The organism is Pseudoalteromonas sp. GABNS16E, from assembly GCF_028598715.1.
Taxonomy (GTDB): Bacteria; Pseudomonadota; Gammaproteobacteria; order Enterobacterales; family Alteromonadaceae; genus Pseudoalteromonas; species Pseudoalteromonas atlantica.
Genome location: NZ_JAQREZ010000031.1, coordinates 1 through 56,224 on the forward strand (window position 1 = coordinate 1; position 56,224 = coordinate 56,224).

At 40.3% G+C, this 56,224-nt stretch carries 54 protein-coding genes and 2 pseudogenes; 24 read left to right on the forward strand and 32 right to left on the reverse strand.

Going from position 1 to position 56,224, the window contains the following annotated elements; all coding sequences use genetic code 11:
• Positions 1–104 precede the first annotated feature (104 nt).
• Entirely contained in the window at positions 105–593 is a 489-nt protein-coding gene (locus PSI06_RS12980) for a flavodoxin family protein (protein ID WP_273603957.1), read from the reverse strand.
• A gap of 77 nt (positions 594–670) precedes the next feature.
• Between PSI06_RS12980 and soxR the strand changes: the two genes are divergently transcribed.
• The 4 genes from soxR to PSI06_RS21500 all read left to right on the forward strand — a co-directional run bounded on the left by soxR (position 671) and on the right by PSI06_RS21500 (position 2,953).
• Positions 671–1,135 carry a redox-sensitive transcriptional activator SoxR gene (gene soxR, locus PSI06_RS12985; RefSeq protein ID WP_273603956.1) on the forward strand — a complete coding sequence of 155 codons (465 nt, stop codon included), beginning with the start codon at positions 671–673 and terminating at the stop codon, positions 1,133–1,135.
• A gap of 97 nt (positions 1,136–1,232) precedes the next feature.
• Positions 1,233–1,877: a hypothetical protein gene (locus PSI06_RS12990; RefSeq protein ID WP_029773643.1), complete on the forward strand. Its 645-nt coding sequence runs from the start codon at positions 1,233–1,235 to the stop codon at positions 1,875–1,877.
• A complete protein-coding gene (locus PSI06_RS21495; protein ID WP_337944227.1) occupies positions 1,867–2,397 on the forward strand; it encodes a TFIIB-type zinc ribbon-containing protein in 531 nt (176 codons plus the stop codon). The genes PSI06_RS12990 and PSI06_RS21495 overlap by 11 nt, the downstream gene beginning before the upstream one ends.
• A gap of 22 nt (positions 2,398–2,419) precedes the next feature.
• The gene (locus PSI06_RS21500) at positions 2,420–2,953 is read left to right on the forward strand and encodes a rhomboid family intramembrane serine protease (RefSeq protein WP_337944226.1); all 534 of its coding nucleotides are present in this window, start codon (positions 2,420–2,422) and stop codon (positions 2,951–2,953) included.
• A gap of 60 nt (positions 2,954–3,013) precedes the next feature.
• On the opposite strand, the gene PSI06_RS13000 is transcribed toward PSI06_RS21500, so the two are convergent.
• Both PSI06_RS13000 and PSI06_RS13005 read right to left on the reverse strand, forming a co-directional pair.
• Entirely contained in the window at positions 3,014–3,520 is a 507-nt protein-coding gene (locus PSI06_RS13000) for a DUF6795 domain-containing protein (RefSeq protein ID WP_273603955.1), read from the reverse strand.
• A gap of 25 nt (positions 3,521–3,545) precedes the next feature.
• Positions 3,546–3,905 (reverse strand): DUF1294 domain-containing protein, encoded by a 360-nt coding sequence (locus PSI06_RS13005; protein ID WP_273603954.1) that lies wholly within the window; start codon positions 3,903–3,905, stop codon positions 3,546–3,548.
• Between the two features lie 53 nt (positions 3,906–3,958).
• Between PSI06_RS13005 and PSI06_RS13010 the strand changes: the two genes are divergently transcribed.
• On the forward strand, positions 3,959–4,489 hold the full coding sequence (locus PSI06_RS13010) for a hypothetical protein (RefSeq protein WP_004587031.1): 531 nt from the start codon (positions 3,959–3,961) through the stop codon (positions 4,487–4,489).
• Between the two features lie 63 nt (positions 4,490–4,552).
• Here the strand turns inward: PSI06_RS13010 and PSI06_RS13015 are convergent, their stop codons facing one another.
• A complete protein-coding gene (locus PSI06_RS13015) occupies positions 4,553–5,095 on the reverse strand; it encodes a carboxymuconolactone decarboxylase family protein (RefSeq protein ID WP_273603953.1) in 543 nt (180 codons plus the stop codon).
• Positions 5,096–5,227: 132 nt separating this feature from the next.
• On the opposite strand from PSI06_RS13015, the gene PSI06_RS13020 reads away from it, so the two are divergent.
• Positions 5,228–5,815, forward strand: coding sequence for a TetR/AcrR family transcriptional regulator (locus tag PSI06_RS13020; protein ID WP_024032893.1), 588 nt, complete (start codon positions 5,228–5,230; stop codon positions 5,813–5,815).
• 97 nt (positions 5,816–5,912) lie between these two features.
• On the opposite strand, the gene PSI06_RS13025 is transcribed toward PSI06_RS13020, so the two are convergent.
• The 5 genes from PSI06_RS13025 to PSI06_RS13045 form a co-directional block, all read right to left on the reverse strand.
• Entirely contained in the window at positions 5,913–8,033 is a 2,121-nt protein-coding gene (locus tag PSI06_RS13025) for a methyl-accepting chemotaxis protein (RefSeq protein WP_138685253.1), read from the reverse strand.
• A gap of 99 nt (positions 8,034–8,132) precedes the next feature.
• A complete protein-coding gene (arsJ, locus tag PSI06_RS13030) occupies positions 8,133–9,350 on the reverse strand; it encodes an organoarsenical effux MFS transporter ArsJ (RefSeq protein WP_029773649.1) in 1,218 nt (405 codons plus the stop codon).
• Between the two features lie 31 nt (positions 9,351–9,381).
• A complete protein-coding gene (locus tag PSI06_RS13035; RefSeq protein ID WP_273603951.1) occupies positions 9,382–10,392 on the reverse strand; it encodes an ArsJ-associated glyceraldehyde-3-phosphate dehydrogenase in 1,011 nt (336 codons plus the stop codon).
• 38 nt (positions 10,393–10,430) lie between these two features.
• On the reverse strand, positions 10,431–10,784 hold the full coding sequence (locus PSI06_RS13040; protein WP_138683481.1) for a metalloregulator ArsR/SmtB family transcription factor: 354 nt from the start codon (positions 10,782–10,784) through the stop codon (positions 10,431–10,433).
• A 362-nt stretch (positions 10,785–11,146) separates the two neighbouring features.
• Positions 11,147–12,031, reverse strand: coding sequence for a LysR family transcriptional regulator (locus PSI06_RS13045; protein ID WP_273603950.1), 885 nt, complete (start codon positions 12,029–12,031; stop codon positions 11,147–11,149).
• Between the two features lie 162 nt (positions 12,032–12,193).
• Between PSI06_RS13045 and PSI06_RS13050 the strand changes: the two genes are divergently transcribed.
• The 3 genes from PSI06_RS13050 to PSI06_RS13060 all read left to right on the forward strand — a co-directional run bounded on the left by PSI06_RS13050 (position 12,194) and on the right by PSI06_RS13060 (position 15,589).
• Entirely contained in the window at positions 12,194–12,814 is a 621-nt protein-coding gene (locus tag PSI06_RS13050; RefSeq protein ID WP_273603949.1) for a glutathione S-transferase family protein, read from the forward strand.
• Between the two features lie 82 nt (positions 12,815–12,896).
• Positions 12,897–15,032 (forward strand): FAD-binding oxidoreductase, encoded by a 2,136-nt coding sequence (locus tag PSI06_RS13055; RefSeq protein WP_273603948.1) that lies wholly within the window; start codon positions 12,897–12,899, stop codon positions 15,030–15,032.
• A gap of 89 nt (positions 15,033–15,121) precedes the next feature.
• Positions 15,122–15,589 carry a nuclear transport factor 2 family protein gene (locus tag PSI06_RS13060; protein WP_273603947.1) on the forward strand — a complete coding sequence of 156 codons (468 nt, stop codon included), beginning with the start codon at positions 15,122–15,124 and terminating at the stop codon, positions 15,587–15,589.
• Positions 15,590–15,856: 267 nt separating this feature from the next.
• Here PSI06_RS13060 and PSI06_RS13065 read toward each other — a convergent pair whose 3' ends face one another.
• Positions 15,857–16,285 carry an organic hydroperoxide resistance protein gene (locus PSI06_RS13065; RefSeq protein ID WP_004587024.1) on the reverse strand — a complete coding sequence of 143 codons (429 nt, stop codon included), beginning with the start codon at positions 16,283–16,285 and terminating at the stop codon, positions 15,857–15,859.
• 135 nt (positions 16,286–16,420) lie between these two features.
• Between PSI06_RS13065 and PSI06_RS13070 the strand changes: the two genes are divergently transcribed.
• Positions 16,421–16,879 (forward strand): MarR family winged helix-turn-helix transcriptional regulator, encoded by a 459-nt coding sequence (locus PSI06_RS13070; RefSeq protein ID WP_004587023.1) that lies wholly within the window; start codon positions 16,421–16,423, stop codon positions 16,877–16,879.
• On the opposite strand, the gene PSI06_RS13075 is transcribed toward PSI06_RS13070, so the two are convergent.
• Entirely contained in the window at positions 16,868–17,767 is a 900-nt protein-coding gene (locus PSI06_RS13075) for a LysR family transcriptional regulator (RefSeq protein WP_248461765.1), read from the reverse strand. The two genes, PSI06_RS13070 and PSI06_RS13075, sit on opposite strands and share 12 nt — an antisense overlap.
• A 113-nt stretch (positions 17,768–17,880) precedes the next feature.
• Here PSI06_RS13075 and PSI06_RS13080 point away from each other — a divergent pair, with 113 nt between their 5' ends.
• The 3 genes from PSI06_RS13080 (at position 17,881) to astB (ending at position 21,756) form a co-directional block, all read left to right on the forward strand.
• Positions 17,881–18,897 carry a zinc-binding alcohol dehydrogenase family protein gene (locus tag PSI06_RS13080; protein ID WP_273603946.1) on the forward strand — a complete coding sequence of 339 codons (1,017 nt, stop codon included), beginning with the start codon at positions 17,881–17,883 and terminating at the stop codon, positions 18,895–18,897.
• Complete coding sequence (locus PSI06_RS13085) at positions 18,894–19,997, forward strand: L-dopachrome tautomerase-related protein (RefSeq protein WP_273603945.1); 1,104 nt, start codon at positions 18,894–18,896, stop codon at positions 19,995–19,997. Before PSI06_RS13080 ends, PSI06_RS13085 begins: the two co-directional genes overlap by 4 nt.
• A 412-nt stretch (positions 19,998–20,409) precedes the next feature.
• Positions 20,410–21,756, forward strand: a complete 1,347-nt coding sequence (astB, locus tag PSI06_RS13090) for an N-succinylarginine dihydrolase (protein ID WP_004587018.1) — start codon at positions 20,410–20,412, stop codon at positions 21,754–21,756.
• A 99-nt stretch (positions 21,757–21,855) separates the two neighbouring features.
• Here the strand turns inward: astB and PSI06_RS13095 are convergent, their stop codons facing one another.
• Positions 21,856–22,707, reverse strand: a complete 852-nt coding sequence (locus PSI06_RS13095; RefSeq protein WP_273603944.1) for a mechanosensitive ion channel family protein — start codon at positions 22,705–22,707, stop codon at positions 21,856–21,858.
• Positions 22,708–23,053: 346 nt separating this feature from the next.
• Here PSI06_RS13095 and PSI06_RS13100 point away from each other — a divergent pair, with 346 nt between their 5' ends.
• Both PSI06_RS13100 and PSI06_RS13105 read left to right on the forward strand, forming a co-directional pair.
• Positions 23,054–24,052, forward strand: coding sequence for a DUF4382 domain-containing protein (locus PSI06_RS13100; protein ID WP_248473512.1), 999 nt, complete (start codon positions 23,054–23,056; stop codon positions 24,050–24,052).
• Between the two features lie 228 nt (positions 24,053–24,280).
• Positions 24,281–24,961 (forward strand): SDR family oxidoreductase, encoded by a 681-nt coding sequence (locus PSI06_RS13105; protein WP_096042718.1) that lies wholly within the window; start codon positions 24,281–24,283, stop codon positions 24,959–24,961.
• A 131-nt stretch (positions 24,962–25,092) separates the two neighbouring features.
• Here PSI06_RS13105 and PSI06_RS13110 read toward each other — a convergent pair whose 3' ends face one another.
• A complete protein-coding gene (locus PSI06_RS13110) occupies positions 25,093–25,356 on the reverse strand; it encodes a Txe/YoeB family addiction module toxin (RefSeq protein WP_024032911.1) in 264 nt (87 codons plus the stop codon).
• Positions 25,349–25,603 carry a type II toxin-antitoxin system Phd/YefM family antitoxin gene (locus PSI06_RS13115; protein WP_004587013.1) on the reverse strand — a complete coding sequence of 85 codons (255 nt, stop codon included), beginning with the start codon at positions 25,601–25,603 and terminating at the stop codon, positions 25,349–25,351. Before PSI06_RS13115 ends, PSI06_RS13110 begins: the two co-directional genes overlap by 8 nt.
• A 132-nt stretch (positions 25,604–25,735) precedes the next feature.
• Here PSI06_RS13115 and PSI06_RS13120 point away from each other — a divergent pair.
• A pseudogene (locus tag PSI06_RS13120) lies at positions 25,736–26,026 on the forward strand (SDR family oxidoreductase); the annotation flags it as partial.
• A 122-nt stretch (positions 26,027–26,148) separates the two neighbouring features.
• Here the strand turns inward: PSI06_RS13120 and PSI06_RS13125 are convergent.
• The 4 genes from PSI06_RS13125 to PSI06_RS13135 all read right to left on the reverse strand — a co-directional run bounded on the left by PSI06_RS13125 (position 26,149) and on the right by PSI06_RS13135 (position 28,498).
• Entirely contained in the window at positions 26,149–26,370 is a 222-nt protein-coding gene (locus PSI06_RS13125) for a hypothetical protein (RefSeq protein WP_029773664.1), read from the reverse strand.
• Between the two features lie 32 nt (positions 26,371–26,402).
• Positions 26,403–26,609 carry a hypothetical protein gene (locus tag PSI06_RS13130; protein WP_273603943.1) on the reverse strand — a complete coding sequence of 69 codons (207 nt, stop codon included), beginning with the start codon at positions 26,607–26,609 and terminating at the stop codon, positions 26,403–26,405.
• Between the two features lie 72 nt (positions 26,610–26,681).
• Complete coding sequence (locus tag PSI06_RS21700; protein WP_369128028.1) at positions 26,682–26,954, reverse strand: DUF4209 domain-containing protein; 273 nt, start codon at positions 26,952–26,954, stop codon at positions 26,682–26,684.
• Complete coding sequence (locus PSI06_RS13135) at positions 26,945–28,498, reverse strand: DUF7380 domain-containing protein (protein ID WP_273603942.1); 1,554 nt, start codon at positions 28,496–28,498, stop codon at positions 26,945–26,947. Before PSI06_RS13135 ends, PSI06_RS21700 begins: the two co-directional genes overlap by 10 nt.
• 397 nt (positions 28,499–28,895) lie before the next feature.
• On the opposite strand from PSI06_RS13135, the gene PSI06_RS13140 reads away from it, so the two are divergent.
• Entirely contained in the window at positions 28,896–30,209 is a 1,314-nt protein-coding gene (locus PSI06_RS13140; protein ID WP_273603941.1) for a M20/M25/M40 family metallo-hydrolase, read from the forward strand.
• Between the two features lie 15 nt (positions 30,210–30,224).
• On the opposite strand, the gene PSI06_RS13145 is transcribed toward PSI06_RS13140, so the two are convergent.
• Entirely contained in the window at positions 30,225–31,124 is a 900-nt protein-coding gene (locus PSI06_RS13145) for a LysR family transcriptional regulator ArgP (RefSeq protein WP_024032916.1), read from the reverse strand.
• 105 nt (positions 31,125–31,229) lie between these two features.
• Between PSI06_RS13145 and PSI06_RS13150 the strand changes: the two genes are divergently transcribed.
• Positions 31,230–31,832: a LysE/ArgO family amino acid transporter gene (locus tag PSI06_RS13150; RefSeq protein ID WP_004587008.1), complete on the forward strand. Its 603-nt coding sequence runs from the start codon at positions 31,230–31,232 to the stop codon at positions 31,830–31,832.
• Between the two features lie 58 nt (positions 31,833–31,890).
• Here PSI06_RS13150 and PSI06_RS13155 read toward each other — a convergent pair.
• The 3 genes and pseudogenes from PSI06_RS13155 to PSI06_RS13165 all read right to left on the reverse strand — a co-directional run bounded on the left by PSI06_RS13155 (position 31,891) and on the right by PSI06_RS13165 (position 34,539).
• Positions 31,891–32,688: pseudogene (locus tag PSI06_RS13155) on the reverse strand (response regulator).
• Positions 32,689–32,809: 121 nt separating this feature from the next.
• Positions 32,810–33,526: an SIR2 family NAD-dependent protein deacylase gene (locus tag PSI06_RS13160; RefSeq protein ID WP_273603940.1), complete on the reverse strand. Its 717-nt coding sequence runs from the start codon at positions 33,524–33,526 to the stop codon at positions 32,810–32,812.
• Positions 33,523–34,539, reverse strand: a complete 1,017-nt coding sequence (locus PSI06_RS13165; RefSeq protein ID WP_273603939.1) for a Kelch repeat-containing protein — start codon at positions 34,537–34,539, stop codon at positions 33,523–33,525. The genes PSI06_RS13160 and PSI06_RS13165 overlap by 4 nt, the downstream gene beginning before the upstream one ends.
• 427 nt (positions 34,540–34,966) lie before the next feature.
• Between PSI06_RS13165 and PSI06_RS13170 the strand changes: the two genes are divergently transcribed.
• From PSI06_RS13170 to PSI06_RS13180, 3 genes are read left to right on the forward strand one after another with little or no spacing between them, the layout of a single operon-like run.
• Entirely contained in the window at positions 34,967–37,027 is a 2,061-nt protein-coding gene (locus tag PSI06_RS13170; protein ID WP_273603938.1) for a TonB-dependent receptor plug domain-containing protein, read from the forward strand.
• Positions 37,028–37,035: 8 nt separating this feature from the next.
• Complete coding sequence (locus PSI06_RS13175) at positions 37,036–37,569, forward strand: YfiR family protein (RefSeq protein ID WP_273603937.1); 534 nt, start codon at positions 37,036–37,038, stop codon at positions 37,567–37,569.
• Positions 37,570–37,572: 3 nt separating this feature from the next.
• Positions 37,573–39,606, forward strand: a complete 2,034-nt coding sequence (locus PSI06_RS13180; RefSeq protein ID WP_273603936.1) for a bifunctional diguanylate cyclase/phosphodiesterase — start codon at positions 37,573–37,575, stop codon at positions 39,604–39,606.
• A gap of 1 nt (position 39,607) precedes the next feature.
• Here PSI06_RS13180 and PSI06_RS13185 read toward each other — a convergent pair whose 3' ends face one another.
• The 4 genes from PSI06_RS13185 to PSI06_RS13200 form a co-directional block, all read right to left on the reverse strand.
• Positions 39,608–40,243: a methyltransferase family protein gene (locus tag PSI06_RS13185; RefSeq protein ID WP_154945101.1), complete on the reverse strand. Its 636-nt coding sequence runs from the start codon at positions 40,241–40,243 to the stop codon at positions 39,608–39,610.
• A 98-nt stretch (positions 40,244–40,341) separates the two neighbouring features.
• Complete coding sequence (locus PSI06_RS13190) at positions 40,342–43,269, reverse strand: TonB-dependent receptor (RefSeq protein WP_273603935.1); 2,928 nt, start codon at positions 43,267–43,269, stop codon at positions 40,342–40,344.
• Positions 43,270–43,739: 470 nt separating this feature from the next.
• Positions 43,740–45,065 carry a methyl-accepting chemotaxis protein gene (locus PSI06_RS13195; protein WP_004586999.1) on the reverse strand — a complete coding sequence of 442 codons (1,326 nt, stop codon included), beginning with the start codon at positions 45,063–45,065 and terminating at the stop codon, positions 43,740–43,742.
• 132 nt (positions 45,066–45,197) lie between these two features.
• Positions 45,198–45,452, reverse strand: a complete 255-nt coding sequence (locus tag PSI06_RS13200) for a YfhL family 4Fe-4S dicluster ferredoxin (RefSeq protein WP_273603934.1) — start codon at positions 45,450–45,452, stop codon at positions 45,198–45,200.
• A gap of 259 nt (positions 45,453–45,711) precedes the next feature.
• Here PSI06_RS13200 and PSI06_RS13205 point away from each other — a divergent pair, with 259 nt between their 5' ends.
• Both PSI06_RS13205 and PSI06_RS13210 read left to right on the forward strand, forming a co-directional pair.
• Positions 45,712–47,385, forward strand: coding sequence for a hypothetical protein (locus tag PSI06_RS13205; protein WP_273603933.1), 1,674 nt, complete (start codon positions 45,712–45,714; stop codon positions 47,383–47,385).
• 122 nt (positions 47,386–47,507) lie between these two features.
• On the forward strand, positions 47,508–49,070 hold the full coding sequence (locus tag PSI06_RS13210; protein WP_273603932.1) for a tyrosine-type recombinase/integrase: 1,563 nt from the start codon (positions 47,508–47,510) through the stop codon (positions 49,068–49,070).
• Positions 49,071–49,239: 169 nt separating this feature from the next.
• Here the strand turns inward: PSI06_RS13210 and PSI06_RS13215 are convergent, their stop codons facing one another.
• From PSI06_RS13215 to PSI06_RS13235, 5 genes are all read right to left on the reverse strand, one after another.
• Positions 49,240–49,533, reverse strand: coding sequence for a cyclic-phosphate processing receiver domain-containing protein (locus PSI06_RS13215; protein WP_033011193.1), 294 nt, complete (start codon positions 49,531–49,533; stop codon positions 49,240–49,242).
• Positions 49,534–49,608: 75 nt separating this feature from the next.
• Positions 49,609–50,706 carry a cell division protein FtsZ gene (locus tag PSI06_RS13220; RefSeq protein WP_273603931.1) on the reverse strand — a complete coding sequence of 366 codons (1,098 nt, stop codon included), beginning with the start codon at positions 50,704–50,706 and terminating at the stop codon, positions 49,609–49,611.
• A gap of 73 nt (positions 50,707–50,779) precedes the next feature.
• Positions 50,780–51,754 (reverse strand): helix-turn-helix transcriptional regulator, encoded by a 975-nt coding sequence (locus PSI06_RS13225; RefSeq protein WP_273603930.1) that lies wholly within the window; start codon positions 51,752–51,754, stop codon positions 50,780–50,782.
• A gap of 12 nt (positions 51,755–51,766) precedes the next feature.
• Complete coding sequence (locus PSI06_RS13230) at positions 51,767–52,513, reverse strand: LEM-3-like GIY-YIG domain-containing protein (RefSeq protein ID WP_273603929.1); 747 nt, start codon at positions 52,511–52,513, stop codon at positions 51,767–51,769.
• Between the two features lie 136 nt (positions 52,514–52,649).
• Positions 52,650–54,668, reverse strand: a complete 2,019-nt coding sequence (locus PSI06_RS13235; RefSeq protein WP_273603928.1) for an AAA family ATPase — start codon at positions 54,666–54,668, stop codon at positions 52,650–52,652.
• A gap of 220 nt (positions 54,669–54,888) precedes the next feature.
• Here PSI06_RS13235 and PSI06_RS13240 point away from each other — a divergent pair, with 220 nt between their 5' ends.
• Complete coding sequence (locus PSI06_RS13240) at positions 54,889–55,578, forward strand: hypothetical protein (protein WP_273603927.1); 690 nt, start codon at positions 54,889–54,891, stop codon at positions 55,576–55,578.
• An 84-nt stretch (positions 55,579–55,662) separates the two neighbouring features.
• Here PSI06_RS13240 and PSI06_RS13245 read toward each other — a convergent pair whose 3' ends face one another.
• Positions 55,663–56,100, reverse strand: a complete 438-nt coding sequence (locus PSI06_RS13245) for a DUF4268 domain-containing protein (RefSeq protein ID WP_273603926.1) — start codon at positions 56,098–56,100, stop codon at positions 55,663–55,665.
• Between the last annotated feature and the right edge of the window lie 124 nt (positions 56,101–56,224).

Genomic DNA, 56,224 nt, shown 5'->3' on the forward strand with positions numbered 1-56,224 from the left:
CAGCTAACTTATTACGCACTTCCGACGAGGCGGGAAGATAGATTTTACCCTCGAAGGGTCAAACCCAAACCAAGTAAATACCCCACCAAAAAGAAAAATACCAGTCAGCTTAACTGACTGGCATTAACCTTTTGGGTACTTTTATGGTGATGATTAATAAACTGCATACCTAAATAACTAAACGTATTTTTAAATTGCTCTACAAAACACGCCGGCGCTTCACTTGATAACGCATTAGAAAGCACTGAAAAATGCTTACTACGCAGCGTTCGTAATTTTGGTTTTAATGCTTCATCGTCCATGTAGTCGGTTATTCTATCAATAAATAATTTCATTTGTACTGTGGTGCTGTACCAATAAACGGGTGAGGCGAACACCCAGTGGTCATACTTTAACAGTGCTTCAAATACTGCGTAAAAATCATCGTTTTTATAGTTTTTACTGTAGCAGTATGGCGCTATTTTATAATCATCTAAGCATATTATCCTTACATCGTTTTGCTCAGCAAAGCTGTTAGCGTGTGCCTGCGTATTACCATTTTTACGTGCGCTTGAGTAAATAATAACAGTGCTACGTTTAAGTTTTTGTTGCATTTAGTTAGCTCCTTTTTTAATGTTGAAAGAAGCTTAAAACCTCAACTTATATTGAGGTCAACCGGAAATTTAAAACAATGCCAATAGATCAAAAAAAACTAACCGAGGCTAACCTAACCGTAGGTTATGTCGCTAAGCGCAGCGGCGTAAAAGTATCAACCCTGCACTTTTACGAAACAAAAGAACTCATACGTAGTTGGCGAAATAGCGGCAACCAACGTCGCTATAAAAAAGATGTGCTGCGCCGTATAGCCGTAATAAAAGCCGCACAAGCCATGGGAATAACACTTGATGAAATTAAACACACCCTGGCCACATTACCTGAGCAGCGCACTCCCACACAAAAAGACTGGTCAGCCCTTTCAAAGCAATGGCAAGCACAGCTTGATGAGCGCATAGCGTATATGCAGCGCCTACGCGACCGCGTAGATGGCTGTATTGGTTGTGGGTGTTTATCTATTAGTAAGTGCCCTATGTATAACAAAAACGACCACTTAGGCGAAAACCAAAGTGGTGCTGTGCTGTTAAATTCATCTAGTTAGCATTGAAGGTACATTTATCGGCAAGTCGCATTGATAATTAGCTACAATGTAAGTACTCTATCATGTCTAAAAAGGAAGCAATTATAAGGATATAGCGTTGGAACCTACTAACCCAGCTCCACCCAATAACAACTCTAAAAACCCAGCTACAACACAAAAATTGGCACAGGCCTTAAAAACGGTCGATAACAAAGAACTCAAAAGTACTGGCTTTTGGCTAAATCAATTTTTTATGGTGATCTCTACTATTTTTGGCGTGTACTTAGCCGCTCAAAGCGGTTTAGAACAGGCACTTAAATTTGATAACTTTAGCAAAATGGAAGATAACTATTATTTACGTACCTCATTGTTTGATGAAGTAACCGATAATGTTAAAAGTGTGAGTGAATATGCAGCGCTTTTAGCTAAAAGCCCGCCAAAATCTGAAATGGAATATTTTAAGCCAACGCTTGAAAAATACATATGGCAAACAATGCAATACTCGCCAACAACGCTTGAAACTCCCAGCGAACTGTTGACCCAAATACGCCGTTTTTACTCTCGTTCAGAGTTTTTAATTAATGCAGCCGTTAGCAGAAAAACCTCAGCTAAGCATGCTGCAAGTGAGCTTAAAAAAATAGCAGAACAACTAAAAACGACTACCCTTCCTCGATTAAAAAATAGTGCCGAACAATTGAAAAAAGAGCTGCAACAAAACGATATTTCAGTCGGCTCATTAAAGGAGTTAACACATGCCAACTAAACGCTGCCCTCATTGTAAAGATCATCCATTAGAAGTAACCCAATATCAAGGTGAAGAAATTGACATCTGCCGAGAATGCGGTGGCTTATGGTTTGAAAAAAACGAAGTTAACAGGATGATCAGCGAAATAAATGAAGGGCCAGAAGGTGATAAATTTGAAACTCATTTTGGAGAATCTTTAGGTGTTTCAGAACTTGATTGCCCAGATTGTAGTAAAAGTTTAGAGCGTTTTCATCTTCTCGAGGCCTATCATACCGAAATTGATGTATGTAGACATTGTGATGGCACATGGATTGATAGAGACGAGTTAGAAAGCGTAGAAAAAAGCCCTGAATTAAAAAACAGCTTAAGTGAGCTCAATCAAAAAGTAAGTTGGAAAACCTATCTTTTTCAATTTTTAACGCAAATGCCAGTTGAATATAATATAAAACCACAAAAAAACACCGTGGGTGACCCGCAGCCTTATTGCTTTAAATACACTCATTTTTGCTCTGTATTTTTCAAATCCAAATGCCTTTAATTATGTTATTGATAATTTTGCGATGACACCCGCAGATTTAAGCCAAGGCAAAGAGTTATGGAGTGTTTTAACGTGTGTATTTTTACATGGCTCTATTATGCACTTAGTAGGCAATATGTATTTTTTACATATAGTTGGCGATAACCTAGAAGATGTATTAGGTCATAAGCGCTTTTTAATGTGGTATTTAGTGTGCGGATTACTTGCCTCGTTTGCTAGCTTCATAGTAAGCCCTATGTCGGCAATTCCTGGGGTAGGTGCAAGTGGCGCAATTGCTGGTTTATTTGGTATGTACTTAATGTGGTTTAGGCATGCAAGCCTTACTTTTATGTTTGTAATTTACCAGAAAAAGCTTTCTGCGGTGTGGTTTTTCGCGATTTGGTTAGGGTTTAATATTTTTGGTGCAATAACAGGCCCAGATGGAATTGATTATGGCGCACATATTGGTGGGTTTATAGCAGGCTTAATTATTGGTTACTTACTAAAAAACAAAATTTTAGCAGGAAACCCAATAATTCGTTTGCTTAATCAAAGCGAAGCACAGTTAAAACGTTAACAATTGCTATAAAGCCACTGATAGATAAACATTAGTGGCTTTATAAAGCTAACTTAATCCCTAGCGTATACACCGCGTATAAACTGTATAATACTGGCCTGTATCTTTTATCGGTATATCGTAAGTTTCAGCCTCTTCACTGAGGTCGCATTCAAAGTGATTTAGCATATCAGAAAGTAGCGCTTGCTCTTGCGTGAACTGTATTGAAGTATCCCAAAGTATTGAATCTTCATCTTTTTTATTTCCAATATAAATACTCTGTAGCAAAGAGCTATTAAAAAACATATTTGAAGGATTAGAGCTGCGTATAGTTTTACTTTTAAAGTAAAAATCTCCATTACTATCGCTTATTACTTCATCTGTGTAGGTATCACCATAAATGAGTTCTCGGGTAATTTTAACACCCGCCTGCGGCTCCCCATTTTTTACTAGCCGGCCTTTTATTTGCAGTGATAGTGTTACATCTTGTTTGTTAAAAAAGCCAAACATATCTGCGCAACCTTGTATCGGAAATAGTAAAAATAAAATAAGCGTTAAAGTGACACCTGCTAACCTTGAACTAGTCATAAAAGTCCTTTTTGTGTTTATATTTTTAGCCTACCAGAAAAAATACCGACAGTATGCTCGCTACATTTAAAACAATACACAGCCATAACACCACTATAAAACGACGTTTTTGCGATTTATGCCTAAGCCATTGCTGTGCAATGAGTGCGCCGGGCCAACCGCCTAGTAACGACAGTAACTGAAGCGTGCGCTCGGGTGTGCGGCTTACTTTTTTATGCGCTGATAGTTTAGCTTGTCGTTTATCCCATGCGTACATTATAAAAGTAAAAAAGCTTAAACCTGTAAAGTAGCTTGGTATATAAATGCTCATATTATAAAGCCAATGAGCTTGCCATACTGCGACCAAAAAAAGCAGTGCAAAGGTGATTAATGTTTTCTTTATCAATTCATGATCGCCTATACTAAAAAGAGTTAAACCAAAATAATAAGAGCCAAATTATGACATACTTTAAAGCCCTATTTTTAGTATTATGCTTATACGCCTTTAATAGTTACGCCACTGATACCCCAAGCAACCTTGATAAAGAACTCGCTGTATTTAAACCTTATTTAGGTACTTGGCAGGCCGATTTTGACGTACCTAAAGGCGCAAAACCTGTACAAGATGTTGGCCACTGGGAGCGCGCATTAAATGGTAAAGCTATACATACCAAGCACTCTATTAATGAAGGTGAGTATGGTGGGGAATCAATGATTTTTTACGACAGTAAAAAAGAATCATTGGTGTTTTACTATTTTACTACCGCAGGTTTTTACACAAAAGGCACCATGAAAGTGCTCAGCCCTACCCAATTTGTAGCGTATGAAGAGGTAACAGGCAGTAAAGAAGGTATTACTAAAGTGCGCTCGATCAGCGAACTAAAAAACGATACGTTTGTAGTTTCAACTTCTTATTTAAAAAAGGGTGAGTGGACTAAGCCCGAGCAGCGTACTTATACACGCAGCACTAAAGCCGTTAAATTTAAATAATGGCCATTCGCTTAAAGCACAAAAAGGCAGCCTAAGCTGCCTTTGTTATTTATAAAACCGCTATTATTTAGAAAACTTTTTAAATGGTTCGTCAACTGGTGTATCAGCAAGGTGGTTAGTGTAGTTGCTCATTACTTTTTGCGATAAGCCTACAACAATTTCTAGTAGTTGCTGTTTACCGTAACCTGCTGCAAAAAACTTTTCAATTTGCTCATCGCTAATTACTCCGCGATCGCGTGTCATTGCAAGCGTGGTTTCACGTAGTGTTTCAAGTTTTGCATCTGCAAGTGGTGTTTTGTTTACTAGGGCATCAACAATATCTTGGTCTACATTCATTGAAGCGGCAATTGCGCTGTGTGCTGGTACACAGTAATGACACTCGTGCTCAACATTAATTGTTTGCCATACCACAGTTAGCTCTTCTGCGTTAAACGAGGTGTTTTGAAATAACTCATGCAGTACTTGGTAACCTTTAAGTAGCGTAGGCGCTTCGGCCATTACGGCATGAAGGTTAGGTAACATGCCAAATGCTGCTACTGAATCAGCCATAAGCGATTTTGACTCTTCTGGTGCGTTGTCTTGAGTATATAACGTAAATTCTGCCATGTTCTGCTCCAATAAATTAATGTGTTTGAGTAACCTGGTGCCAGGTTAAGTAACTTCGAGACACATACTATTTGATTTTGAGCGACTGTTCAAGTTAAAATTGAGCATACGTTCAAAATAGTTGAGATTAAAATGGCTAACAAAGTTAAATTTGAGCGCGATAATGTAATTCGTGTTGCAAGCCAATTGTTTTGGGAAAAGGGGTTTAACGCCACCTCAACCCGCGATTTACAAGAAGCCATTAACATGCGCCCAGGCAGTATATATGCGGCGTTTGGCTCTAAAGAAGGCCTATACAGCGAGTCTTTAAAAGACTACACAGTACAAATGAAAAGCCAAATTGACGGGTTTTTAGCAAGTTCTGACTCTGTTTTAGGTGGTTTGCGTGCGTTTGTAGAAAACGTAATTATTAAAACCAAAGACTGTAGCCCAAGTGCTATTTGTATGTTGGTAAAAGCAAACAGCGAATTTGCAGAAAAAGACGCCTCGTTATACGAGCTAAGCTTAGACCTATCGGCAAAATTTGAAGCCTACTTAACCACCTTATTTGCTCAAGCTATTAAAAATAATGAGCTAAGCAGCAACCTTACCGCGCTTGAATACGCGCAATTTTTTCAGGTGCAATTTACTGGGCTGCGTGGCTATTTTAACCGCCCAGGGGTTGAGCAATTAGCGCAGCCAATGATCAACCAAATGTTTGCCTTGATCAAAAAGCTATAACGTTTCGTTTTACTAACTTCTAAAAAGTCTCAACTAAAAAAAGCGGCTAATTCGTGTGAATTAGCCGCTTTTTATATTTGCTAGGGTTGAGCTTTACTTACGTTTTAAGCTTATTAAGCTCGCTATCTTGCTGCGCTACCAGTGCATTAAGCGCTTCACTGCTATCGCCCGCCTGAGTCGATAAATCAGCAAGTTGCGATGCAGCATCAGAAATAAGCGTAAGGTTACGGTTTATCTCTTCGGTTACTAAGCTTTGCTCCTCGGCTGCGGTGGCAATGTGGGTAATTTGATTAGTAATTTCATCTACTTTTACTACCACACTGTGCAGCGCGTCAAACGCCACTGAGGTTTCGTCTACTGCGCTTTGCGCGCGTACTACGCCTTTTTCAATTACGGTTGATGCATTACCTACTTCTAACAATAAGCTATCTATAAGTTGGCTAATATCATCGGTAGATGAGCGTGTTTTAGACGCCAGTGCACGTACTTCATCGGCAACTACCGCAAAGCCTCTGCCGTGCTCGCCAGCGCGTGCTGCCTCAATGGCGGCATTAAGTGCAAGTAAGTTTGTTTGCTCCGAAATGGTTCTGATCACATCTAAAATTTGCGTAATATCTTTACTACGCGAAGCCACTTTTTCAACCGCTTGGTTGGCTTCTTTTATTTCTTCAGACATGGTTTTCACTTGGCTCATAGCCGATGACAAGCTCGACTCACTGCTAACCACTAAACCATTTATTTCATCCGCTTGTTGAGCAGATTGCTCAGAGGCTCTGGCAACTTCAAGTGCGGTGGCGCTCATTTCGTTCATAGCGGTCACTACGCTTTCAATTTCTTGAAACTGCGATTGCACATTATGTTTTGTATCAATAGCAATATGCTGTGCTATTTCGCCTTGCTGTTTTGTTTGCGACGATACATCTTTAAGCTCTGCAATTAAGCCACGTAACTTAGCTAAAAAGGCATTAAAACCGCCCGCAAGCGCAATCAGCTCTGCGTGGGTATCTACATGGAGTGTATGAGTTAAGTCACCTTCTGAGCTGGCAAGGTTATCTACACGTTGTTGAATTTGCTCAAGAGGTGCAACCACAGTGCCTACTACTACTTTCATAATAATAAAAGCAATTAAAGCAATAACAGCACCGGTTATTAAAATAACAACACCGAGCTGATTGGCCGAGTCACTCATGTTTTTAGCTAAGGCATTGGGCCCCTCTAGCGCTAAATTACTTGGCACTTCAATAAGTAGGCTCCACTGAGTGTTAGCCAGCTTAATGTTAATTGGGTAGTTAACTAAATACTCGCTAGGTGTTTTAAAAAGGCCATGTTGCCCTTTAAATTTAACCAGCTCACTGTAAGTATTACTACTAACTGCCTCTTTAAATGGGCGGCCTAATTTAGATTTGTAGTGACTGCTGCCTACAATTAAACCTATATCACTTAAAAGTGTTACTTTTGCTTGGCCGTTATAAAGTTCGCTCGAAAGCTTTTCGGTTAAGCCCTGAAACGTAGGGAGCGTTAAATCAACGCCTGCTAAACCAATAAAGCGGCCCGATTTAGTAATAGGTACGGTTAAAGAGGTAAGCATAACCGAATCGCCAGAAGGTATTTCGTAAAGGTAAGGTTCCATAATACAGGGCTTAAGTGTATCTTTTGCGCATAAATACCAATGCGCTTCACGAATACCAAATTCGTTTAACGAGGTCAGGTATTTATCGGCAGCGTTAGCTACTTTTTGCTGCTCAATAATGCCGTTTTGGTCACGCGTTATATATACTTCTAACGTGCCATCGCCATTAACTGAGTGTTTATATCCTTGCTTAAATCGCGCGTCTTGCCCATCAAAGGCATTGGCTTCAAACTGCGAATAAATTGACGATAAAAACCGATTTTTTTCAAGTATAGAGCGGTTAATGCTCACTACCGTGTCGCGGTTTAATGTTTGAGTATTAGCCGCATCACCAAGTAATGCAGCTAATGAGTTTGGAATTCGGTAAGCTTCGTTGATAAATCCGGCAATTTTTTCGCCGTAAGCAGCCGCGTTTGCGTTAAGCTTTTGCTCAACTTCGGCCACGATATAATTTTCAGATTCTTTAGCGAGCGCCTCGCTGTTTGATGACATTTGCCACCATAAAACCCCAGAAAGTACTAATACTGTTAAAAATGTACTCCCTACAGTTATCCATAATAACTTTTTTGCTAACGTGAGTTCTCGCACTTAAATTACCTTTTGTTAAAACACTCCTACAGTTTAATATACAAACTGCATCAAGCCATCAATAACATAAAATAATTTAAGTTTTTTGAACAACTAGGCCTAACGCTTGGCCAAAATAGCAGTGGTTATTGTGGCACCTATGAGTAAAGCAACGCTCACCCACAAACACGCTACAAAGCCATAAACCTGAAACACCCACCCCGAAAGCACCGTGCCCAGTAAACGCCCCATGGCATTGGCCATATAATAAAAGCCAACATCAAGCGATACACCATCGCTTTTAGCAAAGCTGACAATTAAGTAACTATGCACAGATGAATTAACGGCAAATACACCGCCAAATATAAGTAAACCTATAATCAGCGTGGCATGCACGGCCACATCAAGTTGCATAAAAAGTGCTAATAGTGCTGTTACACCACTTAGCAGCAACACCCATAAATAGGCATGTTTAACGGTATCAACGTTTGAATTACTGGTGCCGGTAATACGCGGCGCTTGCGATTGAACACCACCGTAGCCAATTACCCAAAGCGCCATAAAGCCACTTACCCACCAAAAGTTCCAGTTAAATTGCTGGGCTAAATAAATAGGTAAAGCCACTACAAACCATACATCACGCGCGGCAAACAAGCATAATCGTGCTGCACTTAATAAATTTATTGCACGGGATTTAGAAAATAGCTCTTTAAACTTAGGCTTATTTTTAGCCTTGCCCATGTCGCCTTTTAAAAATACAACGCTAATAATCCACGCAATAGTGAGTAATAAAATTAGGGCTTTTAAAGCACCTACAAAACCCAGTACCGTAAGGAGTAAACCACCTAAAAAGAAGCCGACCCCTTTTAACGCATTTTTTGAGCCCGTTAAAATAGCCACCCATTTGTAAAGCTGGCCTTGGCCGCTTTCTCCCTCGGGCACTAAGTGTTTAATGGCGCTTTTGGCGCTCATTTTATTTAGATCTTTTGCTATGCCGCTAAGCGCTTGCGCGGCCATAACATAAGCTACGGTGAGCCATTCACTTGGCGCGCATAACATGGCAAGCGCCATTATTTGCAACGCCAAGCCAAAGTTCATGGTTTTATTAAGGCCTAAATGAGCCCCTAGCCAACCGCCCACTAAATTGGTGATCACACCAAAAATTTCGTAAAACAAAAACAGCATGGCAATGGCCAGCGCACCATACCCTAACTGATGAAAATGCAGCACCACCAGCATACGTAGTGCGCCATCGGTTAAGGTAAATGCCCAGTAATTACCGGTAATTATTAAATACTGTTTTATTGCTGTAGGTAAATTAGCGAGTTGCTCAAACATGGTTAACGCCCTTAAAACCTTTAATTAATGGTTAAACCAAGTCACTTTTAGCAACTTTAAGCATAAGCTCGGCAGTACGATTAGCGTAGCCCCATTCGTTATCGTACCAAGCGTATAACTTAAGCTGGGTATTATTAATAACCATGGTAGAGAGCGCATCAATAATGCTACTGCGTGGATCGGTTTTGTAATCAATCGATACCAGCGGTTTTTCTTCGTAACCTAATACGCCAGCAAGCTCGTTTTTAGACGCCTGAGCAAACCACTCATTCACCTCAGCGGCAGTTACACCACGCTCAAGCTCAAATACACAGTCGGTAATTGATGCGTTAGTTAAAGGTACGCGTACGGCATGGCCATTTAACTTACCTTTTAGCTCAGGGAATATATGCGTAATGGCTGTTGCACTACCGGTTGTGGTAGGTATTAAACTTGTCCCGCACGAACGAGCACGGCGTAAGTCTTTATGTGGTGCATCAATAATAGTTTGGGTATTGGTAATATCGTGAATAGTGGTCATTGAGCCGTGCTTAATGCCTACTTTTTCTTGCAGTACTTTTACAATAGGCGCTAAACAGTTAGTCGTACACGAAGCCGCAGTCACAATTTTGTGCTCATCTGGGTTATATAAATTATCGTTAACGCCCATAACCACATTTAAAATGCCGTCTTCTTTTACCGGAGCGGTTACCACAACGCGCTTAACACCTTGTGCTAAATATTGATTTAACAGCTCAGTGGTTTTCATTTTACCGCTGGCTTCTATCACTACATCGCAATCAGACCAATCGGTATCGCTAATGGTTTTGTTATTGGTAACGGTAATAGTGTGTTTACCCACACTAAAGCTATTCTCGTTTGCTGTAACATTTTGGGCTAAACGCCCGTGCACTGAGTCAAACTCTAATAAATGTGCATGTGTTTTAGCATCGCCCGCTACATCGTTTACTTTAATAAATTCTACTTCTGGCCACTCTAGTGCTGCGCGCAGTGTTAAACGTCCCATACGGCCAAAGCCGTTAATACCTACTTTAATTGCCATAATAAATACCTTTAGTAAAGTTATATCAATTTGCTTAATTAACAGCAGCTTGCTGCACGCTCTGGGCGATTACCCATAGCATTGAGTCGATTTAAATCATCGTTATAAAACGCAGAATTTTCGTTTTGTGTTTGCGTTAGTACGCTAAGAGCCCATTGTGGCAGGGCTTTATTAATACTGTAATACACCCATTGATTTTGCTTACGGTCGCTCAATAGGCCACATTGCCTAAGTTGCGCTAAATGGCGCGACACTTTAGGTTGGCTCAGTTCCAGCGCAGCAACAAGCTCACACACACATAGCTCTTGCTCATGGCTAATTAATAACATGGCTTTTAAGCGCGTATCGTCGGCTAAGCATTTGTAAAATTGAAGTGGGTTGAGTTGTTCCATAGCATCCTCGTTTAGTTAGTGTGCATACAATAAAACAAAATGAGAACATATGAAATAGTGAATATACGAATTTTCGTATATTTATTTAAAAGCCCGCTTCAATTAATGTGATATCTAGTAAATTGCAGCACACAAAAAATCCCAGTGGCAAACCACTGGGCTTTTGTAGCGTTTTAGTATGGGCATACTTGGTGTGCTTTATCGCTACTGCAATTTAAAGCCTTATGCTAACAAGGTATTTACGCAGCTCTGTGCGATAAAAAGATGCCCTACGCTTTGCTCTACTTCACAAGCAAAGTCTAAATCAATAAGCAGATACGTTATACATTGTGCCTGCACAGTAGCTATTGAGGTAATTACCACTAAGTTGCAAAAGAAAGCGCAAGATGATCAAGTAATGCTCGTATTCTTGCCGGTAAGTGGCGATTTGAAGCATACACTGCATTTAGCTCCAATATGCTTGCTTCATAGGGTTCGAACAGTAACTGCAATGAGCCGTCTTTTACGTAAGGCTCTGTCACGTGTTGTGGGCCCATGCCTATTCCCAGCCCTTGAGAAGCCATATGGGTTACTGCTCTGGGGGAGTTAGAAGCAAAATCGCCGCTAACATTAACGGTGAACGTATTGCCATCTTCCTTGAACTTCCAGTTTTCAGGGTCGTTTTGAGAAGTTTGCAATAAACAATTGTGTGTCGCCAGCGCACGGGGATGCCTTGGTTTGCCATTGCGCTTTAAATACTCAGGAGAGGCAAAGAAAACAATACGCATATCCATCAATTTTTTTGCGATCAGCGTTGAATCCTTCAACGGCCCAAACCTCACAGCAACATCCACACCTTCATCGATGATAGCCACATACTGATCAGACAGGTTCAACTCAACATTAATTTTCGGATGCTTGGCTAAAAATGGGGCCAGTGCATCAACTAATTTAGTACTGCCAAATGCGGTAGGTGCGGTTAAGCGAACCGTGCCAGACAGAGCAGACTGCCGATGCTGAATGACATCTTCTAGCTCTTCAAATTGTTCCAGCAAAGGAACGCATCGCACAAAATACGCCTGCCCAGTTTCGGTCAACGTAACACTGCGCGTAGTACGGTGAAATAATAAAGCACCGTGTTTTTGCTCCAGCTGAGCAATGTATTTACTCGCCAGTTTAGTGCTTATGCCTAGTTGTTTGGCACCACCTGTAAAAGATTTTTGCTTTGCCACCGCAATAAACGTGCGCATGCCGTCAATGGTATCCATAAAACCTCGTTTAATATCCCGAATAATTTATGAATATATTGTACATAGTGATTCTATAAATCAATGTATTGTACATAAGAAATTCAGCGCCTATTATTTGTTCGAACGCAAAGATAAGCCCAAACAAGGCCAGTTAACCTTATACCTAACAGAGGATCTATTATGTCAAATGAAGTCAAAATTCATTCGTTCCCACTTTCAGGCCACGCTCAGCGTGTCGAGTTATTTGCGAACATCGCTGGTATCGCCCACCAAGTGATCAATGTTGACTTAGCCAACGGCGAGCACAAAAAAGCCCCCTTTCTAGCCCTAAACTCTGCGGGTCAAGTACCCGTATTAGAAGACGGTGACACGGTTATCAGTGATTCAAATGCCATTCTGGTTTACCTAGCACGTAAATACGCGCCGAACTATTTACCTACCGATGCCGTGCTTGAAGCCCAAGTGCAAAAGTTCTTGTCATTGGCGGCAGGAGAAATTGCTTTTGGCCCGTGCAATGCACGCTTAGTTACCGTGTTCAACGCAACCTTGGATGCTGACTTTGCGATTGCTACAGCCCACAACGTGTTGAAAAAACTGGATGCACATTTAGAGGATAGAGCGTTTTTGGTAGGAGAAAGCCCGAGCATAGCCGATATCGCTATTTATACGTACACAGCCCATGCTCCTGAGGGTAATGTGTCCTTGGCTGAGTACCCAAATGTTCGTCGCTTTTTAGCAAATGTAGAGGCACTAGATGGGTTTAAGCCAATGGCAACGACTAAAGCAGGTCTCGTTGCCTAACCTATTGACTTACCTTTTTTGACTGGGCGCTAAGCCCAGTCATACCAATCAAGCAAATTAACTTACCCGTATTGGAGGCCCCATGGAACCAAGCAATCGCTATGCTCCATTTCACGATGGTGAACGTCAGTTGCAAGCCAGTGTAGGTGCTCTGGAGCAGATGGACAATATTGGCCGTCGCGCAATCCGCCCATACATGCCAGATCAGCATAGGCAGTTTTTCCAACAACTGCCGTTTATGGTGCTGGGTAGTACATCAGATAAGGGGCAACTTTGGGCGTCAATTTTACCTGGAAAGCCCGGCTTCGTGCAGTCCCCTTCCCCGACTCAGCTCACAGTAAACACCCCTATTTTATCAGGTGATCCATTAGCAGCAGCAATTACACAAGGTGCTCGATTGGGTTTACTGGGGTTAGAAATGTCGACCCGGCGTAGAAACCGCGTCAACGCTTGTGTTACCAGCGCAGCGAACAACCAGTTTGCTTTAGAGGTTGAGCAATCTTTTGGGAATTGTCCGCAGTATATTCAAACTCGCGACCTTCACTTTATCCGTTCGCCAGATGCGCCATACAAAGCTCCGCGCGCTGAAACGTTTTTTGAACTAAGTGATAGCCTAAAGGCCTTTATCCGCCAAGCGGATACGTTTTTTGTTGCCAGTTCTGCGGGTCACGAACCTTCAAACGAAGTAAACCGTCAGCTATCTGCCCATAATGCTATGGGGGTTGATGTGTCGCACCGTGGCGGCATGCCAGGTTTTATAAAGGTTGACGAAAACACCCTCACCATTCCTGATTATGCAGGAAATAACTTCTTCAATACGCTGGGAAACTTCTTAGTCAACCCCAAGGCAGGGTTATTGTTTGTTGATTTTACCAGCGGCGATGTTTTTATGTTAACCGGCACGGTTACCTTGCTGGCGAGTGACTCACCTTTAATAGAAGGGTTTCAAGGTGCACAGCGCGGCTGGCAATTTACCCTAACCCAAGGGCTGACATTAAAAGCGGCACTTCCATTTCGCGCTCAATTCGATAGCTACTCTCCCAATTCTCAAGCAACGGGTACTTGGTCACAGGCAGAAGCAATCGTTAAAGCACAAGCTAAACGCAACCAGTGGCGCGCATTTACCGTCAGTAAAATCGAAGACGAGAGTAGTACAATCCGCTCATTTTACTTACAGCCTAAAGATGGCTCTCCCGTACTACCATTTTCCCCAGGGCAACACTTAACCCTGCGTATTAAGCAGCAAAATACTGAAAACTGGCTTGTGCGCAATTACACTGTATCCAGTGCCCCATCGCAAAGTGGTTATCGTATTTCAGTAAAACGTGAAGAGTATGGTCTGGTATCAAGTACCTTGCATTCTCGAATATTGATTGGCAGTGAAATACAGATTAAAGCACCAAGCGGCCATTTTTTTATCGATAACACACAACAGCGCCCAGCCATTTTAATAGGTGCAGGTGTGGGCATTACACCAATGGTGGCCATGGCAAATGATGCAGTTAATGAAGGTATACGCACTCGCTATATCCGCCCAATGGCAGTTATTCAAGCGGCCAAAAACAGTGAGCAACGCGCTTTTTATGCAGAGCTGAGCAACATTGCAAAGCGCAGCGCTGGGCGTATTCAGTATTATTCTGTATTAAGTCAGTCGCACAGCAATCAAACGCAAAACGCTATTGTGTCGAACGATTACACTTCCCAAGCGCGAATTAGCCAAAGCTTGGTAATGGACGTACTCAATGCAATGGCCACAGAGCATAGCGTCGATTTCCCATCGCTGTTCGACAAAGACTTTTATCTGTGTGGCCCCCAAGGTTTTATGCAAAGTATGTATGACTTACTGATTGGCATTGGGGTAAAAGATGAAGATATTCATGCCGAAGCGTTTGGGCCATCATCTTTACTTCGCCAATCAAGAGATACCAGCAACCACGCTGAGCTAGAGGCTGAATCTGCTGTGATAAAGTTTGCCCACTCAGGTATTGAACAAAGCTGGTACAAGGGTGACAAGCCCCTGCTCGACGTAGCCGAAAGCAAAGGGCTTACGCCACCATACAGTTGCCGCAACGGCCAATGTGGCTCATGTGCGGTTAAACTAAAAAGTGGTGCTGTAACGTATCGCACCAAGCCAAGTGCATATATTGACCCATCAGACGTATTGTTATGCTGCGCTGTGCCAGCGAAAGGTTCCGACACTGTTATATTAGATTTGTAGCTCAATTAAACAGGCTAATATTCAAAGTCACTTATTGATGAAACCTATACAAGTTATTCAACGTTACTTTACCCAAAGAGGATTTAAACATGAATACACGCCCACCACTGCCCCCTTTTACCCGCGAAAGCGCCATCAAAAAAGTGCGTCTAGCAGAAGATGGTTGGAACAGCCGTAACGCTGAAAAGGTATCACTTGCTTATACAGTGGATACCAAATGGCGTAATCGCAGCTCTTTCGTGAACAGCCGTGAGGAAGCCGCTGCATTTTTAACGGGAAAATGGGAAAAAGAATTGGAATATAGGCTGATAAAAGAGTTATGGGCTTTCACTGAAAATCGTATTGCCGTGCGTTACGCGTATGAGTGGCACGACGACAGCGGCAACTGGTTTCGCTCCTACGGCAACGAAAACTGGGAATTCGATGAAAATGGTTTAATGCAAAACCGCTTTGCTTGCATCAACGACTTACCCATCAAAGAATCAGAGCGTAAATTCCACTGGCCCCAAGGGCGCCGCCCCGACGACCACCCAGGGTTATCGGAGTTAGGGTTGTAGGCACACCCGATACAGACGATAAAGCCTACCCTCTATCGGCGTTCTTGCAGAACGCCTTAACCCTTTTCATCCTCCCAACGTTTTTCAGCATTAAAGAGCTGCTTACTTAATCACTGCAATGACAAATACATCTGTGTCAATTGATGGTACGTGGGTTAATTTAATCATGCTGTTTTTATATATTTATAACGTTATTTAATAAACTTTGCTTACAAAAAAGCCCAGTGGCAAACCACTGGGCTATTACAATGCTAAGTGATCAGTTAATTAAATAACCGAAAGCTCAACTTCAATATTACCGCGTGTAGCGTTTGAGTATGGGCATACTTGGTGTGCTTTATTTACCAGCTCTTGCGCTGCTGTTTTATCCATATCACCGAGTGATACAGCTAATTTAACTGCAATGCCAAACCCGCCTTCAATCGCGCCAATAGATACTTCAGAGTTAATATGTGTATCACTTGGTAGCGCAATTTTTTCGCTACCGGCTACAAATTTTAGTGCACCAATAAAGCACGCTGCATAACCAGCTGCAAATAATTGCTCTGGGTTTGTGCCTTGTCCATCGTCGCCACCTAGCCCTTTTGGGGTTGATAAGTTTACATTTAAACGGCCATCGTCTGATTTAGCTACACCTTCACGGCCACCGGTTGCAGTTGCTTTTGCTGTGTAGGCAACGTTTTGTAATACATTCATAGTGAACTCCAAAGTTTATCAATTAATTTAGTTTGCATGCAAAATAATAGGGCAAGTAATTAGAGATTGCAAATACTTTGCATGCAAATTAAAATGTTTTTTGAGTTGAAGCTATTAACGCACTAGGAGTTGGGTATGTCATTTGAGCAATTAAAATTAAAAAATCAGCTTTGTCATAGGTTATATATGGCATCAAATAGCATTGCACGTGCTTACCGTGAGCCTTTAGCTGCACTTAATTTAACGTATCCGCAGTATGTAGTAATGATGGCGCTGTGGGAGCAAGACAAAATAACCATAGCGCAGCTAATAGATAAAACCGCTATTGATGGTGGCGCTATGACCCAAATACTCAAAAAAATGACCGAAAAGTCTCTGCTGGCTGTTATTAAAGATGAGCACGATAAGCGAAAGCGCCTAATTCAGCTTACCCAAAGTGGGCAAGCCCTTAAAAAAGAAGCCGCTGATATTCCGAAAAATATATTATGTAAGTTTGAAAGTGTAGACCCCACACAAGCCAAACAGCTAATGCAGCTGCTTGATTTAGTAATAAGCGATTTAACAACTAAAAACGATGATGAGTTAGCCAACTAACGCGGTTATTTTTTGTTGAATAAACGCCCTAAATGCGCTGATCACCGGGGTCATTTGGCGTCGGTCGGCGTACATCATATAAAGCGGTAGTGGATCGCTTTGCCACTCGGGGCATAAATGAACGAGCTGCCCGCTTGCTAAATCATCAATTACATCTAAGTACGACTTATACGCAATGCCTTTGCCCTCTAGCGCCCAGCGCCTAACCATTTCGCCATCGTTAACTATGTGTTGGCAATTTAGCTGCACTTTTTGCACTGCGCCATTTTTATAAAATCGCCACTCTTTAAACACTTCGCCAAAGCGCATAAAGGTAATGGTGGTGTGCTGCGTTAAATTAAGTGGATGTGTAAGCAATCCATTTTTAGCAATATACTCAGCAGAGGCCACTAAAATACGCGCATTATTTAAAAAAAGTGGCGCTGCAATTAACTGCGAATCTTTTGGTACACCAAAGCGCAGTGCGATATCAATTGATTGGCTGTAAATGTCGCTTACTTCGTCACTTAAGTGCAGTTTAAGTTTTACATTCGGGTAGTGTGCTAAAAACTCATTAAGCCATTCACTTAGTTTATTGCGCCCTAAGTCGCACGGGGCCGATACCTGTAGCGTTCCCGTTACTTCGCCCACTGCGGTTTGTACTGCAGCTACCCCTTGTTGAATAAGCGAAAGGGAGTCTTTGGCGTAACTTAAAAACTGCTCCCCTGCCACACTTAAGCGTAAGCTGCGAGTAGAGCGAATAAACAGCACGTTTCCTAAGTCTTTTTCTAGGCGCTTAATAGCTGCACTTACCGCCGCTGGGGTTTGTGCGTTTTGCCTTGCGGCTTCAGAAATACTGGCGCAACTGGCTACATCTATAAAAGTTTGAATATCGTTAAATGATCGCATATTTTCAATTAAAATTTGAAAGTGCTTTAGTTTTTCATGTCTTTTTCTATTTTTCAACTGAGCTATAGTGCTTATAAGTTAAAAACACTTGGTTAAAATCATCAGGAACGCACATGAAAGCATTTGGCTACACCAAAAACACTAAAACGCTTACAGCAAGCTCTATACAAGCAATTGAACTTGATACCCCAACCGCCACCGGGCACGACCTACTTATTGAAGTAAATGCTATTTCGGTAAACCCTGTTGATACAAAAATACGTGCAAATGTAGCGCCAGAGCAAGGCTACAAAGTATTAGGTTGGGACGGCGTAGGCGTTGTAAAAGCCGTTGGCGAGTCGGTTTCGTTATTTAATGTGGGGGATCGTGTATTTTACGCCGGCGATTTATCGCGCCAAGGCAGTAATGCGCAATTTCAATTAGTTGACGAGCGTATTGTAGGGCGTGCGCCTAAAACATTAACCGACGCACAAGCCGCAGCGCTGCCGCTAACCAGTATTACCGCCTACGAAATGCTATTTGATCGCCTGCAAGTGCCTAAAAATAAGCAAAATACTCAGCAATCTATTTTAGTTATTGGCGCCGCAGGTGGCGTTGGCTCTATTTTGGTACAGCTTGCAAAGCAGCTTACTGGGCTAAAGGTGGTAGGTACTGCGTCACGCGAGCAAAGCGTAACTTGGCTTAAAGAGTTAGGAGCCGATTACGTGCTCGATCATACTAAAAACTTAAACGAGCAGCGCCTAGAGCTTGGTTTAGCTGAGTTTGATTACGTTATTGGCTTAACCCACACCGACCAATACCAAGACCAAATAGTAGAGTGTATTAAACCGCAAGGTAAATTTGCGCTAATAGACGACCCTACATCGTTCGATATTTTAAAATTTAAGCGTAAGTGTATATCGGTGCATTGGGAGTTTATGTTTACCCGCTCGCTATTTACTACCGCCGATATAACAGCGCAGCACACCTTACTTAATGAAATTAGCGAGCTGATAGACTCAGGTACACTTAAAACCACGCTTGGGCAAAATTTAGGATTAATAAACGCCGCTAATTTATATAAAGCACACCAAATTTTAGAATCGCACACCTCACGCGGTAAACTTGTTTTAGAAGGCTTTGAAGCATGAACCAGATTAAAAAAATACTTTTAGTTGCAGCCTGTAGCACTGCGTTTTTAACCAGCAGTGTGTTTGCTAATACCGCTAATCAAAATGCTGATTTAAAAACAGTAGCCACATTCGACGCGCAGCACCCACCGGGTAATATTGCTATTACGCCCTCGGGCCGTAAGTTTTTATCGGTACATGGTTTTTACGGCCAAAAACAAAAAATTATGGAGCTATTAAGCGATGGCACCACCAAGCCCTACCCTAATGAAGAATGGGCATACGCGTATAAAAACGGCAAAGGGTTTTATGATGTACTTGGCATAAATGTATCTGCCGATGGCGTGTTATGGATGCTTGATACATCAGGCCCTGATCGTGCTGGGCGTTTAGTCGGTTGGGATACCAACAAAGAGCAGCTGCATAAAATAATTTATTTAGCTAAACCCACCATTACCGACACCTCGTTTTTAAACGATTTAGTTATCGATAATAAACACGGCGTTGTATACATTGCCGACACCGCACAAGGCAGCCAAGCCGCTATTATTACCGTAAATTTAAAAACAGGTGAGGCGCGCAGAGTCTTACAAAATAGCCCATACACCACAGCCGAAAACATCGACATGGTCATTGAAGGGCGCACCATGAAACTAGGCGGCCAACCAGCACGTTTAGGCGTAAACCCAATCACACTCGACCCAAGCGAACAGTGGCTTTACTTTGGCTCTATGTCTGGCACATCGGTTTACCGTATTGCCACAAGCGATATTAACAATAAAAGCCTGAGCGCAAGCGCCCTTGAAAGTAAAGTAACGCGTTACGGCACTAAACCAATTTCAGATGGCATTATTGTTGATGGCGGCGGTAATGTGTATGTTACCGACATAACCAACGGCGCAATTGGTGTAGTAAAACCAAGCGGTAAATACCAGGTGTTATTTAAAGACGAGCGCTTAAGCTGGCCTGATGGCTTTAGTTATGGCGCCGATCATAAAATATATTTTACCGTAGATGAGCTACACCGCTCGCCAGTATTAAATAACGGTAAAAACGCCAGCCAAGGAAAATTTAGTGTGCTGTTGTTCGACCCACTAGTAAAGGGTAAAGTAGGGCGCTAAATACAGCGTATAAACCATACGCTACGCACCCGCTGCGTGGCTTTTTGGTGCAACTTTTGAGCCTTTTAGCCCCAAAATGGTGCTAAGCGCTCAAAAGTTATTTTTAGTGTTTTAATAAATATCTGATTTGTATTCATAAAATATTCAATTAACAGTTGGCATAATTCTTCCACAGTACAGATGTGTTCAGTGAAACTTTCAAGGAAAATACCATGGCTAACCTATACCACACCCTTTACCTACTATGGCGTTTAGACATTAGCGTATGGCAGGTAAACGATCCGAGTAATACCCATACCACGTGCGACAAAGAGCGAGTTTACAGCCGATAAATTTCGTATTTATAGGCTTTGCAAGCGCGGCCATTGCGTTGTATTGTTAAGTAACTAAAAACAATATGATTGGAACGTGTATGCACGCCTTAGAAGTAAATTTTGATGGCTTAGTTGGCCCTACTCACAACTATGCGGGTTTATCGTATGGTAATGTTGCCTCGTTAAATAATGCGGCAAGTTTTTCAAACCCTCAAGAAGCTGTGCTACAGGGCCTTGAAAAAATGAAAGCCATGCACGACAAAGGCCTAACACAAGGTGTGTTTGCGCCCCACGCACGCCCCGATTTAAACGTACTACGTCGCCTAGGATTTACCGGCAACGACTCGCAAGTTATTCATAAAGCATTTAAAGCCGACCCTATTTTATTGCGCGCGTGTTACTCGGCCTCTGCAATGTGGACCGCCAATGCCGCTACTGTTTCTCCATCGCCAGACACCCTCGATGGCAAAGTGCATTTTACCTCAGCTAATTTAAACAATAAGTTTCATCGCTCCCTAGAGCCTGCTACAACTACCCGCTTACTAAAAGCCATGTTTAATAACGATAGCTACTTTGCACACCACACGCATTTACCCGATCAGGGCTTTTTTGGCGACGAAGGCGCGGCTAACCATACCCGACTTTGCGACAGCCACGGCGAGCAAGGCCTAGAAATGTTTGTATTTGGTGCAAGTGCCTTTAACAGCCAATTACCAAAACCGGCTAAGTTTCCTGCAAGGCAAACACTTGAAGCCTCAGAAGCCATTTGCCGATTACATAATTTAAAAGAATCGAGCCAAATTTTACTGCAGCAAAATCCAGATGTAATAGACCAAGGCGTGTTTCATAACGATGTAATTGCAGTAGGTAACGCAAACGTATTGCTTTGCCACCAGCAAGCATTTTTAAACCAACACGATGCCCTGCAAGAAATTCGCGATGCCTACACCGGCAGCAAACAGCTATACATAATTGAAGTACCTACTGATAAAGTAAGCATTAGCGATGCAGTAAGCAGTTACTTGTTTAATAGCCAATTAGTAAGCCTAGATGATGGCTCAATGCTATTAGTAGCGCCACAAGAGTGCCAACGTAATAGCGCAGTAAACGCCTACATTGAAGAAATGATTTTAGCGGATAACCCAGTAAACCAAGTGCAGTTTTTTGACCTGCGCCAAAGTATGCAAAATGGCGGCGGCCCTGCCTGCTTACGTTTACGTGTAGCTCTTAACGAGCAAGAACTTGCTGCGGTAAACCCAGAGGTTATTTTAACCGATACTAAATACACTCAGCTTTGTGACTGGGCAAAGCGTAACTACCGGGATAAGCTAGGTGCAAGCGACTTTGCCGATTCAGCCCTACTTACCGAAAGCTACCAAGCACTGGATGAACTAACCCAACTGCTTAACTTAGGCTCGGTGTACGACTTTCAATTAGAAGGTTAATACTCGTCAGCAAAAAGCTAATACAAAAATAGCGAGCCAAGGCTCGCTATTTTTATTTGTGCTTATGCTAATAGTGTTTAAAGGTTTTATTTACCGTTATTAACCGTTATTAACCGTTACTGCCGATGCCATCGACTCAGATATATGTAGTGTTCGCTGCGGAAACGGAATACTCAGCCCCGCGCCTTCTATGGCTTCTTTAACGCGTTTATTTAAATCCCACACGGTTTGCCAGTAATCGCCATTTACAGCCCATGCACGTAATTGAATATTTACTGCGCTTTCGCCTATTGAAGTAACCATTACTTTAGGCGCTGGATCTGCGAGTAATCGGCTTTCTGATTCGGCAACTTCTTTAAGTACATTTAAGCCAACATCAATAGAGTCGGCGTACGAAATTCCCACCACTATATCCATGCGCCTTTTACCGTTGCGGGTAAAGTTTTTAATGTTGCCGCCCCACACTTTACCGTTAGGCGATGCGATATAAAGGCCGTCGGTGGTTTTAAAAATGGTCGTAAATAAGTTTATTTCGTTTACTGTGCCAAGCGTACCGCTCGCATCTACAAAATCGCCTATTTTAAATGGCCTAAGTATTAATAGCATAATGCCAGCGGCAATATTACTTAAGGTGTTTTTAAGCGCCAAACCAATCGCTAAACCCGCCGCGCCCATTAGCGCTATTAAACTTGCCGTATTAACGCCAAAAATATCTAAAATAAACAGCCCAGCAATTATGTAAACTAAATACCCCGCAATGCTCGATAAAAGCGGCAGTAGCGTTTCGTCTACTTTTTTTAATGGCGACTTAGAATTTTTAATCGCTTTTTTTACTGAACGCGCAATAAGCGCACTCGCAACTAAAATAGCCAAGGCTAATACCACTTTGTAACCTAAAGTGATGATTGTTTCTGAATGGCTTTGCCAAAACACAATAAGTTTATCTTTCATACATATTCCAACTATGGGCTGATTATCAGCAAGAATTAAATCTATACACTTCAAAAGAAGTGGCGGGAGTATATAGTAAAAATTTTAAAGCGATAGCATTAAAATAAGGGGAAGGTGTGCCTAAATCAGCAAATTAATTGGGCAAAGTTTTTCTTTTTTTCGCTTAAATTTTCACACTTAAAACCTTTGTGCTCACAAACTAGTTAACCTATGGCGTACATACTTTTGTTCAAAAATGCGCAAAGTAAAATAAAGATTAATTTCAAGTAACTATTCAAAAAACCAGTTCAATCTAAATTCAGCTTAGCCCTTCTACAATCCGCTTTATAAACTAAAGGAGTAAATCATGAATTTTAAATCAACATTAGTCAGCAGCGCCGTTCTTTTTGCATTAGCCGGGTGTGGCTCTTCAAGTGATGACAATGACACAACACCGCCACAATCTAGCGACAAGTCAACCTTTAGCCTTGGTGTGTCAGATGCGCCGGTTAGTGGTTTAAAAGCGGTTAACGTCGTGTTTGATTCAATCACTATTAAAACACAAGGCGATGAAGAATTTAGTTTTGAAACCCGAAGTGAAACTGACGCATCTCAACCACAAATGGTTAATTTGCTCGATTACACCGGGGATGATGTTTTTGAGCTGCTTGACGATCAAGAAGTGCCAGCAGGCGAATACTCGTGGATCCGCGCTCAGGTTATAAATGGCGATACTAATAACCTTAGTTTTACATCTCACGTAGTATACGAAGACGACAGCATTGCTCCGCTCGTGGTAAAAAGAAAAGGGAATGATGGTGTAGGCGAAATACAACTCGATGGCTTTACACTTAACCAAACTGATAACGACTTTGTTTTAGAATTTGACCTAAAAAAATCGCTGGTCGATCCCCAAAATAATGAGGCGATCTTTTTAAAACCTAGAGGCGTACGATTACAAAATCTTTCTGAGTCACAAGAAATTGAAGGCACAGTAAGCCAAGCGCTTATTAATAACTGTGAAACAGACAATATCGCCACTGCTGCTGCAGATTCAACGTTTGGACACGCCGTATATTTATATTCATCAGATGCTCAAATACCTAAAGATATATACGAAATAGATGAGCAAACCCCAGAAGATGCCCCACTTGCGACCGCAAATGTTGTATTTGACCAAGACGATAACCAATATGAGTTTGAGCTTGCTTTCATTACACCGGGAGACTACCAACTTGGCTATACGTGCACCGCACATATAGACGATGCAGAGCTAGAAGATACTGATTTCACTGTTTATCAACTTAAGCAAATTAGTGTACCGCAAACTGAGGACCTTTCAGTTAGCTTTGACATAACACAATAAACGTATAGCGCACTTTAAGGTGCGCTTTTTTTATAAAAAGTATAACAAAAACGAACTCTCCACCTTTGCAAAAACCCATTAAAGCCACTCACCTAACATCATCCAAATAATTCATTCGTAAAGTGACCTGCATTCAAGCCCCGTTAACCCAGAACTGGTACAGTTAATAGCACGTATTAGTTAAACCGTTCTTATCATTTTGAATATGTAAACATAGGAGAAATAATCATGGCGAAAGAAAAAGTAGTTCTAATTACAGGTGCCTCTAGTGGCATAGGTGAAGCGAGTGCAAAAACATTGGTCAATAACGGCCATAAAGTCATTCTTACCGCCAGAAGTGAAGATAAATTAGCTGAACTAGTTGAGTCGTTAGGTGAAGATAACGCACTGAGTGTACCCGCAGATGCCACCGACTTTACCGAACTTGAAAACGTAGTAACAAAAGGGCTTAAAAAATTTGGCCGACTAGATGCCGCATTTGCCAACGCAGGTATGGGCGTTTCAACCGCAGGCACTGAAAAAGGCGACCCCGATGAATGGTCAACCATGATAGACGTAAACATTAAAGCCCTGCTGTGGACGGCAAAAGCAACCTTGCCTCATTTACGTCAAAACAAAGGCCACTTTATATTAACCAGCTCAGCCGCTGGCCGTAAGCCAATAAAAGGCTCTATTTACGGTGCAACTAAATGGTTTGCTTACGGGTTTGGGCAAAACTTAGCTGAAGAAATGAGCGAGTGGAATGGCCGCTGTACCACCATAGCCCCTGGCATGGTAAACACCCCATTTTTTGATGAAGCTAAACCCGACAAACTCGACCCACAAGATGTAGCCGACGCCGTACTGTTTGCCATTGAAGCAAACCAGCGCAACAACGTGCGCGAGATATATTTAATGCCGACTAATTAACGCTGATTGGTTGAGTTTGAGCTATCAGGTTTAATGCCAATGGCGTTAAACCTGATGGTTGTTTTTGATAAATACTGGCTGGATAGAATGAAGAATTTAAGATGGATGTCTTGTTTATTTATCTTGTTTATTTAGTAATGGTAACGGCACGAGATAACTGTAATTGCTGTATCATCCACGGCATATACCAAACGATTTGTATCATCTATTCTACGAGACCAAAAGCCTGAAAGATTTTCTTTAAGGGGTTCCGGTTTTCCAATCCCATCAAATGGAGAACGCTTAACATCAGCAATTAGCTTATTTATACGTTTCAAGGTTTTCTTATCTTGAGTCTGCCAGTAGACATAACTATTCCAAGCTTCATCAGTCCATGATAATAACCTGTTACTCATCAATAAGTTCTCGTGGAGTCGTTTTGCCCGCTTTATACTGCGCAATTGAACGGTTTAAATGTTCAGCGTTCGCTGGAGAGCGAAGTAAATGAACAGTTTCCATAAGGCTGTTGTAGTAATCTAATGACATTACAACCGCATCTTCAGTGTCACGACGAGTGATTACTGTCGTATCTGCATCATTAATTACATTATCCAAAACGGCTTTTAGACTATTTCGGGCTTCGGTAAAAGACACTATTCTCATTTTGCACCTCACTTGTACATTATATAAGACAAGTTTAGCTGGAAAATTATTACATGTACAGGATACTGTGCATTACTTTGTTGTGGTAGCAAATTTCTAAACAAAGCGCACAGACATGTGGGCTAAAACAAAGGCCACTTTATATTAACCAGCCCAGCTGCTGGCCGTATGCCAATTAAAGGCTCTATTTACGGCGCAACTAAATGGTTTGCTTACGGATTTGGTCAAAACTTAGCTGAGGAAATGAGCGAGTGGAACGGCCGCTGTACCACCATAGCCCCTGGCATGGTGAACACCCCATTTTTTGATGAAGCAAAGCCCGACAAACTCGACCCGCAAGATGTGGCCGACGCCGTACTGTTTGCCATTGAAGCAAACCAGCGCAACAACGTGCGCGAGATATATTTAATGCCGACTAATTAACGCTGATTGGTTGAGTTTGAGCCATCAGGTTTAATGCCAATGGCGTTAAACCTGATGGTTGTTTTTGATAAATACTTGCTGGATAGAATGCAGGGAAAGTATTCGTCACTAATAAAAGCTTACTATATGTACAGTAACTCTAAATCACCATCACTAGGTTCGAATATTTCAAGCCAAATAGTAACACCATTTTCATCGCAACATTCAATATCAAAGGCTCCATCATAAACTTCAACTATTGTTCCAACATCACCGACTTGAGGAGCTCTTGAGCCAAAGCTTTTTTCTGAATAGATAAACTTTTTATTAAGAGATATAACTTTTACTACAGAGTATTGCTTCATTAGATTCTCAAATATTTATAACGGCTAAACATTTACTCAAAATTTTCAAGAACACAATATTGCACCCCGCCTTTATTGTGCTTGCCAACTAAACTTATGCATTTGAAGGACTCACCACCATCAACTGAAATCTGAACCTTTAAGTCTTGATTCTCGAACGTTTGCAGCTTTTTCATGAGTTGCTTGATTGTTTTGCTGCGAGTTACCCATTCAGGGTTATCATCTATATTATCGTCCACAACTTACCCTCTATCGGAAGAACACCCAACGCCGAATTAAGCGTACTAAAACAATGAGTCATAATGTAAAAACTATAAACCACTGTTTAATTTAATTTCCTTGTTAGCTTTATTTTCAGGTCGATAATGTAGTTTCCAATGACTACCTAGTGGTAACATCACAATATGTAAAACTAGCCACCAAAGAAAGACAGGGGCAACACCATAAAAGTGACCTGCTGGCATGTACCCGTGTGACATTTGATTTCTCAAATCCCCATATATCTTATCTATTAATATTGCCTGTAGATTACCAATAATATCTTGCCCTAAAGTTTCAATAACAACAGGATGTTCTAATGAAATTTAAGACCACTTCTTTCTTGAGAACCGTCACCGTGTAATGTTGTTGGTTCCTCCCCTTGAGTGCGCGCTACATATCTAAGTGAATTCTCAATCTGTGGAATAAGTATGTGACATGCACTAAGGAAATCACCTTCAAGACCAAACGAAATACCCTTTATGTAAAAATATTCATGACCATAAGGTATAAACGGATTATTTTTTAAAATTCTTTCTAAGGCATACTTTGAAACATAATGCTGTATCATTAGCTCATCTAGAGCGGGTCGTATTTGTCCTTGTACTGCAAGTTGATGGTCTATTGCGATATTTTTCATCATAGTGGACCAAGTAGCAGGTCCATCTTGTTTATCATCAAGGCCCATTCCTGATGGAACTTTAGCAACGGTAATACCTTCATGATCTATATGAGTTCCGCTAAACATCCATGCAATACTATTTTGCATTTGTTCGATAGCTTGCTCTTTGAGCCTATTAATGTCTGTTGGTCTTGAAACCAGAACACCGAGCCTAAAAAGCATATCGAAAAAATCTTTACCTTGAACTTCAAGTTTTGATTGATGAACAATTTCGCTAATGTCTTGGGGCGGAGATGAAAACTCATGAAGTTGATGCAGGGATTCGATTTGATGATCTCTCATAGTCTCATATAGCTCAAGTCTTTCTTGTCTAGTATTAGGAACTTTAGACAAAGCATCAATTGCCCTAAGTATACAGTTAGCGGCTATCAAACCACCATCTTGTATTTCAGAATCTTTAACGTGGCAAGAGGCTATTTCTCTCCAAATTTCTTGCTGTTTAATTTTATCTCGTGTTGAAATTGCAGAATGCAATGCACATTCCCACCCACTTATCGCTGTTCTTGTGTCGCCTATTTCAAAACGAGTTTGAGCAATTTCTTCTGCAGTATTAAGAATCCAGTCATCATCCCCAACACCACATTCATGTGATAATTTTAATAAACGCAATGCATAAAAAGGCGAATCATCTATTTTTTTATTGTTTACTTCAGATAAAATAAAGTCTGATAATTTTTCAAATAAATCAGGTCGTTGCGAACCCCTTCGAAACATGCAGCTTAGCCTTAAGGCTCGTTCAATTCTTTCCGCAGGATATATCCATGAATCAGCTACAGCTAACAAACTCTTTGCTGATTCAATATATGATTCAATTGCCATATATGCATGTTCAACGCTTCCTGCTTTTGTAACCCAAGAAATATCAGCTAATCTTGCCTTTAATTCAGGTATTGTTACAAACGAACAAAATTGAGAAAGAGAGTTCAAAGACTCTTTAGAAAAATCATTTGCAATAAGACCTCTACGGTCTTGCATTATAAATTTAGGTGAAAATGGAGCTTTCGAATTTTCAGGTTTTAGGTGCATCGAGCAAATGGCAGATAGTAACTGTGCGGCATTAGAGTCTTTTATGCCACCAAAAGCCGATTCTAATTCATAATACACGAGGCTTTTACATGAACCGACTATTTGCTCTTGATCTAATGATTGTAACTCCTCTAAAGTAACTTCAACTTCTTGAATAGACATAAAACCTCCGTGTGTAGGTTGCGGCTAACAACTTAGTTTACGACATCTGTCGTTTTACAAACTGGCAGATGTCCCCATTTTATACTGATTTCATCCTAGCTATAAAATAAACACCTGTAAACAAATAGTTAGCTTCGCCTTACTTTTCCTAAATACAGCAAAACCCTAAAATGGTGGGGTCCAGTAATATCAGATATATAGCTGTGTAGTTGTACTAGTTGATTATCAATTAACAAATCATATTTTAAAAACCTGAGTTTAGACCCGTAACGCACTCTCCCTATAACCCTTAACCTTGTAACTCATTATTATTTATATAAGCCATAATCTACGCCTATTGAATCCTCTGTATTTTTACTTCATATTAAACCCTCTCTTACCTACTTATTAAGCTGTTATGTCACTTTTAAAATTTAGCCAAGCACTTATATTTATCCTTGCAAGTACCCTGTCGCTTACAAGCCATGCGGCGCTTAATAAAAACGAGCGTGAAATAGTAAAACAAGTTGAGCACAACATGCCGCAAGCGCTTAAAGAAATAGAACAAGCGGTAAACATTAATAGCGGTTCACTAAATATTGAAGGCGTAAAAAAGGTGGGCGCGCTTGCAAGCGAGCAACTAAAAGCCATTGGTTTTGAGGTTGAGTGGTTAGATGGCAGCGCGTTTAACCGTGCAGGGCATGTATTAGCTGCGCACAAAAGTAAAAACCCCGATGCAATAAAAATACTGATGATCGGCCATCTTGATACCGTGTTTGCCCAACACGATAACTTTACTACCTACAAACAAATTGATGAACACACCGCCAGTGGCCCAGGTGTAGCCGACATGAAAGGTGGTAATACTATTATAATTACCGCCCTTAAAAGCTTACAAGCCCTTAATTTACTTGAAAACGTAAGCGTAAAAGTACTGCTTACCGGCGATGAAGAAAGCAGCGGCCGCCCGCTTAGTTTATCTAAAAAGGCGATTGTTGATGCAGCAATTTGGGCTGACGTAGCGCTAGGTTTTGAGAACGGCGATAACAATATTAAAACCGCTATGGCGGCGCGCCGTGGTTATACCGGCTGGACGTTAAATGTAACGGCCAATGCTGCACATTCATCGCAAATATTTAGTGACAGTGTGGGCTATGGCGCTATTTACGAGGCGTCGCGTATTTTAAATGACTTTAGAGAGCAACTAGCCACACAACCTAATTTAACCTTTAATCCTGGACTTATTGTAGGCGGTACTGATGCACAGTACGACAGTGCTAACTCGTCAGCCACGGCTTTTGGTAAAAGTAACGTAATTGCGCAAACCGTGCATGTAGCGGGTGATTTACGGGCGCTTTCGCCAAAGCAGGTAGAAGGCGCTAAAAAAGTGATGCAGCAAATAGTGGCTAAAAGCTTAAATGGTAGCCACGCTGAGCTTACTTTTGAAGACGGCTACCCACCAATGGGGCTCACCGAGGGTAATAAAAAGCTGCTTGCACTGTATAGCCAAGCAAGCCAAGACTTAGGCTATAACAAAGTGGAGACTGCAAACCCACGTAATGCCGGCGCGGCTGATATTTCGTTTGCTGCAAACCATGTTGATATGGCGCTTGATGGCCTAGGCCTCATGGGCAGTGGTGCGCACACTAAAAACGAAACCGCCGATTTAACCTCACTTAATAAAAACATCGCTAAAACAGCACTGCTTATTTACAGATTAGGGCAGTTATAAACGCAGGCTTAGCCTTTATAGGTTAATAGGCTCTAGCCGTTTGCCTGCTACTTGCAATGCAAACTTACGCAACGTTTTAAGCTGCGGGCTTTCGGTTTGCCAATAGTGCCAATACAAAGGTGTATCAATATAATATTCTGGGAATAAATCGACTAACTCGCCTTTTATCAGCGAGTCTCCTAGCTGTAAGGTAGGTAATAGCCCATAACCTAGGCCTGCTATCATGGCTTGTTTAAATCCCTCTGACGAAGGGTAAATATGGGTAAACAGTGGGGCTGAGCCATTAATATCTTCTAAAAACTGGTGTTGTAGCTTGTCATACTCACTAAATACCAAGCACGGTAAATGCGCTAATTGCGAAAGCTCAGTAAGCTTATGTTGTTTTATAAAATCGGGGCTTGCAATGGCTTTGTAGCGTATGGCGCCAAGTGGGCTAACTAGGCCGCCATTAACGGGCTCGGGGGATGAGCTAATACACACCATAACCTCGCCGTCTTTCATTCTTTTATGGGCAATGGATTGATCTTCACTAATAACTTCAAAGCGTAATTTGCACGCAAGCTCTGTATCTAATACGGCGAGTGCTTCGGGCAGCCAGGTGGCAAGCGAATCCGCATTAGCAGCAAGCTTTACGCTAAGCGGGGTGTTTAAATCTGTGTGCTCGTTAAGTGCCTCTACATTAAGGGCCACTTCTAGCTGCAATACTTGCTGTAAATGATTAAGTAAACGTTTACCAAGTGCCGTGGGCGTTGGCGGCTGGGTTCTTATTAATACGGGCTCGCCTAGTTTGGCCTCAAGCTGATGAATACGCCTACTCACCGCGGATTGGGTAATAAATAATTTTTTTGAGGCCTTTTCAAATCCGCCTTCACTTATCACGGCACTAAGCGCATTGAGTAACTGGTAATCAATCATGAGTTTTACGCATATAACAATAAATATATTCATTGGATTTGTAACAGAATCCCCCCTACCCTGCAAGGCATTGGATAACAGGTTTTATTTGAGTGGATTTGAAGTATGTCGTTTTTGTCGGGTGTGATGTTAGGGCTGAGTTTAATTATTGCCATTGGGGCGCAAAATATTTGGATTTTAAGCCAATGTATGGCGGGCGCTAACCGTTTTGTTTTAGCTGCGGTTTGTATACTTTGTGACGCCACATTAATTATTGTAGGTGTATTTGCCGCTAATGAGTTAAAGCTATGGCTGCCGGGGTTATTACCGTGGTTAACCTGGGGTGGTATAGCTATGTTACTTTACTTAGCATTTGGCTCTGCGCGCAGCGCAATTAAAGGCACATCGGGGTTAAAAGTAACTCAGGTAATAAAAGTGAGCTGGTGGAAAACGGCCCTTGCGGCCTTTGCTATAAGCTTACTAAATCCACATGTTTATTTAGACACCGTATTGCTGCTTGGCAGCATTGGCGCATTACAACCCGTGCCTATGCACTTTGCTATTGGCGCTTGTGTGGCCTCTGTTATTTGGTTTAGTAGCTTAGTGTTGTTTGCGCCAAAATTAAAAAAGGTTTTAAGCTCCCCGTTTAGATGGCGCGTATTTGATAGCTGTATTGCGGTTATTTTATGTTTTGTGGCGTTTCAGTTATATAACGTGCCAAGCCAATAAGCCAAAACAGCGGTAGTTATGTATTTAACTACCGCTGTTGTTAGCCATTTTTAAAAGACTAAGACATTATTTTATAAAGTAATTCTCGCACTGTGGCCGGTTCAAACGGTTTATCACAAATGGCATCAACTCCTGCTTGCGCAATATTAGCTAGGTGAGTGTCGTTTGCCTCTGAGCTCACCATTAAAATAGGAATATGCGAGTAAGCATTTGAGCCACGTACAGTTTCGGTTAGTTCGCGTCCATCCATTTCTGGCATGTTGTAATCGGTAACGATTAAATCGAACGATTGCTCACTAAGGTGCGCTATGGCTTCTTTTCCGTTTTCGGCTTCTACGGGTTCGGGGATCCCCATGCCAGCAAGTACGCGTATTATGTGTTTACGAGCAAAGCGGCTGTCGTCTACTACAAGTACGCGAAGTAGCGTTACATCAAAATGATCAAGCTCTACTTCTTCTTCGCTTATTATATCGAGAGTTGCTTTAAGTGCGCGAGTAATGGCTTTTGCGCTAAAAGGTTTAGGTAAAATAGCCAACACACCGGATTGGCGTAGTTGCTCAAGGTACTTTTTATTACGCTCGCTCGATATAAGCATAAAAGGTTGATGTTACGTGGCGGGGTTAAGTCTTATTTTTTGCAATAATGAGTCGGCGGTGCCGTCTGATAAGTACATCGAGCTTATTACTAGGTCTGGGTGGTAACTCTCAAGTAACGATAAAACCTGCGCTTGAGTAGCCGCAGTTTCTACTTGTTTAACACCACTTTCTGCAAGCGATTTTATTATTATTTTTTGCTGAACCTCTGAAGGCTCTACAAGTAAAATGGACAAGTTTGCTATTGCAGTTAGGTCGCTCATTCAAGTCTCTTTAGTATTGTTATAATAAGGATAATAATAACATTGTTGACTCGTTAATATTATATAAAGAGATTGTAATATTTAAGAAAACATTAGCAATCTCTTCAAAATATAGCACTTTCTAATTAGATTGGATGTATTCTAATGCATTCATTTTTTTGTACGTTACATTGCTGTGCATTATGTAAACAGGGTTAGGGTCTACCACTTCTACAGGTATGTCGTAATTACGGGCTACTTCTAATGCCATTTGGGTGATATTTACACTAAACGAGGTGCCCATAAATACAATTTTATCGGCGTTGAGCATACGCTGTTGTGCTTCGGTTATTCTGTAAAGCTCAGTGTAAAATTCATCGAACAACAACACAAAAGGCTTAAACGAATGATTAAGCTCAGGTGTTTGGTTTTGAATATTAAATAGCTCAAAAAGAGACTCATGCAGGCGGCTTTCATCTACACTATCCCACGGAGTCATAAGCGGTTTAACGGCTTCGCCTTGCTCATGAAATAACGTCATTTGATCGAGCCTGCCGTGTATAGCAATGTAATTTTTATTACCGGCTTTGCCATCAAGGCCATCTATATTTTGGGTTATTAAGTTTTTATCGCTCAGCCAATGGTGTACTTCATTCGGGCCATGGTTACGATAGGCAGCAAAACGATTGTAATACCAGGCTAAAAACTCGCGTGGATTGTTTTGATACATAGCACGCGTGGCCATTTCCATAGGCGTATAGTTTTTACTGCCTATAGTCCAAAAGCCATCTTCGCCTCTAAATGTAGGTATGCCACTAGCAGCACTTACCCCTGCACCGGTAATATAAAGTGTATTCACTGTGCTACCTCGTAACCTGTTACATCGCTTATTACTTGTTGTTGGTTGTTCATACCGCCAATACGATAGAAAAAACCATTGTGCTCAAGTAGGCCGCGGTGATCCATGCTGCCTTCGGCTAAAGGCGGTAAAACTTGCCATGTATTTTGCTCAATATTAAAACGCCACACGTGTTTACTTGCCGGGGCGGGCTGTTTATTGTAGCCAATCCCATCGTAGTTATAGGGGTTATTAGAGCCGCCAATCATGTAAATATTGTTATTGTAGCTAGTAGCAGCCATACGGTAATGCGACTCCCCCGTTGGGTGGGGCAAAGTACGCCAATCTATTTTTAGTGGATTGTTGGCATTTATTGTGCCTTTTAAACACTGAGCAACACCTGCAAAAGAGCGGCGAGAATCTGGATTTGCTTGGGTTTTAACGCCATCGCAAATAACAATAGTATTACCACTAATAGCAGCCGCTTGGCCAAATACTGGCTCACCTAAAAAAGGCGACGCCTGTTGCCATGTATTGTTTTTAGTATCGTAAACTTGTACTAAATTTACGTTGCCATCGTTATGCCAGCCGCTAATAAGGTATATGTAACGCTCTTTGTAGCTTAGCGCTACGCTGTCATCAACCGGTACAGGCATACTTGCAAGGTGTTTATACGTGTTGCTTTTTATATCGAAACGGTACACATCGGGGCTTGAAATTTCAGTATGATCGCTATCTACCGTGTAGCCACCAAATATATAAGCGTATTCACCTAAGCCCACTGCAGTACTGGCTAAGCGCCCCGTTAATGGCAAACTTGAAGGCACACTCGCTTGTTGCTGCCAAGCGCTGTCGCCCAGTTTTAGCGAAAATACCTTATTGTGTACATCGCTATGTTGTTTGTTTTTACCAAGCCCCATAAAACTCAAAAAATAGCGTTGTTTTTCAACAGTAACCTTAGCTACGGCATTGTTTGCAACGGGTTCGGGTAAAGCAGGAAGGCTTGCTAACGCAATAGAAAAAAGAAGGCTCATAAAAACAAATAATATAAAAGTGACTAATACACTTAGGGTAAATTATTTTACCTGTATGAACCAGCTAACTATAAGTAATTTACCTTATTAATGCGTGTGTTTAGGTGTGCTGCGTTTTACAAACCATCTAATAATTAATGGTGTAGCCAGTGGGCTAAATTAGATAAGCGAATTTACAAGCAGCGCCTAATGTACACTGTATTATTACTTGATTTTGAGGCTTTATTTGTTAATTTTATTTAAAAACTACAAAACTTTAATAATTTAGCGTTAAGTTTTAAAACGTCCTTACTACTTAGTAATTTATGCTAGTTAGCCTAATAAAGTGTACTTTTAGCAATATAAAGTATGCTAATATTTTGTGGTAACAAATGTTTTACAAAAATATATCCTGTTTTTGATTTTTTATCCCTGTGGAGAAACCTAGGTGAAAATACCTAAAAAGTTATTGTGCTCACTTATTATTGCCTCACCAATACTTGCTGCAGAACCATTAAACGACGATGATTTAGACCTTGACGCGTTAATGGGAATGGATGTTCAAGCAACTTCTGCAATGAAACGAGCACAATCGGCCTTTAACACCGCCTCTTCTATTTATGTGCTAAGCAAAGAGCAAATTACCAGCTCGGGCGCTACCTCTATCCCAGAGGCATTAAAAATGGTGCCAGGCCTTACCGTAAGACAACTTGATAACAATCAATGGGCTATTTCTGCACGCGGTGTTGCTTCACGGTATTCCAGCAAATTATTAGTAATGATAGATGGGCAAAGCCTATATACCCCCAAATTTGCGGCTGTGTATTGGGAGTCGTTGCATGTGCCTTTATACGATATTGAACGCATTGAGGTTATTCGTGGTCAGGGCGGGTTGTTATGGGGTAATAACGCAAATAACGGCGTGATCAATATCATTACTAAAAATAGCTTAGATACACGCAACACTTACGCTAAAGCAATTACAGGTAATCAAATAAATGCCGACATAAGCCTTCGCCATGGTGGTGATATTTCTGATATTGGTAGTTACAGGGGCTACTATAATACTAAAAATACCGCACCTTCTAAAAAAGGCAGCCGCATTAAACCTAATGACTTTACTAAACAGCACGCTGGCGGCTTTAGAGCTGATTTTACGCCAAGCGATGAGTGGTCAATCCTCCTACAAGGGGATCATACCCACACAGAGCACGGCCAAAACCTTACTGGGGTATTGGATGCGTCTAACCGCAGTCAGCAGTTTCCAACTATTGCAAATAGGCGCGATACGCGATTAATGACCCGTGTTGAGCATCGCCTTTCAGATAATGCAAACCAAATGCTGCAAATGTCGTGGCTTAAACAACATGGTGAACAACCCTATATAAATGAAGATTTTGAATCGATTGACGTTGATTATCAAATGAACTTTATTACCGGTGCACTCCAGGTAGATTGGGGGCTTAATTATCGATTTAATGATATTTCTTTTCAAGACAGCATTTTTATTAATAGCGATAAAGACCTAGAAGACCTTTATCAATACGGTGCCATGCTGCAAGCGCAATACAGTGTTATTCCAGATACGTTAAACCTCATTGTAGGCACAAAAATAGAGCATAACGATTTAACCGGTTGGGAAAATCAACCCCTTGCCCGCTTTACCTATCAGCCAAATAGCGAGCACCTAGCATGGGGTTCAATTTCACGAAGCGTACGTATTCCTACACTAATTGAATTTAACGATAATTTTAGAGTAAATGGCCAAAAAATCTCAGACGTTATTGGCATGCAGTCGGGTATTGCTGAAATAGATCAATATCATATAGCTACATTTTTAAATGGTAACGATAACGTAAAAGCCGAAAATTATATCTCGTACGAGCTAGGCTACCGTATATCAAAGGCGGAGTGGTCTTTAGATGTTTCTGCATTTAATACGCAAGCAGATGATGTGGCCGTAATTAGCTTAAACCCTCATGTAGAACAATTTATACCTGCATTAAACTTTTACTTAGCCGGGGAAGTATCGCAAGCATTTGCGGCGCTTCAAACAACAAGCTTAGATTACGACTTTGTTTCGGTAGGTGAAACCACCACAACCGGGGGTGATTTATTGTTCTCGATGCAACTAATGGACGACTTAAGCAGCGAAGTTGGCTACAGCTATACAAAAATAGATTACGACTTACCCAATGCAACGCGCCCTACTATTGGCTACGACTCAGTAAACAGACAATTATTTACTAAACTGAATTACCAATTAACTGAGCAGCATTCTATTTTTGCCACGCTAAGAGCCGAAAACTCAAGTACTTACAATACAGATAACTACACCGCTGTAGACCTTACATGGAACTGGAAAATAAACAATAGCTGGGCCACAGCAGTATCAGGCAAAAATTTATTTGCAGGCTCACACATAGAATACGCCAATACTCGCGAAACATTTACAGTTCCTAATTATATAGACGAGTGTGTTACGTTTTCTGTTAGTGCAACATTTTAAGAGAGCCAATGCTTAAGCCTTTAAATCGATTGCTTTACCTATTTTTTTGCCTTGCGCTTTGTACAAGCTCAAGCGCGTTTGCGGTGCAAAAAGAATATGTGCTTAAAGCAGGCTTTTTATATAACTTTGCCCGCTTAGGGCAATGGCATTCTGCACTCGAAAACGGCTCCGACTTTTTAATTTGTAGCCCCGACAGCCAATTTATAGCAATAGCAAATGCCGCCCTAGAAAACAGAAAAGTACATAATCGCCACTTACGAAATAAACTAACTCCCCTTGAGACAACTGCACTTGAGGGCTGTGATATAGTATTTATTACCGATAATACCTATAACATGTGGTTAGATGCCCACCCCGCGCTTAATTTAAAAAATACAATGATAGTTGGCGAAACCGATGGCTTTATAGCCGCACAGGGCCATATTCGATTTTTCCTTTCAAGTAGTAAGGTGCGCTTTGAAGTTGCCCCAAGCAAGCTTAAAAAAGCAGGCATTACTATGAGCTCAAAAGTGCTGCGCCTAGCACGTGTAGTTGAGGGGTAAATAATGAAAAACTACTTCTCACTCAACTCAATGAGTAAAAAGCTGCTGTTTATTTTAATGAGCGTTGCGCTTATTTCTACCGCTACCGTTACTGCTGTTTTTAGCGCGTATGAGCTAAAAACCGCAAAACAAGAACAAACACAAAGCCTAAAATCACTCTCGCAAATATTAGCCCCCAATATTAGTACTGCTTTAATATTTTACGACACCGCCGCAATAAAAGAGCTGATTGAGCCGCTATTAATGCGCTCCGATATTGTATCGGTAGAAGTGATAAACAATTTTAGCCAACAACTTGCAAGCGTGACCTCGCCTAAATACAGCCAAGCAAGCTCAGCCCCGCATACAATAGAAGTAAAAACACCATTAACAATAGACGCTCAACGCTACGGTACGCTGATTGTGCGCGCCGACGACAGCGACCTAAACGACAGAGCCGCTTTTTATGGCCGGTTTATTATTGTTTTAATGATTTTTAGCTTTATTTTAAGTTTGCTTGTATCGCTAATGCTCAGAAAACGTTTTTTAAACCCCATTTTATATTTAGCACAAACAGCAGAGCAAATTACCTCATCTAACGACTATAGCTTACGTGCAAAAGAGCTTTCAAAGGATGAAGTAGGTAAACTAACTAGCTGTTTTAATACCATGCTGCAAACTATAGAACAGCGCGATAACCTACTAGAAAACCAAGTAAAACGAAGAACAAAAGAGCTCGAAAATGCCAATGTTCAGCTGCATCAATATGCCTATCAAGATGGCTTAACCGACCTACCTAACCGCCGTTATTTTTATGAGCACCTGCAACAGCTTGTAAGCACACCTGAACAACCATTTTCTTTGGTATTTATTGATTTAGACGGCTTTAAAGAGGTAAACGATAGTTTAGGCCACGACTTTGGTGATTTATTACTTCACGAAGTGGCTAAGCGACTTCGCCGCTGCTTAAAACAGCAAGACATAGTGGCGCGCTTAGGCGGTGATGAGTTTACCCTAATACTAAAAGGAATAAGCGATACAACAACGGTTTCGCACATTGCACACGATGTAATGAAAAGCCTGACCCGAACAATAACCATAAAAAACGAACATGTGCAGGTAACCGCGAGTATAGGCGTGGCGTTTTTTCCGCATGACGGCATATCGGTCGAAACCTTAGTTAAACGAGCCGACCAAGCGATGTATTTGTCAAAAAGTAAGGGGCGAAACAGGTTTGAGTTTTTCTCATACGAAATGGAAGAACTGGCGATTGAAAAGCGCCGCCTTATAGAAGAAATACGCATTGGCTTAAATAACAACCAATTTGAACTTTACTATCAGCCAATATGGGACCCCCATTCACGTACGCTAAAAAAAGCAGAAGCGCTGATCCGTTGGAACCATCCAGAGCGAGGTATTATTGGCCCTGTCGAATTTATCGATATAGCAGAGCAAAATGGCTTGATAAAAGAATTAGGTGAATGGGTTAAATCGCAAGCTGTTCGCGATGCGGTGCAGTTTAATAAACTAAGCTATACACCGGTGCAAATTAGTGTAAATACCTCACCTTTAGAGATTGATCGCGACGGTGTTTGGGTTACCCAATGGGTAGAGGCGTGCAAACTTTATAATTTGCCACCTCATACTATTTTAATTGAGATAACTGAAAACAGCTTAATGGACCCAGATAACGCGATTCAGCATCATTTAAAACGCCTTAATGCGCTTGATATAGACATTGCCATTGATGATTTTGGTGTTGGGTACTCATCGCTTGCGTACTTGCAGCAGTTAGAGATTGATATACTTAAAATAGATCAATCGTTTATACAAAATATTGAAGCCAACAGCAGCAGTATAGCGCTAATTAAAGCCATAATTACTATGGCGCATAACTTAGGGGTAGAAGTGGTCGCAGAAGGGGTAGAAACACCAACCCAACAAGCACAATTAATCGCGTTGGGCTGTGATTACATTCAAGGCTACTTATATTCAAAGCCGCTTTCAAAGCAAGATTTTATAAATAGCCATCTGCAAATAAAAGCAACCGTTGAATAACCTACAACCAGCGCGGTACGGTTTGCTTATATTTTAGGTAGTCATTATTAAAACGCGTTACTAAATGCGCTTCTTCAACAGCTATTTGTCTATAAAGCGCATATAAGCCCACAGCAAGGCAAATTAAGCTAAATAAGCTTGGTAATGCTAAAAAGAACCCCAACTGAGCAGTTGCCACACCAACATACATAGGGTTACGCGAAAAACTATATAACCCGGTAGTTTTAAGTGTTTGAGGCCCATTTGGGTCTATACCCGAGCGCCAAAGTGACGCCATATGAAAATGAACAACCATACTGAGCACAAAGCCCGCCGTGAGCATAATATTGCCAAACATAACACCCGGCCACCCATTTAAGGTATAAAACATACCTAAGTAGTTATCGGTGGCAGGCACAAACACACGCAGCACACACACAAACCATATAGCAGCTCTAAAAAACTTAAACGCCATATGATTCCACCAGCTAGTACAAAACTTAGCGCCAGGAAAAATAACACCCGCAGGCGTTGAACGGTTTTTATAAATAATTCTAACGGTGTAAAACCCCGCCACAAACGTATAAAAAAGCGCTAAATACACACGCGTAAATTCGATTAGTGAAGCAGAATCATCTATAAACGGTTGGTAACTCATTAATTTATTTTCTTCATCCTTTTATAATAATTTCATCATAATGGTCATGCTATTCATTAACAAGGTTAGTGTGCTAAAAACGTATAGTGGGCTTTTATTTAAAAACTATAATTTATACCCGCGTAGTAGCGTCTACCTGAGTAACTTGAACTTAATAAACGCGCATCGCTGTCATCACCTAAACGCGTAACAGTTTCCGATTTAGTTAAGTTAATAACAGAGGCTGTTAAACTTAAGCCATCAGATATATTAATGGCGGCATTTACATCAACTTGCTCGTAAGGGTCTTGGTATACATTTAAACCGCTGTTTAAGCCAAGTACTGTTTCGCCGCGTTTATTGTACGACGCGCGAAGTGTAAAGTACTCGCCTTCGTAATAAGCGGAGGTGTTGTATTGGTATTTAGCGCTTCCAATTAATGGCGATTGGCCAAATTCTTCACCATTTACACTTACATCGGCTTTATTGGTTTTGTTATAGGTGTAATTAGCATAAAAACCAAAACCACTTGCAAATGCATGTTGAATAAATACTTCGGCCCCTTTTGATACCGCATCAGTGCCGTTACCCACTGTGCTGTATGGCGCAACGGTAATGAAACCGCTCTCTACTATATTGTCTTTGCCTGCAAACTCTTGCTGCATATCTATTACCAGCGGCACAACAAAGTTATCAACCTTTTTATGAAACAGCCCTAACCCCAATGCAGAGCCCTCGGCGTAATAATATTCAATAGATAAATCGGCCTGCACTGATTCAAAAGGTTTTAAATTTTTATTACCGCCACTGCCACTAAAGCCTGCAAGCTCGTTGAATGCAGCTCTGTCTTCTGCCCATTCATCTGATACAAACGTGATACGCTGCTGCGAGCCTAAATCGCTGTAATCTGGTCGCGCCATCACTTTAGCAATAGCGCCTCTAATCACTAAATCGTCGGTGGCATCCCACGCTATGTTAAAGCTTGGTAGAATTTGTGTGTCGGTATTTTTTTGTGTAACCAACTGATAGTCTTCTACAAAACGTGCATCGCCAGTTACCGGCTCACCTGTTTCATCATTGGTGTGATCAAGTTGATAAGTATATAAATCGGTAGAAGAGGTTAAGGTTTTAGTTTGTACTACGCGCACACCTAAATTACCTCTTACTTCACTAAATTCAAAATCGCCTTGAATATAAAACGCTGATATTTTTTCTTCAATATCGTATACAAAGTTATCTTCTATGCGGGTATAAGGCGTGTAGTTGTCGGTTACTAAATCTCGGTATTTATCCCAATCTATGCTGGGCATTTGGTTTATATTAAACCCGCCAACTATATTGGTTTGATTAATAAACACATCCTCGGCAAGTGGCATACCGCCATTCCATTGGTAGCTATCAAATTGCGTTATACCTTGCTCACTCGCTTCACCTGCAGCAATATCAAAGTTAGGATCTAAAAAAAACGTATTACCGGTCTCGCGGTGTAAATTGGCATGGCGATATTTAGCCCCGGTTCTAATCGTTTTTAAAAACCCCCAATCAACATAAAAGTCGATGTCGGCTTGATAATAATCCTCTTCGAGTTCGCTGCGCACAAAGCTTGAATTTGACGAACCAGAATCACGCCCGCCGCCCAAGCCACTTTGCAAGTTAGCTAATGTGTTGGGGTCAATACTCAGCGATACATTATTTTTATTTAAAGACCACGCAGCGCTTTGCGATGCATTTTGAATAACGGTTTCGTTTTCGCCGTCGTTTGAGCTTTTATAAGCGGCTTCCCAGCTTTCTTCAGGGCCGCCCTCAGATTGAGTGTTACCAATAACAAAGCGGGCTTTAAAGCTATCGCCTTCGTAGGTTAAATTAAAATCGATAGTATCGGAGGTAGACTCTTCTCGTACATAACTGCCACGCATCCACGGAAATTGCATATCGTTTTTAACACCGCTAGCACTGGCATTATATTGCATACCCGTTGCAATGGTGCCTGTTTCGTCTAGGTTTACTGCGGTTAAAAAATCAGGATTAAGTGACCACTCAGGTATATCAATGACTGATTCGGTTCTGTCTTGTCCAAGTGTAAAGCCAAAGTAGTTAAACCCTAGTTCTAAGCGATTAGTTGGGCGCCATTGTGTACTAAATTGAATACCTTCACGCTCACGTTTTTCATTAAGCACAGAGCCACGTATAACTTGCGGAAACCACACGCCATCATAACGATTACCGCTGGCATCACTTATCGTATCCCAACCGTTATTGTTATCAACGGCATTTCCATTAATATCAGTTGGTTGACCGCCACCCGTGTAACGCCATACATTTGCATCGGTGCTGCCTGTTAAAGTGCGATTAGTACGCTCTTGATAGGTATAACCCACTAATACACCAAAGGTGTCGTCCTCATTTTTCCACGAATATAAGCCACTAAATTGCGGCTCGTACTCTTTTGTCACATCGGCGTAAGTAGATTCAACGTTAAATACACCTGAGTTTGCCTCCATGCTTAAAGGCTTGCGGCTATGCATTAATACTGTGCCGCCTACGCCGCCTTCATCTAAACGTGCTTCTGGCGATTTATACACTTCTACGCTTTCTATCATGGCAGAGGGCAATAAAGTGTAATCGAACGAGCGTGAAGGCTCCCCGGGTGATGAGGCTATAAAATTGCCATTAAGCTGAGTAAATGTGAGCTCAGATGATAAACCACGAATACTCACCGATGCCCCTTCTCCGCCATCGCGTTCAATAACAACGCCAGGTACTCGCTGCAACGAATCCGCTACATTTTTATCAGGAAATTTGCCAATATCTTCGGCTGTAATTGCATCCACCACAGAGCCAGACATACGCTTAACATCTAAGTTCTCAGCCATGCTTGAGCGTATACCCCGTACTTCAATTACTTCCATATTTTTTTTAAGCAGAGTTTTAGCGTTTTGTGAGGCAGCATCATCAGCTAAGCTAAATGGGCTTGAGGTAATAAGTGATGCGCAAAATAAAGATTTGTATACTTTAGATAAAGGGTAATGACGTAGGCAATTAATCATTTTTTACAGCTATTCCATTTACATTGCTTAGGCTAAGCAAATCAGTGATCCATTAGCGTATTGCAGTACGTAATGGCAAATTGCTGCAAAGTTTACATGGCGAAACTTAATGTATTGTTAACGCCTGGCTTAATTTAGTCTCAACTGTGGTTAAAAAATAACTCACACCTCACTATTTAACCTTACTAGGGTTTATGCGCCCGTTTTTAAGCTATTTAATGCTAGCTAAGGTGAAAATAACCCCTTGTTATAAAAATATTACCCGCCGCTTTACTTAACCTAAACTCCGGTTAAGATACTTACTAACAAATTAAATTACAGTGATAGTTAAATTTATTTTCTCTAGCCAGAGGTAGGTTTATTACCCACAGTTCAAATTACTTAATATGTGCCGGTACGCATTCTTGTTAAAGCAAAAAACCGCTTTCGCGGTTTTATTTTATGCTTGTTGTTTTAACGTATTTACTCAATCAGTTATTAGAGTTTAATTGGCTGGTAAATTGGCCCACCGCATTTACCACTTTTTGGGCTCCATCTTGAATTTCTGCCATAACCTCACCCGACTCTTTAGAAAGCGCTAAACCTTGTTCTGCTTTTTCTTTGCCTTGCTCGATAACCGCTACCGTACTTTGGGTTTGTGACTGATTACGCTGTACCACTTCCACAATTTCTTCTGTTGCTTTTGACGTTCTTGACGCTAAATGCCTTACTTCATCAGCAACCACAGCAAACCCGCGCCCTTGCTCTCCTGCACGCGCAGCCTCTATTGCAGCATTGAGTGCAAGTAAGTTGGTTTGCTCGGCAATACTACTTATGCTTTGTACTATGCTGGCTATTTGTTGAGATTGTTGATCCAGCGCCGAAATTTCGTTAGCTGCTTGCTCCATGTTTACAGCCAGCTCGTTCATAACAGATACGGTTTCTTGTAATACGCAGCTGCCACGCTCTGCGGTTTTATCTGTTTCTGTAGAGGTGCCATAGGCTATTTCGGCTGCTTGCGAAATAGCAATTTCACGGTTTACTTGCTCAGTAATTACGGTGGCAAATTTCATTACTTTATAAAGCTGATCCGCATCATTCGATATAGGGTTGTAGGTGGCTTCTAACCAAATTACATTGCCATATTTATCTATGCGTTTAAACCTGTCGGCAATAAATTGGCCTTGCCTAAGCTTGCTCCAAAACTGTTGGTATTCAGCCGAATTAGCTTCTTCGGTTTCACAAAACACCCGGTGATGCTGGCCAATTATTTCTGATTCATTGTACCCCATGGCTGACAAAAACTGATCGTTTGCCGTCAACACATGCCCCTGTAAATCAAATTCAATCACAGCCATAGAGCGATAAATCGCTTTTATTGTGTCGCTTTGTTCACGAGAGGTTGTAATGGTTTTAGTAAGTACGGTGCCAAACACCGAAAAATACAATAACTGATTTTGCTCGCCCACCACAGGGTGCACAATTAATCTTAGCCACTCTGCATTGCCATCTTGGCGAACAAATTCAATAGCTCCACTCCAGTGGCCTTCTTTTTGGAATGCTTTTTCAAGTTCTGCGTATTCAGGTGATAGCCGCGACTGATCAGCAATAAAATCGCCTAGCTGATTATTTGTTAAATTATCTTCGTTATAACCTAATGCGTTTAAAAAGTTATCGTTAGCATGCGAAATTCGCCCATCATAAAGTACATTAAGTACCAGCATTTCTTTGTAAAGCCCTTCCCACACTTGCTCTAAAGGGTACAACTGGGCTTTTAAAGCGGCTATTTCGTTTTGCTTACCTTTTGAAAAAAACATTAACTTCCCTACCAAAAAACACTAAATCAAGTTACTTCCAGTATAGGAGGTATTAATGATAACGCGATAATTAATAAGTAGTTTAAGCTAATTTATTGCTAAATTTGTAAGCATATGTTCCTTTTTATGTGCTCAGCCTTCACTTTCAACTAGGTTTACATACTTTTGTGCGAGCTGCTCAAGTGACTCCCTATTTAAAGGATCGCTTTTAATGCAATTAATAGGGCACACTATTACACACGTTGGTTTATCGTAATGCCCCACACATTCAGTGCACTTATCTGGGTCTATTTGATAAATTTTTGACCCCATAAAAATCGCGCTGTTGGGGCACTCATCTACACATACATCGCAGTTAATGCACTTGTTATTTATAAGTAAAGCCACTTTGTAGCCCTTTCAATTAAAATTAATTTAAAACAATGAGTTAATAAAATAAAAAGTATTTATAGGCTATTTTTTAAGCCGCATTAGTTTAATAAAAAACCACTATTTTTTATTAAATCGTAGCACACATTCGTAACACACTTTTTTGTTTTTAGATGTGAGCATCAACCGCAAATTATGCCTATTTTTCTTTGTTGCTTTGTTGATTTAAGTCAATAGAAATCGCCGTAAGGCTTTTATTTCTTTAGGTTTTATCAAAATGAAAAAATCATTATCAACGCTTACAAAAGCCCAATACACCAAAGCTAAACTAGAATGGAAACAGCTAAAGGCGCCTTTTTCTATGCATAATATAAATCGGTGTGCTACGCTGGCCAAAAAAATCATACTTCATGAAGAGGAATGTGATTTAAAACAAGGCGTTAAAACAAATCGCACTAGGCGGTTGTCAAAATATGACGCGCAACACCACATTCGACTAATTTTTTCCAAATCTGGTAATGTCATTTACTATTCTAACTTCCCTAAAACCTCTGACATAGCAAATACAAAGTTAGGTGAAACGCCTGAATTAACAATAACAAAAGCATGTAAGCTTACTGCTCAAATGCAGGAGGGAGTATTAAACAACCACACTGTTAAAACAGTTTTTAACGCTTACGAGAAAAGCCTAATTGAGCGCCATAACACTGCGCCGACAAAGTTTGCAGCGTCATCTCTTAAAACATACCAATGCATGTTGAAAAAACTCAGGCAACATTTTCCACTTAATCAATCATTTAAATCACTTACAGCGGGCGAGTTAGAAAAGATTATTGATCGCATTATTGTGGCAGAGTCAAATACTCAGGCAATCGTACTTTTTGCACAAATTAGGAGGGTATGGAAATTTGCCAAAAACAAATTTAACTCTGGTAAAAATCCAGCAACTGACATTGATGACTTTTATGTATCTGACCGAGTAGAAAGCCCTAGACCTTGCCAAGCATATACTGATCTCGATTCGATAGCTGAATTATGGATTAACCTGGCATCAGCGCCAAATATACATCAAAAGAACGCTGCTCGATTTATGATTTTAACAGGTATACGCCCAATCAACATTCCGCAGATGAAATGGGAGTGGCTCAATAGTATCGATTTCCCTACGTTAATTACCTTTCCAGCATCCGTTGTTGGTGTGCGTGGCGAAATGAAAAACCAAAAAGAATACAAGTTGCCATTAACCAAAGCTATGCGTGCGATTATTTTGGAACAAAGAGCGTGGATGGAAAATGCGCTTCCGAACTGTAATCCTACTCATATATTTCTTCAGCCACGGGACGTTAGAAAGCCATTTGCAAAAAGATCGTTAGATAAGGTGATAAAAGATTATTCACCCGTTGATGCAGTAAAAGGTGATCAAAGAAATATTGTAATGAAAGGATCTGCTGGAGCCTTTTGCACAATGTGTCGAAGCTTTTTTAAATCCAACACAAAAGCGATTATGGTTGATAACGGCTACCATTTTAGACATGCAGAAGAACTAACCCGACTAGCGCTTCATCACCTTAGAAAAAACGATGATCCGAATGGGCTTAACTATGATAGGTCTGAAGAGTTATTTGGAACCTCTACAAAATTAAAATTTAATGTTTTTAAAATTCATGAAGTAAGTATTTTGAAAAGAGCGAAGGAGCTTGAAAGCCAAAAAATGAGACTTACCGGCATGCAAAGTAATCAAGCTAAAAATCTTAAAGAAAATAACGTAAAAAAAGCCCTGAGAGATAGAATTAAAGCTTATTTAGTTTACAAAGGTAGCTATGTAAATTTCATCAACCAGCCACTTGGAGACACGGGAAGGACAACAAAAGATTTAATATTAACAGCAGAGGGAAGAGCTGTCGTTGAGAGATATTTAAATGACCAAGAGACCAAAGCAAAAAATAATTAAAAAAGTTTAATTTCGACTTACCAAAGTTTTTGTAAAAAAAACTAATTTCATATCATTGCCTTATTAGAGCGATACCTCATCAATTATTTGAGGATTTTAACTTTTTTAAGGTTTTTATATTAATGGCAACATCAGTATTAAATTCAGTAAAACCATGTGAGGTCACGATTAAAAGTCGTGACCTTTACATGGCTGAATTTAATGCATTTAAGCCACCGTACAATGACGAGTCAATGGAAGAGCTAGCCAGTCTTGCGACTATTATATTGGCGCAAGAAAAAGGAAAAAGACTTTCAAAATATCAACTTAAAGATCAAATAAGAATTGTCTTCCAGCATGATGGCATTATTAAATTTTTTACTCATTTTAAAAAAGAACATGGCATAAAAAACACAAAGATTGGTGACTCTAATGATATGAGTTTTTCAGCAGCGAAATTAAAAGCGGCCGAAATATACAAAAAGAACACCTCTAATTACACATTCGAATTTGTAGTGAGTAAACAAATAGAAAACTTACAGGCAATTAATAAACATAGCCCTAGCAAGTTAGCTAGCACCACAGTAAAAACATACACCTCTTACCTTAATGCAATTCAAAATGCCTTTGGTAAAAATACGTTATTTCAGACTATTACGCCTGAGATAATAGAAGCAACGCTTGACCAACTACTAACAGAGAAAAATGGCCCGCATGTGGCTAAGCAATTCGAGCAGATGAAAAAACTGTGGGTATTCGCAAAAAATAAGTATAATAACGGCACTAATCCATTCCTAGAAGTAGACAATAATTATATATCGTCTAGAACTTCGAAGCCTATTGCTTGTAAGGCATATACTGAAATATCTCTAATTTCTCAGCTATACATAAACCTAAAAACATCTAAAAATAATACATTAATAAATGCCGTACTACTGATGATGTTTACTGGGCTAAGACCCATAAATATTTGTAACTTGCGTCTGTCGTATATAGATGATTTAGATAATCCTAAGTTTTTAACGTTTCCTGAAACAACCCATACCACTCGCGGTGCTATGAAAAACCAAAAAGAGTTTAAAATACAACTCACACCCGAGATGAAAAAAGCAATACAGCAAGAATTAAAATTAAACCCAGACACAAACCGTACCTACTTATTTTGCAAGGTTAAAGACGACTCAAAACCCATCAGTAAAGAGAGTTTAAACCGAGCTCTTAAATATCATGCGCCAAAAAACATGGTGGCGGCCCCGCGAGATAACATAAATATAAAAGGCTCAGCCGGAGCATTTCCAACACTACTTCGCAGCTTCTTAAAATCGCACATGAAAGAAGTGCTAACTAAAAAAATTGGGTCATCAACAATTGCTGAAATTGAGTCTAAAAAAATGCTTCATCACTCTGTTTCAGAGCACGATCCGATGAGTAAACATTATGACCACTCGAATAAAATATATAACACTGATATTAAAGCACTTTATAAAAACTTTTCCCTTTTTGAGAAGGAAATACTTAAAGAAGTAAAAATACAGACTAAGTTAAAAAACAAAACGGTTAAAAAATCATTTTTAAAATTAGATTATTCAAATAAATTTATCGCCAAAGTCAAAAGTACAGTAAGTGCTTATTCAACTATCTGGTGTAATATAACCCAGCAAGCCCAAAAGCTTAAAAAGAGCCGCCCTTTACAAATACTAGAGTAGCATTTACATATAGCTATCCAACTTTTTCTTTGCTTACAAAACCTATAAAGGGCTTTACTAGGTGGTGCAGATTGATTTCTTCTAAAAGCAGGGGTATCAAAAATATCCGATGCTTTTCGCTCAGTGGCGATCACTTTAGAACGTGACTCATTTTTAGTCTCATTCAGTATTAATGCCTAGCCAGTAAATTAATTTGTGCAATTGCGCATTCCATTTTAATTCGTGCTGAGCTATTGGCTGAATGAACGGCTATTGTCGGTGGTACAAAACCATCAATAAACACTGCCCGCTCAATCCAAAGTAAAACGTCATAGCCAGTGCCTTTATTATCATTTCCTAAATCATGATCAAGGCTGAGCTGTTTTACTTTGCCGCTCTTCAAAAATGCAATCACTTCGTCAGGCCAATAGGCTCGTAACCAACCGGCTGGTGCTTCTCTTTCATCATCTAAATATACATTCATAGGTTTATCTCACTGAAAAATGTATTCAGACTCTGAAAGCAATAACTAACAACCCTTTAAGCTATATAATAATAGTTATTTTTCAGATGGTGCTGGAACTTGATTACGTATAAACGCTGGTATGTCAAAAATATCAGAAGTTTGGGGTTTAGCTCTTGCAGCTGGCGATTGTTCGACTTCGCTACTAGGCGCTTTATTGAAAGGTTCAACAATCATCTTAGCACTTGCACCGGTTGCGATGATCAACAGCTCATAATTAGTTGATAAGCTCTCTATTTTAGAGACGCCACAAATAACTAACGCATTAGGGCTTACCTGATGGCGTACTGTATCGGTAATGAGATTATAACTGCCCAAGGAAATTTCATCTTTGCAATTAACTTGTATTATCACCCCCGTACTTGATGATATATCCACTTGATTAACTAGCGGGTTGTTTAGCGCCGCATCAAGTGCAGTAGTGAGCTCACTTTCTTCATCGCATTTACCAACACCCAGTACCGCATCGCCCTGGCAGTCCATAATTTTGGCAAAATCATTCAAATCAACGTTGATCAAACCTTGAAAACAAAGCATGTCTATTAATGATTTTATCAGTGAATGAAGTATTTGGTTGCTATGCTTAAAGGCGTCAAATAAACCAATATCATTACCTAGCACTTCAATAAGTTGATCGTTTGGGAGAGTAATAACAGCATTAGCATGCTCTTTGAGTTCATTTAGGCCAGTTTGCGCTATATTGCCTCTAAACTCGCCTTCACTACTAAACGGCAATGTAGCAACAAATATAATGGGCTTACCTTGCTCACTAGCAAGCTCTGCTATGTAAGGGCTAGCGCCAGTCCCAGTACCACCACCCAACCCTGTTGCACACAAAATTATATCGCAGCCATTAATAAGCGTTAAAAGCTGCTCTTTACTTTCTTCCGCGGCTTGCAGCCCAACTTTAGGGTCGGCACCCGCACCATATCCATGAGTTAGATCAGCACCTATAAGCACAGCTTCATCACTTTGTGTATGCTCAAGTACCACTTTGTCGGTATTAACGCTGTACAAGTGCGGCTGTTCAGACTCGCGTTGTTCAAAAATACTGTTAAGCGTATTACAGCCACACCCACCAATACCAAATACACCAATCGATAAACCATCATTTTGTTGAATTAATTGAAACATAACTACTCCTTAACTTTAAAAGGAGCATAGCAAGCAGGTGCGTCAATTTTTGACGCACCAAAACTAGTTGGAGTTATTTATAGATGTTAGCGGCCGATTTAAGCTTTGTAGTGATTCTTTGCCGCAGCTTTTCAGGTTTAATAACCTCGAGCCAATGGGCACATTTAAATAGCTCATCTGTCAATTGCTCGGTATCAATAGTTTGGTAGGTAAGTAATACACTTTTTTCATCAATACTTTGCTTGTTAGTCAGCTCACCAAGCTCAATAAACCCTTGATTAACCGCTGAATGAATAGGTACTTTTGCAACTAACTCGATCGTTTCTTGCTTCATACCTTTATTAATCGCACTGCGTAGCGATTTTAACTGCTCAGCACTTGGCTCTCGTCGTGTCTTTTGCAGAATATGTACATTACGAATGCGGTAAACCGGCATCTGGTAACACTTATCATGAAGCTCTCCCACCATAAACTGCGCCATTAACACACCGCCTTGCTCAACTAAGTTGTAAAAACTCAACTCAGTAAACTTAAGCCAATGCGCCTCATCGTAAAGTACTCTATAAAGCTCAGCGCTCAAAGTACGGTTATGCTTAATTGCATGCTCAATTTGCGCAATTAACTGACTATCAACATTCACTTTTAACGAAGGCTTAGGCAGAATTGAAAGCCACTCAGGCACATGGCCATTAAAACGTTTAAGCGCCTGCTCTGCTTTAGTATGCACCGACTGTTTAACATCGCTCGGTACAGATTGCGGTAGTAACTGCTCTAGCAGCAAATAATGCCCTGCAACTTCAGCACTCATTACTTTTGAGTTGCTACTTCGCCACTGCGCATTGATAGACCAACCATACGGTTTACTACGCGTGTCTTTTTCAAGCCCAAAACAACCTTGCTCGTAAAGTGATTGTAGGTCTCGCTGGAGCATGCGGGTTGGAATATCAAAGTCACATTTAAGCAATTTTTGCTGCAGCTGTTGAGTAGAAATAGAGCTTGGTGATATTGGCACAAGCTCTAAAATTGATAAATGGCGATGTGAATTCATTAAATTATTTAACTACTTTCTTGGTAAATAACTATAACCTTGTTGCATTGACGGTATAGGATAACCATCACTGCCAACTAATAACCGTCCGCGAAGATGATGCTCATCCTGAGCTTGGCCTACAAACTCCCATCTATTTGGCTTCCCTTTACTCGCTCTAGTAGAAAGAGTAGAGCCAGCTTCAAACCAAGCCTCAATTTTATAAACTTGAATTACAACCCCATCGACTACTGCTAATGCTATGTTGTACTCATTTTTTTCTCTAGTTTCCGCTGATACACCATGCCAAAACTGTCGGGTCATGTCATAAATTTCAGGCTCGGATAATGTAGGTGAATATGTTTGATTTATATAAAATAAAATACACTTTTCTTTTATATCATCAACTAGAACTGGCTTCACCGAATGTAACCTTTCAAGCTCTTCAATTGTTAAGCGCCCTTTAACTACGCCATGCCCTCTGACCACATTTGTCAGATTCTCTAAACCCAGTGCATCAATGATAGCTGCCTCAACTTCAAAAGCTGTTTGTTCATCTAATCCATATCTCAATATTTCAACTCTAGGCTCTTCATTAACAGCTCTAATTTCTGCTATTTTCCTTGCTTTATTAGACTCTTTACCTATTTCTTTTAGATGATCAAAAGCTCTGTTATTGTAAGACGCCTTTCCGACATAAAAAATCTTATCATTACTTGGGTCAATTAACCCATATACATAACAACCGAGTTGCTCTTTTACTAATTTTGAAAATTTCATTTTTAAATCCATCCTTTATGATAATCATATACTTGGCAGAGAATAGCCGGGCATTATCTTTAAGTAACATATGCAACCTAGCATATGTAATACAACTACAAAACTTTAATAAGTAAGTACTTTATAGTGTTATACTTCAAACAAACCCAATCTTTTGCTTTCCGCCTTCTTTAAGATCGTTTTGCTCCTGTAAAATCGATAACATTCGTTCTTGATTCATTCGCTTTTTTGAAAACTTCATTTGCCTTTTTACAATCGCGAAGTCACCTGGTGTGAGCTTTGTAAGCTTGTATAACTCATGCAATAGGTGCTTTTTTAACACTCCTGGGCCTAATGTATCTTTAAATAATTGCTTAGCCTGTACCGGAGTCAAATAGGTTAAATTTAAATTAAAATCAAATCGCCTCATTACCGCTTTATCTAAATTTTTAACAAAGTTAGTTGCAGCAAAAAGTGGGAGTTGAAATTGCTCCATATAACATAGTAATTCATTAACTGTTTGCACTTCCCAATTTGCCTTCGCTTGTTCTCGGCTACATAGCAAGCTATCCGCCTCATCAATAAATATTGCACTTCCTTCTTGTGTAGCTCGTTTAAATAGTTGAGCAATATTTTGCTCACTTTCGCCAACCCACTTGCTTAATAAGTCAGATGCTTTGACTGAAATAAGTTTAAAATCCGCTTTTTCGCATAAATAATTTACAAAAGCTGTTTTACCTGTGCCCGGTGGGCCAGTTAGCAGAGTTCGTGAACTCGAATATTCAATTACAGCCTCTTCTACCTGTTCGAGTGATGCATACTCAGACTCTATATTCACCATTTTAGGATTAAACTTTTGCGCTGCTTGAAAAGTTAATTCGTGAGCCGAAAAGCCGCATGCAGTTAAAGTATCTTGAATATTCTCTTCTATGCATTCGCGCGCAGTTTGTGCTTTAAATCCACATAACCTTGCTACATGTACAGCTTTAGCAATATGAGCTGGCAATAAGTTTTGTTGGGTAGCTAACTTACTTATAAAACTGTTACCAACACTCAAACCTTTAACATATTTGCCAATCATTTTTTCTTTAGTTTTTTTGTTGAGCTCGGGAATTTCGTAAACAATATTAAATCGCCTAATAACGCTCTGTGGTAAATCTTCAAGATGATTAGTGATCCAAATACTCACTACAGGGTGATTTTCAATGTAAGTATGAAGTAACTCCTTTGAGAAACTTTTAGAGAATAGATCACGCTCAAAAACATTTTCACATTCATCCAGTAACAGCATTGTTTTTTTACGCTTGCCAACCAACTTACTCACCACATTAAAGTGCTCTAAACGCAGCTCAGAGCTTGCGCTTCGGCTATCGAGCTCGTTTGTTGGGTTTATTAAATTACTACCTTTAGCTTGCACCTTTAGCAACTGCGAACCACAGGCTTGCGCTATATATTTCGCCAATGAAGTTTTACCCGAACCTGGTACACCATAAAATAAAATACTTAATGCTTGCCCACCCGTCTTAGTCGCATGTTGCGTAGCTTTAAGCAAAGTATTTAAATCTAAGTGAGATAAATCAGCAGCGCTAAGTTCAGAAGCTTCACAAGGGGTAACCAAGTTAGATAAAATATTACTTTCACTATTTAACTTACCCTCGAGAAGGTTTTTAGCAATTGCGTTTGGTAATATTAAAAACTCATCTTCTCCTGCAAATATCTCCATATCCATTGAATACATGCCAGATTCAATGATTAATCCAATTTGCTTGTTGAGTAGTGCTTCATCAATACCAACCGCATAAGCTATTTTTTCTAAAATAACGCTCGCATAATCGTCACGTAAGTATTCAACAAGTTCGCGTAATGGTTTACTGAGCGTCATGCAACACGAAAAAATAACTAAAGGAGTGACCGTTTTGGGCAGTCCAAACGCTTTACAAAATATATGCGCATTTTTTTGTAACGTTTTAGGCATTGTGGTTATTGCTAAATGATCTAATCGGGCTATCAAATCATCAACATCTAAGCCCTGTAAGTTTGTATAACTAAAGCCAGAAATGCTACACAAAGCCTTTTTAAATAGCTTATCGTGCCAAAGCTCTTCTACGTCGAACTCTTCTAATAATTCAGTGGAAAAGTGTGCCACAATACGTTTTAATTGAGGGGTTGTGTTCATGCTATGTACCTAATAGTTAGTGGGTTTAAAGAGCATATTACTAACTAAAAACTGTCAGCGTACCTAAAGTGAAAGTTTGAAAAGCATCATAAGTTACTGAAATTAAAAGCCCAATTACAAAAAAACATTTTCAGTAATTCATTTTTTACTTTTTATTTTAACCTTTATTTTTCAATCGGTTACAATGGTAAAAAAACAATTAAAGTTTATTTGGACCTTTATGATAAATAATAATTTGAATCTAGGGTCGTACAACAACCCAATAACCCTAAAAAATAAGCATCAAGATATCGAATCTGAAAAGTACATCTCTCGGCACTCTAGTGATGGCGTATATGTGCATAGGCCATTATTACAGCTATACACTGGTAATAATCATGAAATAGATGAGGATGATTCTAGTTCTGGGATGTTCGCTTTTCATAAACTAGCAACTCAGGAAAACTGTTTTATAAAAAATGTTATCAGCAATCCATATTTACAACCTCTAGAAATGAAGGTTGCAATTGCACTTTTTAATATTTCTGAAGATGATCTAGAAGATGATAAGTTTGTTTATATTTGTACCAGTAAGAAAATAAATATTGATAATTATGGTGATGATGAAGGTTGTATTTGGATGGAAAATTATAAAAGTGAAAGTTTTTTTTCTGGGATTAATCAAACACCACTTTTTAAAAAACTTGAAAAGGCATTTAACATAAGGGTGAGCAACGAAAAACTTAATAAAATACTCATAAGGCTAGATAGTTTTCACTATATCAGTGTCACACCGGTCACATTCGAAAACTCAAAACTTGGTATCAGCCAAAAGCATAATAAAAACCAACGAGCTTATTTAAAAATAATACAAATAAATGAACTTATGGACTCTAAGAATCTAACAGGTATATGGCTTGTAAAAGATTAAAGTTTGGAGACCGTTTTAAAACGGTCTTGTTGACTCACTTTGACCTAATAGCAGCTTGAACTTTTTGAGCAGTAATTAGCGTATTTACACTGGTATTTTTAACTTATCAAAGCAAGGTGCAACGGCTCTTTCAAATAGCTCCAATTTTACAATAATCAGCTGTATAACTTCAGACCACTTATCTTTATCTAGCCCATCAAAATCGTAATTATCTTGTATTCTGCTAGCCTTTTGACCGTCTTTACGATGCCATTCTAGCAAGCTTCCATAAACATCCTCGATTGTATCTTTCTGCGTAATTAAGGCATCGAATAATTTCTTATTTACTTCTTCGTTTGAGTGTTTCAATATTATTTCTATACGAATTTGTTTTTGTAAAAAAGTTACACCGTAATAAACACCTGCATGATACGCTTTACCACGGATTCTGGCATTATTAGTAATACTTTGATTATCGAAAAAATTGAAATTACTCTTCTTTATTTCTGGTAAGGCTTGAGCCCAAAACTCACTGCGCACCACGGCAAGATCATTATAAATTGAACTTATAGAGCAAGTAGTGATCAGATCAAGGCATAATAATTACTTGGTCGCATAAATATGAGCACTACTTTTCTGAAACATTTTAATTCAATTACAGATCCTC

What these genes read in the sequence shown, in the direction of transcription:
- PSI06_RS12980 (WP_273603957.1), bottom strand. Translation starts at nt 593, where the DNA reads ATGCAACAAAAACTTAAACGTAGCACTGTTATTATTTACTCAAGCGCA.
- soxR (WP_273603956.1), top strand. Translation starts at nt 671, where the DNA reads ATGCCAATAGATCAAAAAAAACTAACCGAGGCTAACCTAACCGTAGGT.
- PSI06_RS21495 (WP_337944227.1), top strand. Translation starts at nt 1,867, where the DNA reads ATGCCAACTAAACGCTGCCCTCATTGTAAAGATCATCCATTAGAAGTA.
- PSI06_RS21500 (WP_337944226.1), top strand. Translation starts at nt 2,420, where the DNA reads ATGACACCCGCAGATTTAAGCCAAGGCAAAGAGTTATGGAGTGTTTTA.
- PSI06_RS13000 (WP_273603955.1), bottom strand. Translation starts at nt 3,520, where the DNA reads ATGACTAGTTCAAGGTTAGCAGGTGTCACTTTAACGCTTATTTTATTT.
- PSI06_RS13010 (WP_004587031.1), top strand. Translation starts at nt 3,959, where the DNA reads ATGACATACTTTAAAGCCCTATTTTTAGTATTATGCTTATACGCCTTT.
- PSI06_RS13015 (WP_273603953.1), bottom strand. Translation starts at nt 5,095, where the DNA reads ATGGCAGAATTTACGTTATATACTCAAGACAACGCACCAGAAGAGTCA.
- PSI06_RS13020 (WP_024032893.1), top strand. Translation starts at nt 5,228, where the DNA reads ATGGCTAACAAAGTTAAATTTGAGCGCGATAATGTAATTCGTGTTGCA.
- arsJ (WP_029773649.1), bottom strand. Translation starts at nt 9,350, where the DNA reads ATGTTTGAGCAACTCGCTAATTTACCTACAGCAATAAAACAGTATTTA.
- PSI06_RS13035 (WP_273603951.1), bottom strand. Translation starts at nt 10,392, where the DNA reads ATGGCAATTAAAGTAGGTATTAACGGCTTTGGCCGTATGGGACGTTTA.
- PSI06_RS13040 (WP_138683481.1), bottom strand. Translation starts at nt 10,784, where the DNA reads ATGGAACAACTCAACCCACTTCAATTTTACAAATGCTTAGCCGACGAT.
- PSI06_RS13045 (WP_273603950.1), bottom strand. Translation starts at nt 12,031, where the DNA reads ATGGATACCATTGACGGCATGCGCACGTTTATTGCGGTGGCAAAGCAA.
- PSI06_RS13050 (WP_273603949.1), top strand. Translation starts at nt 12,194, where the DNA reads ATGTCAAATGAAGTCAAAATTCATTCGTTCCCACTTTCAGGCCACGCT.
- PSI06_RS13055 (WP_273603948.1), top strand. Translation starts at nt 12,897, where the DNA reads ATGGAACCAAGCAATCGCTATGCTCCATTTCACGATGGTGAACGTCAG.
- PSI06_RS13060 (WP_273603947.1), top strand. Translation starts at nt 15,122, where the DNA reads ATGAATACACGCCCACCACTGCCCCCTTTTACCCGCGAAAGCGCCATC.
- PSI06_RS13065 (WP_004587024.1), bottom strand. Translation starts at nt 16,285, where the DNA reads ATGAATGTATTACAAAACGTTGCCTACACAGCAAAAGCAACTGCAACC.
- PSI06_RS13070 (WP_004587023.1), top strand. Translation starts at nt 16,421, where the DNA reads ATGTCATTTGAGCAATTAAAATTAAAAAATCAGCTTTGTCATAGGTTA.
- PSI06_RS13075 (WP_248461765.1), bottom strand. Translation starts at nt 17,767, where the DNA reads ATGCGATCATTTAACGATATTCAAACTTTTATAGATGTAGCCAGTTGC.
- PSI06_RS13080 (WP_273603946.1), top strand. Translation starts at nt 17,881, where the DNA reads ATGAAAGCATTTGGCTACACCAAAAACACTAAAACGCTTACAGCAAGC.
- PSI06_RS13085 (WP_273603945.1), top strand. Translation starts at nt 18,894, where the DNA reads ATGAACCAGATTAAAAAAATACTTTTAGTTGCAGCCTGTAGCACTGCG.
- astB (WP_004587018.1), top strand. Translation starts at nt 20,410, where the DNA reads ATGCACGCCTTAGAAGTAAATTTTGATGGCTTAGTTGGCCCTACTCAC.
- PSI06_RS13095 (WP_273603944.1), bottom strand. Translation starts at nt 22,707, where the DNA reads ATGAAAGATAAACTTATTGTGTTTTGGCAAAGCCATTCAGAAACAATC.
- PSI06_RS13100 (WP_248473512.1), top strand. Translation starts at nt 23,054, where the DNA reads ATGAATTTTAAATCAACATTAGTCAGCAGCGCCGTTCTTTTTGCATTA.
- PSI06_RS13105 (WP_096042718.1), top strand. Translation starts at nt 24,281, where the DNA reads ATGGCGAAAGAAAAAGTAGTTCTAATTACAGGTGCCTCTAGTGGCATA.
- PSI06_RS13110 (WP_024032911.1), bottom strand. Translation starts at nt 25,356, where the DNA reads ATGAGTAACAGGTTATTATCATGGACTGATGAAGCTTGGAATAGTTAT.
- PSI06_RS13115 (WP_004587013.1), bottom strand. Translation starts at nt 25,603, where the DNA reads ATGAGAATAGTGTCTTTTACCGAAGCCCGAAATAGTCTAAAAGCCGTT.
- PSI06_RS13125 (WP_029773664.1), bottom strand. Translation starts at nt 26,370, where the DNA reads ATGAAGCAATACTCTGTAGTAAAAGTTATATCTCTTAATAAAAAGTTT.
- PSI06_RS13135 (WP_273603942.1), bottom strand. Translation starts at nt 28,498, where the DNA reads ATGTCTATTCAAGAAGTTGAAGTTACTTTAGAGGAGTTACAATCATTA.
- PSI06_RS13140 (WP_273603941.1), top strand. Translation starts at nt 28,896, where the DNA reads ATGTCACTTTTAAAATTTAGCCAAGCACTTATATTTATCCTTGCAAGT.
- PSI06_RS13145 (WP_024032916.1), bottom strand. Translation starts at nt 31,124, where the DNA reads ATGATTGATTACCAGTTACTCAATGCGCTTAGTGCCGTGATAAGTGAA.
- PSI06_RS13150 (WP_004587008.1), top strand. Translation starts at nt 31,230, where the DNA reads ATGTCGTTTTTGTCGGGTGTGATGTTAGGGCTGAGTTTAATTATTGCC.
- PSI06_RS13165 (WP_273603939.1), bottom strand. Translation starts at nt 34,539, where the DNA reads ATGAGCCTTCTTTTTTCTATTGCGTTAGCAAGCCTTCCTGCTTTACCC.
- PSI06_RS13175 (WP_273603937.1), top strand. Translation starts at nt 37,036, where the DNA reads ATGCTTAAGCCTTTAAATCGATTGCTTTACCTATTTTTTTGCCTTGCG.
- PSI06_RS13180 (WP_273603936.1), top strand. Translation starts at nt 37,573, where the DNA reads ATGAAAAACTACTTCTCACTCAACTCAATGAGTAAAAAGCTGCTGTTT.
- PSI06_RS13185 (WP_154945101.1), bottom strand. Translation starts at nt 40,243, where the DNA reads ATGAGTTACCAACCGTTTATAGATGATTCTGCTTCACTAATCGAATTT.
- PSI06_RS13190 (WP_273603935.1), bottom strand. Translation starts at nt 43,269, where the DNA reads ATGATTAATTGCCTACGTCATTACCCTTTATCTAAAGTATACAAATCT.
- PSI06_RS13195 (WP_004586999.1), bottom strand. Translation starts at nt 45,065, where the DNA reads ATGTTTTTTTCAAAAGGTAAGCAAAACGAAATAGCCGCTTTAAAAGCC.
- PSI06_RS13205 (WP_273603933.1), top strand. Translation starts at nt 45,712, where the DNA reads ATGAAAAAATCATTATCAACGCTTACAAAAGCCCAATACACCAAAGCT.
- PSI06_RS13210 (WP_273603932.1), top strand. Translation starts at nt 47,508, where the DNA reads ATGGCAACATCAGTATTAAATTCAGTAAAACCATGTGAGGTCACGATT.
- PSI06_RS13215 (WP_033011193.1), bottom strand. Translation starts at nt 49,533, where the DNA reads ATGAATGTATATTTAGATGATGAAAGAGAAGCACCAGCCGGTTGGTTA.
- PSI06_RS13220 (WP_273603931.1), bottom strand. Translation starts at nt 50,706, where the DNA reads ATGTTTCAATTAATTCAACAAAATGATGGTTTATCGATTGGTGTATTT.
- PSI06_RS13225 (WP_273603930.1), bottom strand. Translation starts at nt 51,754, where the DNA reads ATGAATTCACATCGCCATTTATCAATTTTAGAGCTTGTGCCAATATCA.
- PSI06_RS13230 (WP_273603929.1), bottom strand. Translation starts at nt 52,513, where the DNA reads ATGAAATTTTCAAAATTAGTAAAAGAGCAACTCGGTTGTTATGTATAT.
- PSI06_RS13235 (WP_273603928.1), bottom strand. Translation starts at nt 54,668, where the DNA reads ATGAACACAACCCCTCAATTAAAACGTATTGTGGCACACTTTTCCACT.
- PSI06_RS13240 (WP_273603927.1), top strand. Translation starts at nt 54,889, where the DNA reads ATGATAAATAATAATTTGAATCTAGGGTCGTACAACAACCCAATAACC.